The following is a 54,844-nucleotide window of genomic DNA, read 5'->3' as shown; positions in this document are numbered from 1 at the left end:
TTTCCCTTTCCGGCGGTTCCGACTCTATCAGATCCTTTCGGGCCTGATTCCCAGTCAGCGGGAGTTGTCTTCGCGGCTGTTGGGCCGTTCCGACGAGTGAGACTTTAGCGGATTCCTCGCCCCCGACGCTAATCGGGGGTTCGCGCTCAAACCTTCGAACACGGATTCCTCATTTCGCAAAAACGCACGGAAAGCGTGACGGCACGACAAAGCACCATCAGCTGGTAGTGGATCTTGCGGAATGGCTGTCCGGGGCCGACCGGGGTCGGTGCTCACGTCGGACAACTCGGAGAACACTACGTATCGGGGAATCCCGTGTCAACCCCCGTCCTCGGGCGTAGCCTCTCCGTATGACCACGCATGCGCACACGACTCAGTGGTGGGCCGCCTGACAGGGCGGCCCCTACTGACGCATGCACTCAGCGGCCGCCGACTCGGCGGCCGTTCGCGTATCCCCCTCCGGGAGTGCGGCCGACGGGTCGGCGCACAGGAGAGAGGGAGAACGACACGATGAAGCGGATCTTCAGCGGGATCAAGCCGACCGGACATCTGACCCTGGGCAACTACCTCGGTGCCGTACGGCGGTGGGTGGAGGAGGGCCAGCACCGGTCGGACTCGCTCTTCAGCGTCGTGGATCTGCACGCGCTGACCGTCGAGCACGACCCGGCTCGCGTGCTGCGGCTGAGCCGGCAGGCGGCCACGCTGTTGCTGGCGGCCGGCCTCGACCCGAAGCTGTGCACCCTCTTCGTCCAGAGCCATGTGGACGAGCACGCCCGGCTCTCGTACCTGCTGGAGTGCACGGCCACGGACGGCGAGCTGCGGCGGATGATCCAGTACAAGGAGAAGGGCGCGCGGGCGGTGGCGGCCGGGCAGGGTGTGCGGCTGTCGCTGCTCACGTATCCGGTGCTGATGGCGGCGGACATCCTGGCCTACGGGACGGACGAAGTGCCGGTCGGTGAGGACCAGACGCAGCATGTGGAGCTGACCCGGGATCTGGCGGTGCGGTTCAACCAGCGGTACGGGCATGTGTTCACGGTGCCGAGGGCGACGCATCCCGCGGTGGCGGCTCGGGTCATGGATCTCCAGGACCCGGGTTCGAAGATGGGGAAGTCGCACGAGAACGCGGCGGGGATCGTCTATCTGCTGGACGACGAGGTGACCGTGCGCCGGAAGATCATGCGCGCGGTGACGGACAGCGGGCGGGATGTCGTGTACGACCGGGAGGGCCGGCCGGGGGTCGCGAATCTGCTCGATCTGCTGGCCTCAGCGACGGGTGGGAACCCGGAAGCCCTGGCCGGTGTATATGAGTCGTACGGATCCTTGAAGCGGGACACGGCGGACGCGGTGGTCGAGCTGCTGCGGCCGGTGCGGGAGCGGCACGCGGAGCTGGCGGCCGATCCGGGATACGTGGATCAGGTGCTACGGGACGGGGCCGAGCGGGCCCGGGGGATGGCGCGGCCGTTGGTGGACCGGGCCTATCGGGCGGTCGGGTTGATGCCTGCCGTGTGACGGAAGGCGTTGCGGTAGTCGCGCGGGTTGGTGGCGAGGTGCGAGGCGAAGTGCTGGCGCATCGTGACCTCGCTGCCGAAGCCCGCGCGGCGGGCGACTTCGGGGAGGGGGTGGTCGGTGAGTTCGAGGAGTTTCTGGGCGGCGGTGACGCGCTGGGTGATGAGCCAGTGCAGGGGGGTGGTGCCGGTGGTGGCGTGGAAGTGGCGGGCGAAGGTGCGCGGGGACATACCGGCGCGGGCGGCCAGGCTTGCGACGGTGTGCGGTTCGTCGAGGTGGGCGAGGGCGTAGGAGCGGACGGCGGCCAGGGCGTCGGCGTCGCGGTCTGCTCGGGGTGTGGGGTGCTCGATGAACTGGGCCTGGGTGCCGGTGCGGAAGGGGGCGGTGACCATCGAGCGGGCGATCGAGGCTGCGGCCTCGGCGCCGTGGGCGGTGCGGATGAGATGGAGGCAGAGGTCGATGCCGGCGGCGGTGCCGGCGGAGGTCCAGATGCCGGAGTCCTCGATGTAGAGGGCGTCGGGTTCGACGGTGACCTGGGGGTGCCGGGCGGCGAGGGTCGGGGCGAGGTGCCAGTGGGTGACCGCGCGTCGGCCGTCCAGCAGCCCGGCCTGGGCCAGGACGAAGGCGCCCGCGCAGAGGGAGGCGACGGGGGTTCCGGCGGCGTGGGCCTGGCGGAGGGCTTCGAGCACGGGGGCCGGGGTCTCGGCGTCGGGGTCCTCGATGCCGGGGACCAGGACGAGGTCGGCCTGGTCGAGCCAGGAGAGGGGGCGGTCGGGGGTGAGGGTGAGGCCACCGCGGAGGGAGACGGGGGTGGCCGGCTCGGCGGCGACGCGGCGGAGTTCGAAGGGAGGGACACCACGGATGTGGCGTTCGCTGCCCCAGACCTCGGTGATGACCGAGACGTCGAAGGCGCGGATGCCGGGGAAGGCCATCAGGGCGATGCGTCGGGACTCCGCGTGGATCGTCGGCATCGGCATGGGTGGCAGTAAACCATCGATCGCTGACTTTCTCCCCTCTGGGTGGCATGGCCCGGGGGCGGCAACATCGGAGGCATGGAGATCACGGAGAACGCAGCGCTGGTTGTCGTCGACGTACAGAAGGGGTTCGAGGAGGAGCACTGGGGGAAGCGGAACAATCCCGCCGCCGAGGGGAACATCGCGGCGCTCATCGACCTGTGGCAGGAGACGGGACGGCCGGTCGTGTTCGTACGGCACGACTCGCCGGCCGAGTCGCGGTCGCCCCTGCGGGTCGGGCACAGGGGGAACGAGTTCAAGGACTTCGTCGAGGAGCGCAGGGGGAAGGGGAGCGGGCGGGAGCTGCTGGTGACGAAAGGGGTGAACTCGGCGTTCTACGGGGAGCCGTCGCTGGATGTGTGGCTGAAGGGCGAGGGCATCGCGCAGATCGTGATCGTCGGCATCCAGACGAACATGTGCAACGAGACGACGGCGCGGATGGGCGGCAACCTCGGGTACGACGTGGTGTTTCCGCTGGACGCGATGCACACGTTCGACCTGGAGGGGCCGTTCGGGTGGGCGGCGACGGCGGAGGAGCTGACCCGGGCGACGGCGGTGTCACTGCAGGGCGGGGGGTTCGCCCGGGTCGTGTCGACGGAGGACGTGCTGAAGGGCGCGGCGGCCGCCTAAGGCCGGCGGGCGGTCAGCCGTTGCCGGAGGCGAGCTCGCGGCTGCGGTCGCGGGCGGCTTCCAGTGCGGCGATGAGGGCGGCCCGTACGCCGTGGTTCTCCAGCTCGCGGATGGCGCTGATGGTGGTGCCGGCCGGGGAGGTGACGGCCTCGCGGAGCTTGACGGGGTGTTCGCCGCTGTCGCGGAGCATCACGGCGGCGCCGATGGCGGCCTGGACGATCAGGTCGTGGGCCTGGGCGCGGGGGAGGCCGAGGAGGATGCCGGCGTCGGTCATGGCCTCGACGAGGAAGTAGAAGTAGGCCGGGCCGGAGCCGGAGAGGGCGGTGGCGGCGTCCTGCTGGGACTCGGGGACGCGGAGGGTCTTGCCGACGCCGCCGAAGATCTCCTCGGCGTGGACGAGGTGCTCGGGGGTGGCGTGGCTGCCGCCGGAGATCACGGACATGCCTTCGTCGACGAGGACGGGGGTGTTGGGCATGACGCGGACGACGGGTGTGCCGGTGGCGAGCCGCTCCTCGATGAAGGAGGTGGGGATACCGGCGGCGGCGCTGATGACGAGGCGGTCGACGGCGACGTGGGGGGCCAGCTCGTCGAGGAGGCGGCCCATGTCCTGGGGCTTCACGGCGAGGATGAGGGTGTCGGCGCGCTTGGCGGCCTCGGCGTTGGTGACCGCCTCGACTCCGTAGCGGGCGCGCAGTTCTTCGGCGCGCTCGGTGCGGCGGGCGGTGACCAGGAGGTTGGCGGGGCGCCAGCCGGCCCGGATCATGCCGCTGAGGAGCGCTTCACCGATCTTGCCGGTGCCGAGGACTGCGACGGTCTGGGTCATGGCTCTGTTCACCTCGCCGGAAGGGCATGTGCCTTGTCCATCCGTGTGAACGGTTCGTTCACACGCATGGACATCCTCGCACCGTGGGGGTTCGTGCGGTGGGGGCGTCCGAGGGGCGGTACGCCCCCGGGGGCACGTCAGGCGGTGCGGCGGCGGAGGGTGGCCGCGCCGAGGGCGAGGACGAGTACGGCGCAGCCGGCGACGACGAGGGCGTCGCGGATGAAGTCGCCGGTGATGTCGGGGTGGCGGAGGACCTCGTTCATGCCGTCGACGGCGTACGACATGGGCAGCACGTCGGAGATCCCTTCGAGGACGGGCTGCATCCGGTCGCGCGCGATGAAGAGGCCGCAGAGGAGCAGCTGGGGGAAGATCACCGCCGGCATGAACTGGACGGCCTGGAACTCGGAGGCGGCGAAGGCCGAGACGAAGAGGCCGAGGGCGGTGCCGAGGAGGGCGTCGAGGAGCGCGACGAGGAGGAGGAGCCAGGGCGAGCCGACGACGTCGAGTCCGAGGACGCCGAGGGCGAGTCCGGTGGCGAGGACGGACTGGACGATGGCGAGGAGTCCGAAGGCGAGGGCGTAGCCGGCGATGAGGTCGCCCTTGCCCAGCGGCATGGCGAGCAGGCGTTCCAGGGTGCCGGAGGTGCGTTCGCGCAGGGTGGCGATCGAGGTCACCAGGAACATGGTGATCAGCGGGAAGATGCCGAGCAGCGAGGCTCCGATGTTGTCGAAGGTCTGCGGGCTGCCGTCGAAGACGTACCGGAGCAGAAGCAGCATCAGGCACGGGACGAGGAGCATCAGGGCGATCGAGCGCGGGTCGTGGCGCAGTTGGCGCAGGACTCGGGCGGCGGTGGCGAGGGTGCGGGCGCTGCTCATCGCTGGGGCTCCTGGGCGGGTACGGCCGCGCGTGCGTCGGCGGCGTCGACGAGGTGGAGGAAGGCCTCTTCGACCGTGGCGGTGTCGTTGCGGCGGCGCAGGGCTTCGGGGGTGTCCTCGGCGAGGATCTCGCCCTCGCGCATGAGGAGCAGCCGGTGGCAGCGCTCGGCCTCGTCCATGACGTGGGAGGAGACGAGCAGGGCGGCGTCCCGCTCGGCGGCGATGCGGTGGAAGAGGTTCCAGAGGTCGCGGCGGAGGACGGGGTCGAGTCCGACGGTGGGTTCGTCGAGGACGAGGACTTCCGGGGTGCCGAGGAGGGCGACGGCGAGGGAGACGCGGCTGCGCTGGCCGCCGGAGAGGCGGCCGGCCAGGGAGTCGGCGTGCGAGGCGAGGTCGACGTCGTCGATGGCGCGGGCGACGGCGGCGCGTCGGTCTTCGCGGTGGGCGCGGCCCGGGAGGAGGACGGCGGCGAAGTAGTCGAGGTTCTGGCGGACGGTGAGGTCGTCGTAGACGGACGGCGCCTGGGTGACGTAGCCGATGCGGGAGCGCAGGGAGGCGTCGCCCGCCGGGCGGCCGAGGACGTCGAGGGTGCCGGTGACGTGGGCCTGGGTGCCGACGATCGCGCGCATCAGGGTGGATTTCCCGCAGCCGGAGGGGCCGAGGAGGCCGGTGATCCGGCCTGTGGGTACGACGAAGTCGAGGTCGCGCAGGACGGTGCGGTCGCCCCGTACGACGGTGAGGCCGCGCGCCACGATCGCCGGGGCGGAGCCCCCTTCCGAGTAATTCATCATGCGTTGAATAATGCTCTCGGGGGGTCGGAGCGTCAAGCGTTGTGCCCGACCCCCGTGGCGTCTTCGGCAGCGCTCCGGGAGGGGTCAGCCGATCCCGGGGATGAAGCGGACCAGGGACGGACGGCGGGCCGCCAGACGGAGGAAGCGGACCGTCGAGCGGACGATCTGCTCCTTCGTGGCGGCGGCGGCCCGGCCGGTGAGGAGACGTTCGCGCGGGGAGTCGTCAGGGCGGACGAACTGGACCAGGCCGTCATGGCGGCCGAGGCTGACGCACTGGATGAGGTAGCCGAAGCTCAGGGGCGCGGGCTCCTCGCCCCTGAGCTCGCCGATGATCGACTTCGCCGCGTGGGCGCCCGTCGGCAGCGCGGTGGCGCAGGCCATCCGGAGCGCTCCGGCGGTGGGGGTGACGGCGGCGCCCGCGTCTCCGGGGACGTAGATGTCCGGGTGGGAGACCGAGCGCAGGGAGGCGTCGACGGCGATTCGGCCCGAGGGGGCGAGGCTGAGGCCGGCGGAGGCGGCGAGTTCGGCGTTGGGCGCCAGCGCGGCCGCCCAGACGACGACGGCGGCGTCGACGTCGTCGGGGTGGGCGACCCGGTGGCCTTCCTCGATCCGCACGCCCCGTGCGCGCAGGACCGAGCGGACATGGGCGGCGCCGCGGGGCGCGAGGCCCTGGCCGAGGCGGAGGGCGGTCAGCAGGCGGACGGGCGTGCCGGCGGGGCCGTAGGTCTCGGCGAGTTCGGCGGCCATCTCGATGCCGGTGAGCCCGCCGCCGACGACGGCGACGGAGCCGGGGCGGTCCTGGAGGTGCTTGTGGAGTTCGGGCGCTGTCTCGGCGGTGTGGACGGCACGAGTGCCGGCACCGTCGCGGGCACGGGCCCCGGCACCGTCGGCGACCTCCGTGGCGCCGCCGCCCGGGAGGCTGGTGCGGCTGCCGAGGGCGTAGACGAGCCGGTCGTACGGCAGGCTGCGGCCGTCGTCGGTCGAGACCAGGCGGCCCTTCGGATCGAGGGCGGTGGCCCGGGCCGCGATGTGCTCGATCCCCGTACGGTGCAGGAAGCGGGCGAGGGGGTGGGTGACGTCGGGGCGGCCGGCGGCGCACTCGTGGAGCCGTACGCGTTCGGTGAACCGGTCGGCCGGGTCGACGAGCGTGACGTGGGCGTGCGGGGCGAGGCGCAGTGCGGCCATGAGCCCGGCGTAGCCGGCGCCCAGGACCAGGACGCGGGTGGTGGCTGGGGTGTGCGGGCCGTGGTGCTTCGGTGTCGTCTCCATACGAGGGGGACGGCGCGGCCCCCTCGGAATGTGACATGGGCGCCGGCGTCGCCGCCCGCGCGTGTTACCTGCGCTTGGGCTTCTTGCGCGCCGCCGGGTTGCCCGTCCGGGCGCCGCGCCGCTTCTCGTACTGGCTGCGGGCCGTCTCGTACTCGGTGCGGCGCAGCTTCTCGCCCGGCGCCTCGGAGAGGCTGCGGAAGAAGTAGGCGAGGAGCGAGCCGATGAAGCCGATCATCTTCAGGCTGCGCAGCGCGTCCTCGCGGGCCGGGTCGGCCGGGCGGCGGACGAAGCCCTCCCAGGTCTTGCGGAAGGCGATGGCGCTGCAGATCGCGAACATGAGCACCACGAGCAGGTTCACGAAACCGCCGACCTCGGCGATCTCCAGACCCTGGTAGGCGAACCGCAGCACGAAGCAGCCCGCCGCGGCGGCGACGAGGGCCCCGACGGCGACACCGGCGCGGCGCAGCCCGTAGTGCCCGTCGTGCTCCACCCAGGTCGTCCCGAAGAAGCGGATCTCCTCGGGCTGGGGTCCGGCGGGGGTGGAGCCGGGCTCGGCGCTGCGGGGCTCGGCGGTCTGGTCGTCGTCGCTCACGGTGTCGATTATCCCCGGGCGAGGAGGGAAGGGTCAGCCGCAGCGCGGCGCGACGTACCCGTCACTCCCCGTCTTCACGTACGCGTCGGAGATGAACTCCCCGGCCGCGATGTTGTCCCAGATCTTCGTCGTGCCGTACGGGCCGGTGACCGTCTGGCCGGGCGTCTGGCAGCGGATCGCCACCCAGGAGCCCGCGGGCAGGATCCGTACCACCGCGTACCGCGTACCCGGGCCGGAGCGGACATTGACGCGCACCCCCGGCGCGACCGGGTACCGCGTCCCGCTCATCGCGGCCACCGCGTCCAGCTCGGCTGTCGCCGCTTCCGTCGTCGTCTCGTCCACGCCCATGGCGTCGTCCTCCCCCGTGGAGCAAAGCGCTCCGATGCGATTCACTCTCTGCGACGCGCAGGCTAGCAAGCCCCACCGACATCCCGGGCGCCATCGACTAGGCTCCGTGCGTCGCGCACGCGCGCGAACTCGACGGGGACCACACGGGGGTGGGCGATGCCGCCGTTGCGAAGAACCGGTGCCGACCGGGACGCGGAAGAGCCCGAGTACGCGGGCGAGTACCGTCTCCAGGCCTGCCTCGGCTCCGGCGGCATGGGCGTGGTCCATCTGGCCAGCTCCGCCTCCGGGCTGCGGCTCGCTGTCAAGGTGGTGCACGGACAGTACGCGGAGGACCCGGAGTTCAGGGCCCGGTTCCGCCAGGAGGTGGCCGCCGCGCGCCGGGTGAGCGGAGCCTTCACCGCACCCGTCGTGGACGCGGACCCCGATGCCGAACGCCCCTGGATGGCCACGCTCTACGTCCCCGGGCCCACCCTCGCCGACCAGGTGAAGCGGAACGGGCCCCTCTCCCCCGCCGAACTGCGCCGGCTGACGGCCGGGCTCGCCGAGGCCCTGCGCGACATCCACCGCGCCGGTGTCGTCCACCGCGACCTCAAGCCGAGCAACGTCCTGCTCACCGACACCGGGCCGAAGGTCATCGACTTCGGCATCTCCCGGCCGGTCGACAGCGATCTGCGCACGGAGACCGGGAAGTTGATCGGGTCGCCGCCGTTCATGGCGCCGGAGCAGTTCCAGCGGCCCCGCGAGGTCGGCCCGGCGGCGGACGTCTTCGCGCTCGGTTCCGTACTGGTGCACGCGGCCACCGGGCACGGTCCGTTCGACTCCGACAGTCCGTACATCGTCGCCTACCAGGTCGTCCACGACGAGCCGGATCTGACGGGCATTCCGGAGGCGCTGGCTCCGCTCGTGGCGCGCTGTCTGGCCAAGGAGCCCGCGGAGCGCCCGACTCCGGCCGAGATCATGGCGGCGCTGTTGCCGCCCTCGTACGAGGCGGCGGCCTTCATACCCGCGCAGCGGCGACCGCCCACACTGCCCGACCACCTCCGGGACGCGGCCGGAACATCCGGCACCTCCGGGACGGGCGGGGCGTGGGACGCGGACACGCCCGTACGTGTCCCGGCGCCGCGCGCCCGTCGACGACGGCGGTCGTCGGTCGTGGCCGCCGCCGTGCTCGCCGTCCTCGCCGCGGGCGGGGCGTTCGTGGCGCTGCGCGCCGGTGGCGAGGACCCGGCGCCCCGGCCGGCTCCGGCAGAGGCGGCAGCCGTCTTCGACGGCTGGCAGACGGTCCTGCGGAAGGACGGCGAGCCGTCCGCGCCGACCTGTGCCCATGGCGCAGGTGCCCTGTACTGCACGGGCGGGGGCACCGCCGCCGCCCGGCTCGACCCGCGGACCGGGCAGATCGTGTGGTCGCACCCGGCCGCCGCCGGCGGGAACCCGTCCGCACCGCCCGTCGCGTTCCCGCCGTCCGTGCTGCCGGGAGGACTTGTCGCCGTCCCCTCGCCGAACGGCCCGCTGCGCACGTACGCGGCCACCGACGGCGCACCCGGCTGGCACACCGGCGCGGCCCTCGCCGAACGGAGCGAGAGCGCGGGGGCCGCCGTCGTCCTGTCCACCGGGACCGGCGGGATCCGGGCCGTCGACAGCTCCACCGGACAGCAGCTCTGGCGGCACGGCCTCCCTGGCTTCACGGCACCCCAGTTGGGCCCCTACGAGGCCCGCACCGGCCTCGTGACCGTCTCCGAGGCCTCGGCCGACGGAAGCCGCACCCGTGTGGCCGCGCTGCGCCCCGCGACCGGCGAGGTGGTGTGGCAGCGGCGTCTGGAGGGTCACCTCGCACCGATCGGGCAGGCCGAGGACGGTTCGCTGATCCTGGCCTCGCACCACCGCGGCATGGAGGTCGACGCCCTGGTGCGCTACGACCCCGCCGACCGCTTCGTCCACCGCACCCCGTTGCAGGTACGGCTCTACGACCCGCGGTTCGCCGTGCGCGGCGACACCGTGTACCTCCTCGACCAGGCCGGCCACCTGACGGCCGTCGACACCTCCGCCGGACCGCCCGGTCGCGTTCTGTGGGAGCTGGACACCGCCGCGGGGTACGTCTCGGCACCTGTGCTCGGGCCCGGCGAGCGGCTCTATCTCTCCGTGGCCGACGGGCGGTTGCTCGCCGTCGACACCGGGCGCGGGGCGCTGCTCGGGCAGACCCCGCCACGGCTGCGGGACGGGCGGCTCGGATACACGACGACCGTGCCCGCGCCCGTCGTCGCCGGGGAGAAGGTCTTCGGGACCGCGCCGGACGGGTCCGTGTTCGCCGTGGACGGGCGGGACCCGGCGGACTGGTGACGGACGGCCGCTGCCCGGGCGGTACGTCCCCGCGTCCGGTCGGCCACGGGTTCCGACCCCGGGCCGGGAGGACGAACCCGGGCCGGGAGGACGAACCGGGGCAGTGATCGTGGCGCACGCGCGCGGACGCGGGGAGCGGCGTCTCCGCCCGCTCCCCGCGTCCGTTCTCCACGTGTTCCCGCTGTGCCGACCGGTCGGGCCGGCTTCGTACGGCCGGGTCAGGCCAGCTTCGTCACGTCCCGGACCGCGCCCTTGTCCGCGCTCGTCGCCATCGCCGCGTACGCCCGCAGCGCCGCCGAGACCTTCCGCTGCCGGTTCTTCGGGGCGTAGACCCCGCCCAGCGCCTCATGACGGGCCGCCAGCGTGGCGTCGTCGACGAGCAGCTCGATCGAGCGGCTCGGGATGTCGATACGGATCCGGTCGCCGTCCTCGACCAGCGCGATCGTCCCGCCCGACGCCGCCTCCGGCGACGCGTGACCGATCGACAGGCCCGACGTACCGCCCGAGAAGCGGCCGTCCGTCACCAGCGCGCAGGTCTTGCCCAGGCCCCGGCCCTTAAGGAAGGAGGTCGGGTAGAGCATCTCCTGCATGCCCGGGCCGCCGCGCGGACCCTCGTAGCGGATGACGACCACGTCGCCGTCGGTGATCTGCTTGTTGAGGATCTTCTCGACGGCCTCGTCCTGCGACTCGCAGACGACGGCCGGGCCCTCGAAGGTCCAGATCGACTCGTCCACGCCGGCCGTCTTCACGACGCAGCCGTCGACGGCCAGGTTGCCGCGCAGGACCGCCAGTCCGCCGTCCTTCGAGTACGCGTGGGCCGCGTCGCGGATGCAGCCGCCGGCCGCGTCCGTGTCCAGGGAGTCCCAGCGCTCGGACTGCGAGAAGGCGGTCGCCGAGCGGACGCAGCCGGGCGCCGCGTGCCACAGCTCGACGGCCTCCGCGGACGGGGAGCCGCCGCGCACGTCCCAGGTCCCCAGCCACTCCTTGATGGAGCGGGAGTGGACCGTGTGCACGTCCTCGTTGAGGAGACCCGCGCGGTACAGCTCGCCCAGGATGGCCGGGATGCCACCGGCGCGGTGCACGTCCTCCATGTAGTACGTGCCGCCGGGCGCCACGTTCGGCGCGACCTTGGCCAGGCACGGCACACGGCGCGAGACCTCGTCCATGTCGGACAGGCCGTAGTCCAGCTCGGCCTCCTGGGCGGCGGCCAGCAGGTGCAGGATCGTGTTGGTCGAGCCGCCCATGGCGATGTCCAGGGCCATGGCGTTCTCGAAGGCCGCGCGGGTGGCGACGGAACGCGGCAGGACCGAGTCGTCGTCCTCGTCGTAGTAGCGACGGGTGATGTCGACGACCGTGCGCGCCGCGTTCTCGTACAGCGCCTTGCGGGCCGTGTGGGTGGCGAGGACCGAGCCGTTGCCGGGGAGGGAGAGGCCGATGGCCTCGGTCAGGCAGTTCATCGAGTTGGCGGTGAACATGCCGGAACAGGAACCGCAGGTCGGACAGGCGTTCTCCTCGATTCGGAGGATGTCCTCGTCCGAGATCTTGTCGTTGACCGCGTCGGAGATCGCGTCGACCAGGTCGAGCGTACGGACCGTGCCGTCGACCAGCGTGGCCTTGCCGGACTCCATCGGACCGCCGGAGACGAAGACCGTCGGGATGTTGAGCCGCAGGGCGGCGTTCAGCATGCCGGGGGTGATCTTGTCGCAGTTGGAGATGCAGATCAGGGCGTCGGCGCAGTGGGCCTCGACCATGTACTCCACGCTGTCCGCGATCAGGTCGCGGGAGGGCAGGGAGTACAGCATGCCGCCGTGGCCCATCGCGATGCCGTCGTCGACGGCGATCGTGTTGAACTCGCGCGGGATGGCACCGGCGGCGGTGATGGCCTCGGAGACGATCCGGCCGACCGGCTGGAGGTGGGTGTGGCCCGGGACGAACTCCGTGAAGGAGTTCGCCACCGCGATGATCGGCTTCCGGCCGATGTCCGCGCCGGGTACACCGGAGGCGCGCATAAGGGCGCGTGCGCCCGCCATGTTGCGGCCGTGGGTGACAGTGCGGGACCTCAGCTCGGGCATCGTCGCTCGCTCCTCAGTGATGGATGTGCTTGCTGTCGAGCGTACGCCGAGCGACCAAGATCTGGACGGGCTGTCCGCATGCCGGACGCGCTGTTCAGCCTTCGGTCAGGCCCGCGGGGCGCGTTCGGCGCGGGCTCGGGTCAGGACTTCGGTGACGGGTCCGTGAGATAGCGCTGGAGCGTCGGGGCGACGTGGGCCACGATCTCCTCCGGATCGGCGGAGGCCATCGGCTCGACCTTGATGACGTACCGCAGGATCGCGATCCCGATCATGTGGGAGGCGGCGAGCTCCGCGCGGAACTTCGGCTCCGGTACGTCGAGGTCCGCGGCGATCCGCTCCAGGAGCCGGCGCAGGACGAAGCCGCGCAGCACCTTGGCCGCCGCCTCGTGGGTGAGCGCGGAGCGGATGATCGCGAGGAGCGGGGCGCGGCTGACCGGGTTCTCCCAGACGCCGATGAAGTAGCGGGCGAGCCGCTCGCCGATGCCGTCGAGGGACCCGCCGAGGATCGCGGGGAGGACGACCGCGGGCTCGAAGGAGACCTCGATCGCGGCGGCGAAGACCTCGTCCTTCGTACCGAAGTAGTGGTGCACGAGCGCCGGGTCCACGTCGGCCGCCTTGGCGATGCCGCGCACGGAGGTCTTGTCGTAGCCGCGCTCGGCGAACTGCGCGCGGGCGGCGTCCAGGATCCGTTCCCGGGCGCCGGGCCCGCTCTCCTCCTCGGTACGGGAGGGGCGGCCGCGGCGGCGCGGGGCCGGGGCCGGTTCCGTCATGAGCGGCGCACTCGGGAGGACTTTGCGGCGGAGGCCAGGTGCAGCCGGGTGAAGGCGAGGGCCTCCGCGAGGTCGGCCTCGCGTTCGGCCGCCGACATCGCCCGCCGGGTGTTGACCTCGACGACCACATGGCCGTCGAAGCCGGTGCGCGCCAGCTTCTCCAGGACCTCCGCGCAGGGCTGGTTGCCGCGGCCGGGGACCAGGTGCTCGTCCTTGGCCGAGCCCTTGCCGTCGGCGAGGTGGACATGGCCCAGCCGGTCGCCCATGCGGTCGATCATGGCGAGGGCGTCCGTACGGGCGGTCGCGGTGTGCGACAGGTCGACCGTGAAGTGGCGGTAGTCGTCCTTGGTGACGTCCCACTCGGGGGCGTACGCGAGCATCTCGCGGTCCTTGTACCGCCAGGGGTACATGTTCTCGACGGCGAACCGGACGTCCGTCTCGTCGGCCATCCGCCAGATGCCGTTGACGAAGTCACGGGCGTACTGGCGCTGCCAGCGGAACGGCGGGTGGACGACGACCGTGGAGGCGCCGAGCTTCTCCGCGGCCGCCTGGGCGCGCTGGAGCTTGACCCAGGGATCCGTGGACCAGACGCGCTGCGTGATCAGCAGACAGGGCGCGTGAACGGCGAGGATCGGGACCTGGTGATAGTCCGAGAGGCGGCGCAGGGCCTCGATGTCCTGGCTGACCGGATCGGTCCACACCATGATCTCGACACCGTCGTAACCGAGGCGCGCGGCGATCTCGAAGGCCGTCGCCGTCGACTCCGGATAGACCGAGGCCGTCGACAGGGCGACCTTCGCATCCGGGATGCGCACCACTGGTTCTGCCACGAAGGACAGGGTACGGGGCGGGGCGGTGGCCGGGGAGGTGGTTCCCGTCACCCTCGGTCGCGACGGGGCGCGGGGAGGGCGGGGCACGAGGCGCGGAGGCGGGGCGCGGAGGCGGGACACGAGGGCCCCCACGCGCGCGTGGGGACCGCGTTCCCTCCGGTCCCGCTCCACGCGCGCGTGGAGCAGGCCGGTACTCCCTTCGGTCTACTCCTCCGGCAGGTGGTCCAGGCGGCGCAGGATCACACCCTCGCGCAGCGCCCAGGGGCAGATCTCCAGCTCGTCGACGCCGAAGAGGTCCATCGCGCCCTCGGCCACCAGCGCGCCCGCGAGCAGCTGGGGCGCGCGGCCCACCGACACGCCCGGGAGTCCTGCGCGCTGTTCGGCGCTCATGGCGCTGAGCTTGGGGACCCACTCCTCCAGGGACGCGCGGGTCATGACGCGCCGCAGGTAGAGCCCCCTCTCGGAGCCGGGCGATCCGGCGATCCGGGCGAGCTGCTTGAAGGTCTTGGACGTGGCCACGACATGATCGGGCTTGCCGAAGCGGCTGAATTCTCCGACCGTACGGGCGATCTGGGCGCGCGCGTGGCGGCGCAGCGCCCGGACGTCGGCCGAGTCGGGCGGGTCGCCCGGCAGCCAGCCCGACGTCAGCCGGCCGGCTCCGAGCGGGAGTGAGACCGCCGCGTCCGGCTCCTCGTCGATGCCGTACGCGATCTCCAGCGAGCCGCCGCCGATGTCGAGGAGGAAGAGCTTGCCCGCGGACCAGCCGAACCAGCGGCGCGCGGCCAGGAACGTGAGCCGGGCCTCCTCGTCGCCCGTGAGGACCTGGAGGTCGATCCCCGTCTCCCGCTTCACACGGTCGAGGACGGCGTCGGCGTTGGTCGCCTCGCGCACCGCGGAGGTCGCGAACGGCAGCACCTCCTCGCAGCCCTTGTCCTCGGCGGCCTGCAGCGCGCCCTGGACGGTCGCGATGAGCCGCTCGATCCCACCCGGGGCGATGGCGCCGTGCTCGTCGAGGAGCTCCGCCAGCCGCAGCTCCGCCTTGTGGGAGTGGGCGGGCAGCGGGCGGGCGCCGGGGTGGGCGTCCACCACCAGCAGGTGCACTGTGTTCGAACCGACGTCGAGGACTCCGAGTCTCATGGACGGAACGCTACTGCTCCCACCCGCATACGCTTGTCGTGTGCCAAAGACGAAAAAGGCGAAGCCGGGCAAAGACATCACTGCCAAGGCTCAGAAGACCTCCAAGAAGCAGGGCGGGACCTCCGGCCCGGGCGAACCGGACGAGAAGGGCCTCGACTTTCCGCGCGCCTGGGTCGAGTTTCCGGACCCCGCGGACGACGAGCAGGTCTTCCGTTGCGACCTGACCTGGCTCACCTCGCGCTGGACGTGCATCTTCGGCAGCGGCTGCCAGGGCATCCAGGCCGGCCGCGCCGACGACGGCTGCTGCACGCTCGGCGCGCACTTCTCCGACGAGGACGACGAGAAGCGGGTCGCCTCGCACGTGGACCGGCTCACGCCGGAGCTGTGGCAGTTCCACGACGTCGGCACGGAGTCGGGCTGGACGCAGCTCGACGAGGACGGCGACCGGCAGACCCGCCGCTGGGAGGGGTCCTGCATCTTCCAGAACCGTCCCGGCTTCGCGGGTGGCGCCGGCTGCTCGCTGCACATCCTGGCCCTCAAGGAGGGCAAGGAGCCGCTGGAGACCAAGCCGGACGTCTGCTGGCAGCTGCCGGTGCGCCGGACGTACGAGTGGATCGACCGGCCCGACGACACCCGGGTCCTTCAGGTGTCGATCGGCGAGTACGACCGCCGGGGCTGGGGCCCGGGCGGCCACGACCTGCACTGGTGGTGCACGTCGGCGACCTCGGCGCACGGGGCAGGTGAGCCGGTGTACGTGACGTACCGGCCCGAGCTGACCGAGCTGATGGGCAAGGCGGCGTACGACGTGCTGGTGGAGCTGTGCGAGGCACGGCTGGCCGCCCAGCTGCCGCTGGTAGCTCCCCACCCGGCGGACCCGGCCGGGCCGCAGGCGTAGGCGCCGACCGACAGCCGGGTGGGAGACCTGCCGTGCGGCCAGGCTAGGACGGCGGGGAGTCCGAGCCGCTCGGCGTCCCGGGGTCCGTGGACGTCGGGGGTTCGGTCGTCGGGGTCGGCTCCGTCGTCGGCGGAGGGGTCGTCGGCTCCTCCGTGGTCGGCGGCGGCTCCTCGGTGGTCGGCGGGGGCGTCGTCGGCTCCTCCGTGGCCGGGGGCGGCTCCTCGGTCGTCGGCGGGGGCTCCTCCGTCGTCGGGGGCGGCGGGGTGGTCTTCCCGCGGCCGTCGATCCGTACGACGGCGCCCGAGGGGTTCACCCCGACCCGGGCCGACCACGCCCCCGCCGGCTCGCGCGCGTGGTCCACGGAGATCCGGACCGTCACCGACTCGCCGGGCCGCAGGGTGCCCGAGGCCTGGCTCACGTACAGCCAGGGCGCGTCCGACCACAGCGTCCAGTCGACGGGCGAGCCGCCGGAGGCGGTGAGGGTGAGCAGCGTCGTGCCGCCGTTCCCCTGGGCCGCGACCGTGATCCGGCCGGGGCCGGCCTGACCGGGCAGGGACGGCCCCACCGGCCCGCCGGGGCTGATCACCTCGACCGAGACGTCCGGGGACATGCTGCCCTGGGTGAAGCGCGGATCGGGGGTGGTGCGGGCGTTGCCCGCGTTCTCGTAGTGGTCGTACGGGGAGCCGTCCAGGCCCGCCGGGTCGTCCGCCTCGTGCGCGGTGACCGGGGCACCGGCGCGACCGCCCTCGCCGCCGACGGGGCCGCCGCGGTACGAGGCCCACAGGGCGAGCACCGGGGCCGCGACCACGGCCGCCACGACGGTCGTCGTCACCGCGCGGGCCCGCATCCGGTCGCGGCGGGCCGCGTGGTCCTTGGGGTCCAGGGGGAATCCGGCCGGCCCGAAACGGGGAGCGACGGCACGCGCGCGTGGGACGTGCAGCATCGCCACGTACGCGGACGCCCTCGGCGCCTCGACCAGCGGGAGCCGGCCGGGGGTGGGAGAGGCCGCACCGGGCCACGGGCCGCCCGCGCCCGCCCGCTCGGCGGCCCGGCGGCAGCGCGGGCAGTCGTCGACATGGCGGACGAGCTCGGCGCGCAGGGTCGCGGAGAGCAGCACCTGGTGGTCGCCGGTGAGCCGGGCGACGGTGGGGCAGTTCCCGGTCTCGACGACCGCGAGCGCGGCGCGGGTGCGCTCGACCTCGCAGGCGGCCGAGGAGAGCAGTTCGCGGGCGGCGAGCGCGTCGAGGGAGAGCACGGCGGCCACCTCGCGGTGCCCGAGGCCGTGCCGGACGGCGAGTTCGAGCGCCTCGCGCTGCTCGGGCGTGGTGCCCGCGGCCTCCGGCCAGGCCAGCAGGGCCAGTTCGGCGCGGCGGCGCTCGGCGACCTTCTCGGAGACCCGGGGCGGCTCCGGCTCCTCGACGGCCGGGCGGCCGGTGTGCGCGCCCTGCCGTCTGCGGCGCTGCTCGCCGAGGCTGCGCAGACAGGCCCAGCGCGCGAGCGCGTAGAGCCAGGCCTTGCGTCCGTCCTCGTCGGAGGGACAGCGGCCGCGCCGGCGCTCGGCGACGGCGAGGACGTCGCCGAGGACGGCGGTCGCGGCGTCGTGGTCGCAGAGCACGGAGAGGCAGTAGGTGAACAGACCGTCCAGATACGCCTCGTAGCGGGCGGGCGGGTGCTGACCGAGGGTGCGGGGACCTTCGGCCGCCCGCCGGTGCGCCCGGTGTGCGCCGGTTGTGTGGGTGGGGGGTACCAGCCTGCTGCTCGTCACTTGGCGACCGTAGGCAAGGCAGAGGGGACTCTTCGTACCGGTTGAACACTTTTAATCCTTACGGGTGAAGGTATCCCTCGAAAGGGGACAGGAAGGCGGCGTTCCGCTGCCGCGGGTCCGGCGGGCTCCCGGCCGGGCGCCCGCTGTCAGTGGGGGCCGCTACGGTGTGGCGCATGGCTGCCCGTACGAAATCCGCCAAGGACCGGCCGTCCTACCGCTGCACCGAATGCGGTTGGACGACCGCCAAATGGCTCGGTCGTTGCCCCGAGTGCCAGGCCTGGGGGACGGTCGAGGAGTACGGCGCGCCCGCTGTCCGTACCACCGCCGCCGGCCGCGTCTCCACCGCCGCGCTCCCGATCGGCCAGGTCGACGGCCGGCAGGCCACCGCCCGCTCCACGGGCGTGGACGAGCTGGACCGGGTCCTCGGCGGGGGGCTCGTGCCCGGGGCGGTCGTGCTGCTCGCCGGCGAGCCAGGCGTCGGCAAGTCCACGCTGCTGCTCGACGTCGCCTCGAAGGCCGCGAGCGAGGAACACCGCACGCTGTACGTCACGGGCGAGGAGTCCGCGAGCCAGGTCCGGCTGCGCGCCGACCGGATCAAGGCCCTCAACGACCATCTGTACCTGGCCGCCGAGACCGACCTGTCCGCGGTCCTCGGGCACCTCGACGCCGTGAAGCCGTCACTCCTGATCATGGACTCGGTGCAGACGGTCGCCTCCCCGGAGATCGACGGGGCGCCGGGCGGCATGGCCCAGGTGCGCGAGGTCGCCGGAGCGCTGATCCGGGCCTCCAAGGAGCGCGGTATGTCCACGCTCCTGGTCGGCCATGTCACCAAGGACGGTGCCATCGCCGGACCGCGGCTCCTGGAGCACCTGGTCGACGTCGTCCTGAGCTTCGAGGGCGACCGGCACGCGCGCCTGCGGCTGGTCCGTGGCGTGAAGAACCGGTACGGGGCGACGGACGAGGTCGGCTGCTTCGAGCTGCACGACGAGGGGATCACGGGCCTCGCCGACCCCTCCGGGCTCTTCCTGACCCGGCGCGACGTGGCCGTGCCCGGGACCTGTCTGACGGTCACCCTGGAGGGCCGCAGGCCGCTGGTGGCCGAGGTGCAGGCGCTGACGGTGGACTCGCAGATCCCGTCGCCCCGGCGCACCACCTCGGGCCTGGAGACCTCCCGGGTCTCGATGATGCTGGCCGTCCTGGAGCAGCGCGGCCGGATCAGCGCGCTCGGCAAGCGGGACATCTACTCGGCGACGGTGGGCGGCGTGAAGCTCTCCGAGCCCGCCGCCGACCTGGCGATCGCCCTCGCCCTGGCCTCCGCCGCCAGCGACACGCCGCTCCCGAAGAACCTCGTCGCGATCGGCGAGGTCGGGCTCGCGGGCGAGGTCCGCCGGGTCACGGGCGTGCAGCGGCGCCTGGCCGAGGCGCACCGCCTCGGGTTCACGCACGCGCTGGTCCCCGGGGACCCGGGGAAGGTGCCGGCGGGCATGAAGGTCACGGAGGTGGCGGACATGGGGGACGCGCTGAGAGTGCTGCCCCGCACCCGCAGGCCGGCCGCGGCCCGCGACGAGCAGGGATAGGGACGGAGCGGGGCGGTGCGGGGGCGGCGGGGTCGCCGTCACCGGGCCGAACGGGGGGGCACGCCGGGCCGCGCCGGCCGGCTCGCCGGGCGTCCCGCCAGGCGTCTCGCCGGGGCGGCGGAGGCCACTGTTCCGGGGCCGTGAGCGGCAACGCGGCAGGGTGGCGCGGGAGGGTCGCTCGGGCCGACGAGGGGTGCGCTCCGGCGTGCGGCAGAGGGGCGCGGGGCGGTGTCGCTAGACTTTGCCCTGGTCTCGCCCATCCGTACGAGCCGGAGGAGAGCAGTGGCAGCCAAGGACGGGAACGAAGCGCTGATGCGCGCGGCCCTCAGCGCGGTCGCTCCCGGCACCGCACTGCGCGACGGCCTCGAGCGCGTTCTGCGGGGCAACACCGGCGGTCTGATCGTGCTCGGCATGGACAAGACGGTGGACTCGATGTGCACCGGCGGCTTCGTGCTGGACGTGGAGTTCACCGCGACCCGACTGCGTGAGCTGTGCAAGCTCGACGGCGGGCTCGTCCTCGACAAGGACATCTCCAAGATCCACCGGGCCGGGGTCCAGCTCGTGCCGGACGCCTCCATCCACACCGAGGAGACGGGCACCCGCCACCGCACCGCGGACCGGGTCTCCAAGCAGTGCAACTTCCCGGTGGTCTCCGTCTCGCAGTCGATGCGGCTCATCGCCATCTACGTGAACGGCGAGCGCCGGGTCCTCGAGGAGTCGGCCGCGATCCTCTCCCGCGCCAACCAGGCCCTCGCGACCCTGGAGCGGTACAAGCTCCGGCTCGACGAGGTCGCCGGCACGCTCTCCGCGCTGGAGATCGAGGACCTGGTGACCGTCCGGGACGTCACGGCCGTAGCCCAGCGCCTGGAGATGGTCCGCCGGATCGCCACCGAGATCGCCGAGTACGTCGTCGAGCTCGGCACCGACGGCCGGCTTCTCTCGCTCCAGCTCGACGAGTTGATCGCCGGCGTGGAGCCCGAGCGCGAGCTCGTCATCCGGGACTACGTGCCGGAGCCCACGGCCAAGCGCTCGCGCACGGTCGCGGAGGCGCTGACCGAGCTCGACGCGCTCACCCACGCCGAGCTCCTCGAACTCCCCATCGTGGCACGCGCCCTGGGCTACAGCGGCTCCCCCGAGACCCTCGACTCCGCGGTCTCCCCGCGCGGCTACCGCCTCCTCGCCAAGGTCCCGCGGCTGCCCGGCGCGATCATCGAACGGCTCGTGGAGCACTTCGGCGGTCTGCAGAAGCTGCTCGCGGCCAGCGTCGACGACCTCCAGACCGTCGACGGCGTGGGCGAGGCCCGGGCGCGCAGCGTCCGCGAGGGCCTGTCCCGGCTCGCGGAGTCCTCGATCCTGGAGCGGTACGTCTGAGCAGACGTACGCCTGAGCGGCGGCACGTCCAAGGCCTGGTACGCGGAAGGGGCCGTACGGAGATTCCCGTACGGCCCCTTCCGCATCGCTCATTCAGTCCTTGTCCAGCGTGAACGAGGCCGGAAGCACCTTCACGCCCGGCATCGTCGCCTCCACCAGGTACGTCCCCGGCCCCACCGGGCCCGCCGGGGCGGTGGCGCACTGCGGGGCGCTGCGGGCGCGGTCCCACTCCACGGTGCGGGTGATCGCCGAACCCGCCGGGACCCGGAACAGCACTGCGCCGGCCGGGCGCGGGCAGTCCTGGGAGGACCAGACGTCGTCGTCCTGCTCGTCGCTGATCGTCAGGACCGCGTTCTTGGGCCCGAGATCGGCCTTGCAGTCGGTGGCCGCAGTGTTCTTGGCGACCAGGTGGAAGCGCGGCTTCTCGTCCGGCGCGTACGAGACCTGGGCGCTGCGGAGCGTCAACTGGAGGGATCCGGGGGCGCAGTTCGGCAGCGGGGAATCGGCCGGAACCTGCTGGCCCGCGCTCGCGCCCGCGCCGCCGTCACCGCCCCCGCCGTCGGTGTCGCCGTTCTTGCCGCCGTCCCCGGAGCCGCCGCCCGCGTCGCTACCGCTGCCGCCGTCACCGCCGTCTCCGCCGGAGTTCTCACCGGACTCGCCCGACTCGTCCCGCCCGCCCGGCTGTTCGCTGATCGCGGGACCGGAGCCGGAGGGTCCGGGGGTGATCGAGGGCGCGGGAGAGGCTCCGTTGGCCGAGTCGTCGGGCTTCTTCCCGCCGCCTCCGCCGGAGGTGACGACCCAGACGGCGACCAGTGCCATAAGGGCGATCAGGCACAGCGCGACCGCCCTCCGTCGCCAGTAGATGGAGGAGGGAAGCGGCCCGACCGGATTGCGCAGTGATCCCACGCCACGAACCTTACGAGAGATCGGCCCCAACTCCCGCCCCACCCGCCGCCCCAGGCACCAAGTTTTGCCGATGATCACATCCGGGGTGCACGCCCTTCCCGTAATCCCCCACTTTCGTCAGGGGTGGTGGTGGTCGTTCGCTCCGGGTGCCGGGCACGGGCCGGCGGTTAGCGTCGCCGATCATGAACACGCTCTCGGACGATCTCTATCTCGATGTCACGGACTTCGCCCACTCCACCCCGCACTGGTTCCAGCAGTCGGCCGAGGTGTGGACGGAGGCCGGGCTGCTGCTCTTCGGTGTGCTGTTCGTCGCCGGGTGGTGGCGGGCGAGATCCCGGACGGGCGGTGCGATGGCCCTCGCGCTGCTCGCGCCGCTCGCGACCGCCTTCGGTTACGTGGTGAGCGAGGCGCTCAAGTCGCTGGTGGACGAGGAGCGTCCGTGCCGGGCGGTCGCCGGAGCACCGGCTTCTCTCGTACCGTGCCCGCCGACCGGCGACTGGTCCTTCCCCAGCAACCACGCCGCGATCGCGGGCGCGGCGGCGGTGGCGCTCGCGCTGTCCTGGCGCGGGATCATCTGGCTGACCGTCCCGATGGCGCTGCTCATGGCCTTCTCCCGGGTCTTCGTCGGCGTCCACTACCCGCACGACGTGGCCGTCGGGCTGGTGCTCGGCGGAGCGGTCGCGTTCCTGGTCGTCCGGGCGGCGAACCGGCCCGTCCGGTCGGTGGTGGAGACAGCGCGGTCGAGCCGGAACGGCGCCGTGGTGTGGTGCGCGGGGCGCGGGCCGCGCCCGCGCGCCTCCACGCGCCCCGAGGGCGTGCGCCACGGCGCGTACTGAACGCGCGCCGGACGTGCCAGGATCGGGGGTGCGATGACTTCCACCGATGCCCCCATCCCTGTGTTCGACGCCCCGGCCGTCCCGGCACCCGCCGCCGCACTGCACGGGCCCGTCCTCGCCTGGTTCGACCGGCACGCCCGCGACCTGCCCTGGCGCCGCCCCGAGGCGGGGGCGTGGGGCGTGATGGTCAGCGAGTTCATGCTCCAGCAGACCCCGGTCGTACGGGTCCTGCCGGTGTACGAGCAGTGGCTGGCGCGCTGGCCGCGCCCCGCCGACCTCGCCGCCGACGCGCCCGGCGACGCAGTCCGCGCCTGGGGCCGGCTCGGCTACCCACGGCGCGCGCTGCGGCTGCACGCGGCGGCCGTGGCCATAACGGAGCGGCACGGCGGCGATGTGCCGAGCGACCACGCGGCGCTCCTGGCGCTGCCCGGGATCGGCGAGTACACGGCCGCGGCCGTGGCCTCGTTCGCGTACGGGCAGCGGTACCCGGTCCTGGACACGAACGTCCGCCGGGTGTTCGCCCGGGCGGCGACGGGCGTGCAGTACCCGCCGAACGCCACGACCGCGGCCGAGCGCAGGCTCGCGCGCGAGCTGTTGCCGCAGGACGAGGCGACGGCGGCGCGCTGGGCGGCGGCCTCGATGGAGCTGGGCGCGCTGGTGTGCACGGCGAAGAACGAGGACTGCGGGCGGTGCCCGGTCGCCGACCGGTGCGCGTGGCGGCTGGCCGGGAAGCCGGCCCACGACGGCCCGGCCCGGCGCGGGCAGACGTACGCGGGCACGGACCGGCAGGTACGCGGCCGGCTGCTCGCCGTCCTGCGGGACGCCCCGGGCCCGGTGCCGCAGGCCGCCCTGGACGCGGTCTGGGACGAACCGGTCCAGCGCGCCCGCGCGCTGGACGGCCTGGTCGCGGACGGCCTGGTGGAACCCCTGGAGAACGCGGAGTACCGCCTCCCCCAGTCCTGACGGCCTCCAGCGGTTGCCGGGGCCCGGCCATGGCACCGGGCACCGGCCCCGGCACCGGCACGGTCACCGGGCACCGGGCCCCCGCAGGACACCGCCCCCCGTAACGGACAGACCACGCCCCCCGTGACCGGCCCGTCCCTATACCCACTCCCGACCCCTGTTACACAACCGATGGGCAGCCGTGTGGCTGTCGACGGCTGGCTCGCACAGCCTCGTGACAAGCGCTCCGTAGCGTCATCGACGTCAAGCAAACGAGCTGGTCACGGGGATGGAGGCGGTCGGTATGTCGCACGGCGAGGTGCTCGACTTCGAGGAGTACGTACGGACGCGGCAGGACGCGCTGCTGCGCAGTGCCCGTCGGCTCGTCCCCGACCCCGTCGACGCCCAGGACCTGCTCCAGACCGCCCTGGTCCGCACCTTCGGCCGCTGGGACGGCATCGCCGACAAGTCCCTCGCCGACGCGTACCTCCGGCGCGTGATGATCAACACGCGTACCGAGTGGTGGCGCGCCCGCAAGCTCGACGAGGTGCCCACCGAGCAGCTGCCCGACGCGTCCGTCGACGACGCCACCGAGCAGCACGCCGACCGCGCGCTCCTCATGGACATCCTCAAGGTCCTCGCCCCGAAGCAGCGGAGCGTCGTCGTCCTGCGGCACTGGGAGCAGATGAGCACCGAGGAGACCGCGGCCGCGCTCGGCATGTCGACCGGTACGGTGAAGTCCACGCTCCACCGCGCACTGGCCCGACTGCGGCAGGAACTGGAGAGCCGCGGCGTCGAGGACGCCCGCGCTCTGGAGCGGTCGACCGCACGACGTGACGAACGGGGGCAGGACCGGTGCGCGGCCTAGGCGCCAGATACGACGGCGACGACGGGCCCGGCGGCCCGCGCCGCCGGACCCTCAAGGCGGTGAGCATCACGGCGGTGGCCGTGCTCGCCGCCGTCGGCCTGTTCGTGACCGCCTGCTCCACGGGCGGTACGGGCTCCCGGGACGAAGGCGCGGCCCGCGCCGACGAGGTGGGTTCGGCGGCCCCCGCGCCGACTCCCTCCGGCTCCGCCTCCGCCGGGCAGATGCCGGCCCAGCGGGTCGACCCGATCGCGCTGATCAAGGGCGACCCGAAGATCGGGGAGCGTCTGAAGGCGGATCTCAAGCCCTGCGTCGCGGACGCCTATCCGGTCGACACCTCCTACGGGAACCTGACCGGCGGCCCCTCGCCCGATGTCGTCGTCAACGTGATGACCTGCGGTGACGCCGTCGGTATCGGCACGTACGTGTACCGCGAGGAGGGCGACGGCTACAAGAACGTCTTCATGGCCGAGGACGCGGCGGTGTACGCCACCATCGACCGGGGCGATCTGGTCGTGACGAAGCAGGTGTACGCCAAGGGCGACCCGGTGGCTTATCCGTCGGGCGAGGACGTGATCACGTACCGCTGGGCGGGGAGCAAGTTCTCCCAGCACGACTGGGTGCACAACGACTACAGCCGCGCGGTCGGCGACGGCGGCATCGACGGCGCCGCGACGGTCGAGCCGAGCGGCAGCTGAACGGAAGGAAAGGGAAGGCGCGCGATGGCCGAGACCCATGTGCTGTTCGTCGAGGACGACGACGTCATCCGCGAGGCCACCCAGCTCGCTCTGGAGCGGGACGGCTTCGCGGTGACCGCGATGCCCGACGGACTGTCGGGCCTTGAGGCGTTCCGGGCGGACCGGCCCGACATCGCGCTGCTCGACGTGATGCTGCCGGGGATGGACGGGGTGAGTCTGTGCCGCCGCATCCGTGACGAGTCGACCGTGCCCGTGATCATGCTCTCCGCGCGCGCCGACTCCATCGATGTCGTCCTCGGCCTGGAGGCCGGAGCCGACGACTATGTGACCAAGCCCTTCGACGGTTCCGTGCTCGTGGCCCGGATCCGGGCCGTGCTGCGCCGCTTCGGCCACGCCGGCGGCCCGGCCCCCGGCGACCCGGGGGCGGACGGGACGCCCGAGGGCGGCCTGCTGGTCTTCGGCGACCTGGAGGTCGACACCGAGGGCATGGAGGTCCGCAAGGGCGGCGCACCGGTGGGCCTGACCCCGACCGAGATGCGGCTGCTGCTGGAGTTCTCGTCCGCGCCGGGCACGGTCCTGTCGCGGGACAAGCTCCTGGAGCGGGTCTGGGACTACGGCTGGGGTGGCGACACCCGGGTCGTGGACGTCCATGTCCAGCGACTGCGCACGAAGATCGGCCAGGACCGGATCGAGACGGTCCGCGGCTTCGGCTACAAGCTCAAGGGATGACCACGCCTGATGCCTGAGAAGCAGGTGCGCAGGTGAAGCCGCCCGCCCTCCGTACCGGCGTCCGCTGGAAGATCGCCGTCGCCATCGCGGCCGTCGGCGCCCTCATCGCGGTCACGCTCAGCCTGGTCGTGCACAACTCGGCGCGCGTCTCGATGCTCGACAACGCGCGCGAGGTGCAGATGGAGCGGCTCCTCTTCGCGCAGCGGATGTACGAGAGCTCCAAGCCGAAGGAGCCGCGGTTCGGCACCAAGCTCAACGACCCGATGCTGCCGCCCCAGCTCGACCAGCTGATGCGGGACAAGCGCCGCGGTACGTACGTGCAGGAGCACCGCCACGGCGGTCCGCCGGACGTCTGGGCGGCCGTGCCGCTGGCCAACGGCGACGTGCTGTCCCTGCACATCCCGTTCGCCGACCGCAGCGCGACGATCATGAAGGATCTCGACCGGGCGCTGATCATCGGCTCGGTCTCGGTGGTCATGGGCGGCTGCGCGCTCGGTGTGCTCATCGGCGGCCAGCTGTCGCGCCGGCTGCGGAAGGCCGCCGCGGCGGCCGGCCGGGTCGCGCAGGGCAACACGGAGGTACGGGTACGGGACGCCATCGGCGGAGTCGTACGCGACGAGACCGACGATCTGGCCCGCGCGGTGGACGCCCTGACCGACGCCCTCCACGAGCGCATCGAGGCCGAGCGCCGGGTCACCGCCGACATCGCGCACGAGCTGCGCACCCCGGTGACCGGTCTGCTCACGGCGGCGGAGCTGCTGCCGCCCGGGCGCCCCACCGAGCTCGTACGGGACCGGGCGCAGGCCATGCGGACGCTGGTCGAGGACGTCCTCGAGGTCGCGCGGCTCGACAGCGCGTCGGAGCGGGCCGAGCTCCAGGAGATCGCGCTCGGGGAGTTCGTGGAGCGGCGGGTGCGGGTGCTCGACCCCGAGGCCGTGGTGCACGTGGTCCACGAGTCCTGGGTGAGCACCGACCCGCGGCGCCTGGAGCGGATCCTCGGCAACCTGCTGGCGAACGCGGCCAAGCACGGCAAGCCGCAGGTCGAGGTGACGGTCGAGGGCCGGGTGGTACGCGTACGGGACCACGGGCCGGGCTTCCCCGAGGCGCTGCTCCGCGAGGGCCCGAGCCGCTTCCGTACCGGGGCGAGCGACCGGGCGGGGCAGGGGCACGGGCTGGGTCTGACGATCGCGGCGGGGCAGGCCCGGGTCCTCGGGGCCCGGCTGACGTTCCGTAACGCCGCTCCCGAGGGCACACCGCAGGGGGCGGGCGGCGCGATCGCGGTCCTCTGGCTGCCGGACCACGCGCCGACGAACACGGGCAGCTTCCCGATCATCACGTTCGCGGACTGAGGTACGGGTCGCACGAGGGCCCGTGCGACGCGAGGGCCCCGGCACACCGAGTGTGCCGGGGCCCTTTTCTCGTACGGGAGGGGTCAGACGGTCTCCGCGACCTTCGGCGCCTCGTCCGTGCCCTGCGGCGCCTTCTCCGGTCCGGCGCCGCGCAGCGCGACCTCCTTGACCAGGAAGGCGAGGGCGAAGCCGAGGACCGCGACCGCCGCGCCGACCAGGAAGGCGGAGTGGGTGCCCGCGGCCACCGCGTGCTGGTACGCCTCGCGCAGCGCTTCCGGCAGCTTCGCCAGCGAGGCCGCGTCGAGCTGGGCGGACTGCTGGGTCAGCTCCGAGCCGCCGCGCTCCGCCATCTCGTCCTGGACGCGGCTCGTGAAGAGCGCGCCCATGATCGCGACACCGAAGGAGGAGCCGAGGGTACGGAAGAGGGTCGTCGAGCTGGAGGCGACGCCCATGTCCTTCATCTCGACGCTGTTCTGCGCGACGAGCATCGTGATCTGCATCAGGAAGCCCATGCCGGCGCCGAGGAGTGCCATCCAGACCCCGGAGACGAGTCGCGAGGTGCCGGTGTCCATCGTGGAGAGCAGGAAGAGGCCGATCATCATCAGCGCGCCGCCGACGATGGGGAAGATCTTGTACTTGCCGGTGCTGGTGGTGAAGCGGCCGACGAGCAGCGAGACGGCCATCATCGCCAGGAGCATCGGCAGGAGCAGCAGGCCGGAGTTGGTGGCCGAGGCGCCCTGGACGGACTGCTGGAAGATCGGCAGGTAGAGGACCGCACCGAACATCACGAAGCCGGTGATGAAGCCGATCAGCGACATGACCGTGAAGTTGCGGCTGCGGAAGATGTGCAGCGGCATGATCGGGTCGCTCGCCCGCGTCTCGACGTACAGGAAGGCGGCGAGCGCGGCGGCGCCGCCGACCGCGAGGCCGACGATGGTCGCCGAGCCCCAGGCGTACTCCGTGCCGCCCCAGGTGGTGACGAGGACGATCGCGGTGATGCCGACGGTCAGGAGACCGGCGCCGAGGAAGTCGATCCGGGTGCCGGTGGCGCGCTTCTTCTTCGGCAGGTGCAGGACGGTGGTGACCATGGCGAGGGCGACGGCGCCGAGCGGCAGGTTGATGTAGAAGGACCAGCGCCAGCCCCAGTGGTCGGTGATGGTGCCGCCGACGAGCGGGCCGCCGATCATGGCGAGGGCCATCACGCCGGCCATCATGCCTTGGTACTTGCCGCGCTCGCGGGGCGGGATGAGGTCGCCGATGATGGCCATGACGCCGACCATGAGGCCGCCGGCGCCGAGGCCCTGGATCGTGCGGAAGCCGATGAGCTGGCCCATGTCCTGGGCCATGCCGCTGAGCGCCGAGCCGATCAGGAAGATCACGATCGAGGTGAGGAAGACGCCCTTGCGGCCGAACATGTCGCCGAGCTTGCCCCAGATCGGGGTGGAGGCGGCGGTGGCCAGGGTGTAGGCGGTGACGACCCAGGAGAGGTGCTCCAGGCCGCCGAGCTCGCCGACGATCGTGGGCATGGCGGTGCCGATGATCATGTTGTCCAGCATCGCGAGCAACATCGCGATCATGAGGGCGAGGAGCACCACGCGGACACTGCGCGGCGGCGGCTCGGTCACCTCGCTCGGAGGGGTGGTGGTCGACTGCGCAGCCATGTCATTCCCTTACTTGCCGCCCGGCTAGTTATTACACTGGGGACGGTAGACGTGTAACTTGCCGGTCGTCAAGTAAGTTTTGTGGAAAGTGGAGAGCAGCCATGGCCCGAGGCAACACCCGCCAGCGCATCCAGGACGTGGCCCTGGAGCTCTTCGCCGCACAGGGCTACGAGAAGACCTCGCTGCGCGAGATCGCCGAGCACCTCGACGTCACCAAGGCCGCGCTGTACTACCACTTCAAGACCAAGGAAGACATCATCATCGGCATCTTCCAGGACCTCACGCGGCCCATGGACGAGCTGATCGCATGGGCGGGGGAGCAGCCGCGGACGCTGGAGGTCAAGGAGGACATCCTGCGCCGCTACCAGGAGGCCCTGGTCGGCGCGGCCCCGCTGTTCCGCTTCATGCAGGAGAACCAGGCGGCCGTCCGCGAGCTGAGCATCGGCATGACCTTCAAGGAGCGGCTGCTCGAACTGAGCGGCCTGATCCAGGAGCCGGACTTCGCCGTCATCGACCGCGTGCGCTGCGTGAGCGCGATCTTCGCCCTGCACTCGGGGATGTTCTTCATGGACAACGTCGAGGGCGACCCCGAGGAGAAGCGTGAAGCCGTCCTCGAGGTCGCCCTCGATCTGATCACCCAGGCGCACAGCGCGCGGTGAGGCGTTCTTCAGGTCAGATGGTGACGCCCATCGAGCGCAGGAACGCGGCCGGGTTGAGGGCGGAACCGTAGTTCGGGGTCGTACGGATCTCGAAGTGCAGGTGCGGGCCGGAAGAGTTGCCGGTGTTGCCCGACAGGGCGATCTTCTGGCCGGCGCCGACCTTCTGGCCGATGTGCACGTTGATCTTCGACAGGTGCGCGTACTGCGAGTACTTGCCGTTGGCGTGCTTGACGACGATGGCGTTGCCGTACGCGGGACCGTCGCCGCCGCCGTTCGGGCCGGCCTTCACGACGGTGCCGGCGCCGGCGGCCTTGACCGGGGTGCCGACCGGGACGGCGAAGTCCTGGCCGGAGTGCTTGTGGGCCCACATGGCGCCGCCCTGGTTGAAGCTGGCGCTCAGGGTGTAGCCACCGACCGGCTTGACCCAGGAGGGGGCCTTCTTGGCGGCGACCGGAGCGGCCTTCACGGCCTTGGCGACGGCCGCCTTCTTGGCGGCGGCCTGCTTGGCGACGGCGGCCTTGACGGCGGCCTGGGCCTGGGCATCGGCCTGCGCGGCGACGGCAGCGGACGCACCGGTCGCGGCAGTCGCGATGGTGGCGGCCTTGCCCTCGGCGGCGAAGGCGGACCCTGCTCCGGCCACCAGCGACACTCCCAGACCCGCGGTGGCGAGAGCGACGGCGGTGATACGGGCGGCGGGGTTCATAACGCGCTTCGACATACGGGGGAAAACCTCCGGACAGAACGGGACCCGACGCGTTCGCTGCGCCGGGCGGGCTGTTGCTCATCCTTGGTAACCCGGGCACCCATCCGGCGTAAAACACCCCATCTACGACATTGCGTCGTAGCGATCTCCCCGGAAGTTCAGGTCTTGACGGCCTCGGACGCCCCTCCCTGAAATCGGACAAAGCGGCATAAGAGATTCTGTTTATCCGCACGTCGGACCCATCCCCATAGGCCCGACAGGCCGCCTCCCATGCGGTTCGCCCCCTCTCGGGACCAAAGTCCCGACGCCGGGGCCCGGAACGTCCCGAATCACCACCAAACACCAGCACTAATCCGGTTAGTACCCCCCAAAACGCCTGTGCGCCTTGTCACGGCGCACCCGCCCCCAATGCGACCTGGGTCACGCAACCAAGGCCTTTTCGATCACGTCCCGCACTACGCTGACGAGGTCGCGAACCACCGGGGGGACACCATGGATCCGTCACTGCTGGGCACCCGCCTCGCCTCGTCGGCGATGGGCCCACTCCTGAAGAAACTCCTGGTCAGCGACGGTCCGGGGGCGGGCCTGCCGGGCGCGGCCCGGCGCATCCGGCTCTCCGGGCTGGTCTCCTTCCGTGGCGAGAAGCGCACGCTCACGGAGAAGGACGTCCACAAACTCGCCGCCACCCTCGTCGAACGAGCCGTAGCGGGCCCCGGCGAGGCGCCGTTCCCCGGCGACGAGACCGCGGCGCTCACCGCCACCCTGGCCGCGACGCTCCTCGCCCTCGGCGACCTCGACATGGACGACGTACAGGCCGTCCACCTCGGCGCCCCGGCCCTCGCCCGCGCCCTGCGCGCGGCGGCCCCGCCCCCGGACGGCCTGTCGACGGACTCCGTCCTCTTCCTCGACTCGCTCACCGGGTGGGCCTGCGTCCACATCCTGGAGTTCTTCACCCAGCGGACCACCTTCGTGCCCCGGACCCTCGTGGAGCAGACCCGCGGCCAGGCGGAACTGACGGCCAAGGTCGACGAGGTCATCCGCCGTACGCCACGGGGGGACGCGCGGGACGCGGAGTTCGAGCGGCGGTACCTGGCGTACGTCGCGCGGAAGCACGGCAGCCTCACGATCTACGGGGTGGACCTGGAGGGCGCACCGGAGAAGTGGCCGCTGGACGTGGCGTATCTGTCCCTGGAGGCGAGGGGGGCGGCAGGGCCTCCGCTCGCGTTCCAGGCCCGCGGAGAGAACGGTATGGAGGACCGTTGCCTCCGGGAGGCCGCCCTCGCGGCGGTCGACGAGCGCGACCAGGAGTTCGTGGACGCCTTGGAGGACGCCCTCGGAAATGCCGGCCGCATGACCGGCCCGGGCCCGCAGGTCACGCTGACGCCCGAACAGCGTGAGGTCGCCCTCGCGACGGCCACCCGCCTGTTTCACGCCCTCGACGCGGGCGGCCGCGCCGATCTCGCCCTGGCCCGGCACGACAAGGTGCTGCTGCGCGGCCTCGCCGGCTCCGGCAAGACGACCCTCGTCCAGTGGCTGGCCGTCTCGGCCACGCGCGAGGACCTCGCCGACGACATGGCGTACCTCCACGACCGGATCCCCTTCGTCCTCCCCCTCCGTACCCTCACCCGCCACGGCGAGCGGCTCCCCGCTCCCGACCGCTTCCTCTCCGCCGCCGGCTGCCCGCTCACCCCGCCCGAGGGCTGGGCCGACCGGGTCCTGGCCGCCGGACGCGGCCTCGTCCTCGTCGACGGCATCGACGAGATCCCGGAGGCCGAGCGCGAGCGCGGCCGCCGCTGGCTCCGCGACCTCCTCGACTCCTACGACGGCAACCGCTGGCTGGTGACCTCGCGCCCCACCGCCGTACGGGACGACTGGCTCGCCCCCGACGGCTTCACCGAGCTCACCCTCTCCCCCATGTCCACCGCCGAGGTCACCTCGTTCGTCCGCCGCTGGCACCGGGCGGCCGGGCCGGAGGCCGCACCGTACGAGCAGCCCCTCCTCGACGCCCTGCGCACCACCTCCGACGTCGCCCAGCTCGCCACCAACCCCCTGATGTGCGGCCTGATCTGCGCCCTGCACCGCAGCCGCCGTGGTTTCCTGCCGCGCGGCCGGAAGGCGCTGTACGACGCGGCGCTGTCGATGCTGCTCTCCCGGCGGGACCGCGAGCGGGACATGGGTACGCCGTACGGGATCGAGCTGGGTGAGGCACCACAGATCCAGCTGATCCAGCGGATCGCGTACTGGCTCACACTCAACGGCCGCACGACGATGGACCGTTCGCACGCGCAGTCGGTCGTACGGGAGGCGGTGCCCGCGATCACGGAGGCGGCCGGCTACGACCCCGGCACGGTCTTCACGCACCTGCTCCACCGCAGCGGCCTCCTGCGCGAACCGACCGAGGAGACGGTCGACTTCGTGCACCGCACCTTCCAGGACTACCTGGCGGCGAAGGCCCTGGTGGACCACTGGGACATCGGCGTCCTGATCCAGCACGCGGCGGACGACCAGTGGGAGGACGTCATCCGCATGGCCGTCGGCCACGCCCGCCCGCGCGAATGCGCCGAGATCTTCCAGGAGTTGCTGAACGCGGTCGACGCGGCGCCGGACCGCCGCACCCAACTCCGCGTGCTGGTGGTGGCGGCGACGGCGCTGGACCACGCGACGGAGGTGGCGCCGGAGATCCGGGAACGGATCATGGCGCGGACGGCGGAGGTGATTCCACCGCGCGACATGCACGAGGCCCGCATCCTGGGCTCGGCCGGGCGTGGCGTGGTCGACCTGCTGCCCGACCCGGACGGACTGGGTGACAGTGATGCGCTGATGGCCGTGGTGACGGCCACCCACGTCGAGTCGGAGACCGCTCTCCCCTACCTCGCTCGGTTCACCGGTCACCCGGAGATCGCGATTCGTTCGCAACTCGTCTGGGGATGGCGACGGTTCGACACCCGCGCTTACGCCGAGGACGTCATCGCCCGCCTCGACCCCACCGGCCTGTTCTTCACCGTCAACTCCGACGAGCAGGCGGGCGAACTCGTACGTCTGGGCCTGCGCCCGCCCGGTCTCGACCTTCGGATCGGTCTCTCGGAGATCGGCCTGGCCGCGCTGGCCCCCGCCCTCGCCGAGGTGGAGGCCCTCGATGTCGCGCGGTACGGCCACTGGCGGGCCGCATCCGTGCTCCGAGGAGACGGCCTTCGCCGTCTCTCCGCTGCGGGCGCCCCCGAGGAGGGTTTTGGTTCGCTCGCCCACCTTCCCGGCTTGTCCGCACTCGACCTGTGGCAGGCCTCATCGCTGTCGTCGGACGACTGGGAGGGCATCGCGACTATCGGGTCGCTCCGCCACCTCCATGTCACCTCCCCCGCGCTCCGCCACGTTCCCGTCGGCCTCCGGCTGCCTCATGTCGAGAGACTGACGCTGGAGATCTACCCCGGCGCGGACTCTCCGATCGAGCGGGTGGTCCGAGCCTTCCCCGGGCTACGCCGGCTGATCCTCAGCCGGGGGCCGAGCGAGCAGGGTCTGGACCTCGCCGCCTTGGGCCGACTGGAGCACCTCGAGTACATCGACGCCTCCGGGACCCACGCCGTCGGCACCGAACACCTCTCCCCCGCCGTCGAAGTCCGGACATGAGCTGACCGCCCCCGCCCTCCCCCGATACGTTCACGATCATGACCGACATCGAACTCGCCGACGCCATCGAATCCGTACGCGACCAACTCGTGGAGGCCGCCGGCCGCGCGACCGGGAAGCCCGTCGCCTTCGAAGTGGGCGACATCGAGATGGAGTTCACGATCGAGCTGCGCAAGGAGGTGAAGGGCGGGACCAAGGTCAAGGCCTGGGTCGTCGAGGCCGGTGCCGACGCCTCCCGCACCCGGGGCGACACCCACCGCGTCTCCTTCACCCTCAAGCCCCGCAACGCCGCGACGAACGGCCCCTGGCTCGTCGGCGACGAGGACGCCGGCGACACCTCCGACTTCGGTGGCGGGCCGGCGCGGTGACGACCCCCGTACCGAACCCTCCGCTCCCCCTCGTGCGGCTTCCCGTCGTCGTCCGGTCCGAGCAGCACGGCCGGCAGGGCAGTGGTGCCCTGCTCACCTCCGACACCGTCCTCACCTGCGCGCATGTCCTGCGGAACGCCTACTCGGCCTGGGTGTCCGTGCCCGGCCGGAGCGAGTCGGTCCTCTGCCAGGTGCTCTGGTCGGACCAGCGGCTCGACGCGGCGCTCCTCCACGCCCCGGAGAGCCTGGCCGGCCTCGGTGGCCACCGCGCCGCGATCGGCCGGGTGGCCACCGACCGGCCCCTGCCCGGCTGCGAGATCCTCGGGTATCCGCGTGTGCAGCGGTACGGGGAAGGCCGGAAGCTGGAGTGCGACCAGTACCGGGGCACCCTGCTCCCCCTCGCCGGGCTCATCCGCCGCACGATGGTCCTCGAACTCGACGCGCCCGCGGCCGCCGAGCCCACCGACGGCGCCTCGCCGCTCGCCGGGCTCTCCGGCGGGCCCGTCGTCGCGGGCGACGAGCTGCTCGGCATCGTCCGGGAGGTCCCTCGCGGCCGCGGTCACCGACGGGTCGAGTGCGTACCCCTGAGCGCCGTCGCCGCCGACGCCGACTTCCTCGTCGCCTTCACCCAGGCCACCGGACGGGGCTTCCCCTCGCTCACGGCCCTCACCCGGCACAGCACGGCCGACTCCCCGTACGAGCAGGAGTACGGGGAGGCCATCGGCGCCGCCTACCGCCGTACGCGGATCTTCGGACTCGACGAACTCGGCAGGCGGGCCGCCTCCTGGGACCTGGACGCCGCCTATCTCTCCCTGGAGGCCTCCCCCAAGGAACCCGGGTCCACCACCGTCCCGCACCGCATCGACGAACTCCTCGCCGCCCGCCCGCGCGCCCTGCTCCGCGGCGACGCCGGTGCCGGCAAGACGACCCTCGTCTGGTGGCTCGCCGCCCATGCCGCCGCCGGCACCCTCGGTCCCCAACTCGCCGGACTGAACGGCCTCGTCCCCTTCGTCGTCCCGCTCCGGACCCTCCGTGCCCGCGGATCCGGATTTCCCTCCCCCGCCGAACTCCCCGGTGTCGCGGGCCTGATGATCGACAGCCCGCCCGACGGCTGGGCGGGCCGGGTCCTGTCCGCGGGCCGGGCGCTGCTCCTCGTCGACGGTCTCGACGAGGTGCCCGAGAAGGACCGCGAGGCCGCCCACGCCTGGCTCTCGGGACTCCTCGCCCGCTTCCCCCGTACCCGCTGCGTGGCGACCGTGCGCCCCCTCGCCGTGGAACCGGACTGGCTGGCCGGCGAGGGCTTCGAGGAACTGACCCTGCTGCCCCTGCGTGACCAGGACATCCAGGCGTTCGTCACCGCCTGGCACGACGCGGCGCGACTCGACGGCGACGCCGAGCACCTGACCGCGCTCGCACAGGACCTCGCCCAGCAGTTCCGCCACAACCCGGCTCTCTCCGACCTCGCCCGGACGCCGCTGCTGTGCGCGGTGATCTGTGCGCTCCACCGGTTACGGGAGGGCTTCCTGCCCGACACCCGCTGGGCGCTGTACGACTCCGCCCTCCAGATGCTGCTGGGCACACGCGACGACCGGCGCCGGATCGACGCCCCCGACGGCATCCGGATGTCGGTGGAGGAGAGCAGGCAGCTCCTCCAGCGTCTGGCGGCCTGGCTCGTCCGGGGCGGCCAGACGGAGTTCACGCGGGACCAGGCCCTGCACCAGCTGAACCGGGCGCTGCCGGGGATGCCGCAGGTCGCGGCGCAGGGGTCGGCGGAGGAGGTACTGACCCACCTCCTGAACCGCAGCGGCCTCCTTCAGGAGCGCACGGACGACGTGTTCCAGTTCGCGCACCGTACGTTCCAGGACTTCCTCGCGGCGAAGGAGTTCGTCGAGGACGACCTCATACCGGAGCTCCTGCGCCACGCGCGGGAGCAGCAGTGGCACGACGTCCTCCTGCTCGCCGCCGGCCACTGCTCACGCCGTGAGCTCCCGGCCCTGGTGGAGGGCCTCCTCGCCGCGGGCTCGGCGAGCCGGGACCGGGATCTGAAGACGACCCTGTACGTCCTCGCCGCCCTGTGTGCCCAGCACGCGGCCTGGTTGCCGGAGACCTTGGGCCGGAGGGTCGCCAAGGCCGTGAAGTCGGTCGCCGTCCCCCGCACCACCACGCAGCGGCAGCAGCTGGCCCGGCTGAGGGGGTTCGTGCTGCCCATGCTGCCGGGCCCGAGCGGGGAGACCGAGCAGGACACCCGGGTGATCGCCCTGATCACCGAGATCGGCGGCGCCGAGGCCGTTCCCTACGCCCGCGCGTTCGTCGGCTCGCGCCGGGCCTTCGAGCTGGGTCTCGGCTGGCACGCCTTCCCGGCCGCCTCCTACGCCCACGAGGTACTGGCGCACCTGACGGGCGACTACCCCGTGCTCGTCTCACGCCCGGAGGAGCTCCGGCACCTGTCACTGACCCGCCCGACGTCCCTGGGGTTCGTCGGCGATTTCACCGTGGCGGAACTGGCCGGCGCCGTGGCGCTCCTCCGGCCGCGCTCCTTGCGCATCGTCGACAACGAGCTGGTCACCGACCTCGGCTGGCTTCCCGATGTCGGCGCCGGCCTCCGCCAGGTGCATCTGGACGCCTGCCGGCCGGCCGGGCTCGAACCGCTCGCCGCGCTTCCGGAGGTCGAGGCGATCGAGGTGCAGAGCGTTCCGGTCGCCCAGGCCGATCTGACGGCCCTCGCCCGGATGCCCCGGCTGAAGGAGCTGCGCCTCAGGTCGGTGGAGACGAAGGGCCTGAATCTCGCCGCCCTGCGCAAGCGGCCCGGCCTGGAACTCCGCATCGAACCCTGACGGCCCGGCCACGGCCCGCCCGGACAGGCTGCCCGGTCACGGAAAAGGGGCGGCCCCGGACTCTTCCGAGTCCGGGGCCGCCCTTGTCACGCGAGCGAACGCCTACGCGTCCTTCGAGAGGTTCGGGCCCGCTCCGCCCGTCGCCTGCTCGATCGGCGGGACGTCCGGCAGAGCCGACTTCTCCTCGCCGCGGAAGGTGAACTTCTTCTCCTCACCCTCGCCCTCGGTGTCCACGACCACGATGTGGCCGGGGCGCAGCTCGCCGAAGAGGATCTTCTCGGAGAGCGAGTCCTCGACCTCGCGCTGGATCGTCCGGCGCAGCGGCCGGGCGCCCATGACCGGGTCGTAACCCTTCTTGGCGAGGAGCTCCTTCGCGGACTGGGAGAGCTCGATGCCCATGTCCCGGTCCTTCAGGCGCTCGTCCACCCGGCTGATCATCAGGTCGACGATCTGGAGGATGTCGGCCTCGGTGAGCTGCGGGAAGACGATGATGTCGTCCACACGGTTCAGGAACTCCGGGCGGAAGTGCTGCTTCAGCTCGTCGCTGACCTTGGCCTTCATCCGCTCGTAGTTGGACTTCGTGTCGCCCTGGGCCGCGAAGCCCAGGTTGAAGCCCTTCGAGATGTCCCGGGTCCCGAGGTTGGTCGTCATGATGATGACCGTGTTCTTGAAGTCCACGACCCGGCCCTGGGAGTCGGTCAGGCGACCGTCCTCCAGGATCTGGAGAAGGGAATTGAAGATATCGGGGTGGGCCTTCTCGACCTCGTCGAAGAGGACGACCGAGAACGGCTTGCGGCGCACCTTCTCGGTGAGCTGGCCGCCCTCTTCGTAGCCCACGTATCCGGGGGGAGAACCGAAGAGACGGGAAACCGTGTGCTTCTCGCTGAACTCCGACATGTCGAGGGAGATCATCGCGTCCTCGTCGCCGAAGAGGAATTCGGCGAGCGCCTTGGACAGCTCGGTCTTACCGACACCGGACGGACCGGCGAAGATGAACGAGCCACCGGGACGCTTCGGGTCCTTCAGACCGGCGCGCGTACGACGGATCGCCCGCGAGAGGCCGATGACCGCGTCCTTCTGGCCGATGACGCGCTTGTGGAGCTCGTCCTCCATGCGCAGCAGGCGGCTCGACTCCTCCTCGGTCAGCTTGAAGACCGGGATGCCGGTGGCGGTCGCGAGGACCTCGGCGATCAGCTCGCCGTCGACCTCGGCGACGACGTCCATGTCGCCGGCCTTCCACTCCTTCTCCCGCTTGGCCTTCGCCGCCAGCAGCTGCTTCTCCTTGTCGCGGAGAGACGCCGCCTTCTCGAAGTCCTGGGAGTCGATCGCGGACTCCTTGTCCCGGCGGACGCCGGCGATCTTCTCGTCGAACTCGCGGAGGTCCGGCGGCGCGGTCATCCGGCGGATGCGCATCCGGGATCCGGCCTCGTCGATCAGGTCGATCGCCTTGTCCGGCAGGAAGCGGTCCGAGATGTACCGGTCGGCCAGGGTCGCGGCCTGGACGAGGGCCTCGTCCGTGATGGAGACCCGGTGGTGGGCCTCGTACCGGTCGCGCAGACCCTTGAGGATCTCGATCGTGTGCGGCAGCGACGGCTCCGCGACCTGGATGGGCTGGAAGCGGCGCTCGAGGGCCGCGTCCTTCTCCAGGTACTTGCGGTACTCGTCCAGCGTGGTCGCACCGATGGTCTGGAGCTCACCGCGGGCCAGCATCGGCTTGAGGATGCTGGCGGCGTCGATCGCGCCCTCGGCGGCACCCGCACCCACCAGGGTGTGGAGCTCGTCGATGAACAGGATGATGTCGCCGCGGGTGCGGATCTCCTTGAGGACCTTCTTCAGGCGCTCCTCGAAGTCACCGCGGTAGCGGGAGCCGGCGACCAGCGCGCCGAGGTCCAGGGTGTAGAGGTGCTTGTCCTTGAGGGTCTCGGGCACCTCGCCCTTGACGATGGCCTGCGCCAGGCCCTCGACGACGGCGGTCTTGCCGACGCCGGGCTCGCCGATGAGAACCGGGTTGTTCTTCGTACGGCGGGACAGCACCTGCATGACCCGCTCGATCTCCTTCTCGCGCCCGATGACCGGGTCGAGCTTGGATTCGCGGGCCGCCTGGGTGAGGTTGCGGCCGAACTGGTCGAGGACCAGGGACGTCGAGGGGGTGCCCTCGGCAGGACCGCCGGCCGTGGCGGCTTCCTTGCCCTGGTAGCCGGAGAGCAGCTGGATGACCTGCTGCCGCACCCGGTTGAGATCGGCGCCCAGCTTCACGAGGACCTGGGCGGCGACGCCCTCGCCCTCGCGGATCAGGCCGAGCAGGATGTGCTCCGTGCCGATGTAGTTGTGGCCGAGCTGGAGGGCCTCGCGGAGCGACAGCTCCAGGACCTTCTTGGCACGCGGGGTGAAGGGGATGTGGCCGGACGGGGCCTGCTGCCCCTGCCCGATGATCTCCTCAACCTGCTGGCGGACCGCCTCGAGCGAAATCCCGAGGCTCTCCAGGGCCTTAGCGGCGACACCCTCACCCTCGTGGATAAGGCCCAGGAGGATGTGCTCGGTGCCGATGTAGTTGTGGTTGAGCATCCGGGCTTCTTCCTGAGCCAGGACGACAACCCGCCGCGCGCGGTCGGTGAACCTCTCGAACATCGTTAATCGCTCCTCAGAGCGGTCAGTCAGTTAGGGGTCGATCCCCTCCCTGTCCTTCCGCAGCTTAGTCCCGCAAGCGGGGACCGCTCATTCCAACTGCCGACATCCGTCCGGATCACCCCCTTGTCCGTGGGGAGACCTGCTGCCGAACAGCCGACAAATGCTCCAACTCGATGGTGCGAGACGATGTTCCCGCAGGCCAAGCAGTTACCCGTGCCTTCAGTACGCCGATGGCGAACGTGAGACGCGAAAGCCCGCGAGTCGCCCCTCCTCACTAGGAATGTCTTACCCGTCCGCACTGACACTCCATGCGGCACACCCCGGTTCCCTCCGCTACGGGCGAACATCCTTGCGCTGCCGAATGCACCCGTACGCCCCCATCGCGGACACATTGCGCAGTGGATCGAGGACGCAGGGTCGACGTTGGCGTAACCAAGGGAGCCCCGTGGGCGTTCCCCGGACATGTCCTTCACCGCACCGCGCGTGCCGCCGCCCCGCTCGCCGGTCGAGGGTGGTCGGGCGCGGTGGTACGAGGAGGGGCTCGGCTGGGCGACGGTGGCCGGCCCGCCGGTGGGCCTGGTGACGGGTCTGCGCTTCGACGTCCTGGAGCTGCCCGCCGCGGCCGGCCGCGCGGTGCTGCGCAGGACGGGCGCTGGCGCCACCGGGCCGGTGGCCCTCATGGGGCGGAGGATGCGGCTACTGGTGGCCGCGGGCAGCGCGGAGGAGCTGCCGGGGCTGCTCGAATGGCTGGAGTGGGGCGGGATCTCGCTGGATCTCGTCGCCCTGGGCGCCGGCAGCCGGATGACCGCTCCTGTTCCCCCAGGATGGAGCGGTTCCGGCGCGCCCGGCGCCGCCGTGTGGCTGCGCGCCCCCGAACCGGGCCGTGACGTGGAGCCCTCGCTGCCGGCCCTCTGGGCCGCGACGCGGGGTGGTGCGGCCGCCCCCTGTCTCGTACGGCTCGTGGCCGCGGCCGCGGCGGAGTGCCATCGGGTACGGCTGCTGAGTGCGCGGTCCCGGGAAGGCCTCCCCGGGCGCCCCGAGGGGCGGCCGGTGGAGCGTTCCGCGAGGCCGGTCGCTCAGCAGCTGACTCCTCAGCGGTTCGCGTCCTCGTAGGCCGCCTTGATCTCCGCCGGAACGCGGCCGCGGTCGTTCACGTTGTAGCCGTTCTCCTTGGCCCACGCGCGGATCTTCGCGGTGTCCGGGCTGCCACCGGTGGCGACCCGGCCCTTGCCACGCGTACCGGCGCTGCGGCCACCGGTGCGCCGACCGCTCTTGGTGTACGGCTCGAGCAGGCCACGGAGCTTGTCCGCGTTGGCGGTGGTGAGGTCGATCTCGTAGGTCTTGCCGTCCAGCGCGAACGTCACGGTCTCGTCCGCCTCGACGCCGTCGAGGTCGTCGACAAGAAGGACCTGAACCTTCTGTGCCACCGGATTTCCTTTCATCGAAAATGCAGTACGCGGAAAGGAAACCGCTTTTCCCGGAAAAACACAAACCCCTGGGAGAGGTTCAGAAGCCCGGCAGTGCGGGAAACGTGCGCGATTCGGACATAGGGTTCCGTGCGCTCGTCACGGGTCACAGATGCAGAAGCATCCGGCTGTTGCCCAAGGTGTTCGGCTTCACTCGTTCGAGACCCAGGAACTCGGCGACACCCTCGTCATAGGAACGCAGGAGCTCGCTGTACACATCTCCGTCGACCGGAGTCTCGCCGATCTCGACGAAGCCGTGCTTCGCGAAGAAGTCGACTTCGAAGGTCAGGCAGAATACCCGGCGCACCCCGAGCCAACGGGCGGTGTGCAGCAACTTGTCGAGCACGTGATGTCCGACGCCGGCGCCCTTGAACTCGGGATCGACGGCGAGAGTACGGACTTCGGCGAGGTCTTCCCACATCACATGGAGTGCCCCGCAGCCGACGACGACGCCGTCCTCGTCGCGTTCGGCGACCCAGAACTCCTGGATGTCCTCGTAAAGCGTCACGTCGGCTTTGTCGAGCAGGATGCCCCGGCGGGCGTACGGGTCGACAAGGCGGCGTACCGCGGCGACATCACCGGTGCGGGCGCGGCGAACGGTGACGGCTTTCGGGGCGGCGGAGGACGACGGCATGGGGGGACGTTATCGCCCGTTGCCCTCGGGCTCGGACGCACCCTCCACGGCACCCGGACGCGGCTCGTCGGATCCGCTCCCGTCCGCGGTCCCACCTGCGCTCTCGGGGGCCGCCCCGGCCTGCGGAGCGGGGGTCTCGGGCACGTTGTGGCCGACGATTCGGATCGCGTCGGTGAGGGCCTCTCGCTGCTCGCTCGACATCATGCCGAAGAAGGCGACAAGGGCGGACGCAGGGTTGTCGCTCTGGGCCCACGCTTCGTTCATCAGTGCGGCCGAGTAGGCGGCGCGGGTGGAGACCGCGGTATATCGATAGGCGCGGCCGTCGACTTCCCTGCGCACCCAGCCCTTCTGATGGAGATTGTCCATTACCGTCATGACGGTGGTGTAGGCGATGGACCGTTCCTGCTGGAGATCCTCCAGGACTTCCCGGACGGTCACCGGGCGGTTCCATTGCCAGACGCGTGTCATGACGGCGTCTTCCAGCTCTCCCAATTGGCGGGGCACACCGCCACCATAGTCGGCGAAGCGGGAATGTCCCTGCTATTGACGGAGGAAACGCAACAAAAAGGACGTACGACCTGAAAGCGGTCGTACGTCCTTCGGTGCGGGTGGGGCTACGAGGCGCTGCCGTCCGCCTGGCGGGTGGCTTCGGCCCGGGCGAGGGCGGCGTCCACGGCGGCGTCTTCCTTGGCCTTGTTCGGGCCGCCCTGGCTCTTCACGATCGTGACGACGAGCGCGGTGAAGAACACGGCCATCACGACGGGGGGCAGGAGCGCGGATACGTAGTCCATACCGACCAGAGTAGCTATCCGGCGGCACGTTCCTCGGGCGGGGGCGGGGGTACGGGGCGCCGGCGTGGCGGGAAGACCTCGGACGGCTTGGGCGCCGGGCGCTTCGTCGGGGCGGGCGGCTGCTTCGGGGTGGCCGGCTTGGGTTCGTCGGCGGCGGCGCGGCCGCCGGGGAGCGCCAGCAGCCGGAGGCGGGGCGCGGGGGCCACGGCCTGGGAGACGCGGGCGAGGCGGGCGCGTACGGAACGTTCCGCGAGGACCTGGCAGCGCTCCAGGAGGCCGGCGGCACGGGGGTGGGCCCGCAGGGCGCGCAGGGCGGCGAGGTCGTCGGCCCCTGGGTCGTACCCGGCACCGAGGGCGTCCTGGAGGAGATCCAGATAGCCGGGGAGCGAGCCGGGCAGGGCCTCGCGGTACCGGGTCAGGTCGGCGAGGAGGAAGGCGCGCAGCCGGCCGGCCTCGCGGACGGCGTCGTCCACGGACGCGGCGAGCCGCAGGCAGTCCTGGATGTCCTCGTCCTGAAGGGGGGCGGGGTTGAGGGCGGTGGCAAGGGCGCGTCGGAGCACACGCAGCTCGTCCGCGCTGAACGCCATGCCGCCGCGAGATCCGTATGGCGTGGGCATGGGGTGACAATACGCGCTAATCGGACAAATTTCGTTCACCGATCAGCTCGGTGTGGCGGCGCCGATCAGCTCGGTGTGGCGGCGCCCGGCCCGCTCCGGCGCCGCCCACCCGAGACCCGTCGCGCTACATGCGCGAGACGTTGCGTTCGTACACCAGGCGCAGGCCGATCAGCGTCAGCCACGGCTCGTGCTCGTCGATCTGCGTGGACTCGCCGAGCACCATCGGGGCCAGGCCGCCGGTGGCGATCACCGTCACGGCCGACGGGTCGCCGTCGCGGCCGACCAGCTCGCGCTTCATCCGGGCCACCACGCCGTCGACCTGACCGGCGAAGCCGAAGACGATGCCCGACTGCATCGCCTCGACCGTGTTCTTGCCGATCACGCTGCGCGGGCGGGCGAGCTCGATCTTGCGGAGCTGGGCGCCGCGGACGCCCAGCGCCTCGACCGAGATCTCGATGCCGGGCGCGATCGCGCCGCCCGCGTACTCACCGCGCGCGGTGATCGCGTCGTACGTCGTCGCCGTGCCGAAGTCGACCACGATCGCCGGTCCGCCGTAGAGCTCGACCGCCGCGACCGCGTTGATGATGCGGTCCGCGCCGACCTCCTTCGGGTTGTCCGTGAGGATCGGGACGCCCGTCTTGACGCCCGGCTCGACCAGGACGGCCGGGACGTCGCCGTAGTACCGCCGGGTCACCTCGCGCAGCTCGTGCAGCACCGAGGGGACCGTCGCACAGATCGCGATGCCCTCGATGCCGTCGCTCAGCTCGACGCCCAGCAGCGGGTGCATGCCCATGAGGCCCTGGAGCAGGACCGCCATCTCGTCGGCGGTGCGACGCGGGTCGGTCGAGATGCGCCAGTGCTCGACGATCTCGTCCCCGTCGAAGAGACCGAGGACCGTGTGCGTGTTGCCGACGTCGATGGTGAGCAGCATCAGGCGCGCACCTCGCGCAGGTCGAGGCCGATGTCGAGGATCGGGGAGGAGTGCGTGAGCCCGCCGACCGCGAGGTAGTCCACGCCCGTCGCCGCGTAGGCCGCAGCGTTCTCCAGCGTGAGGCGGCCGGAGGACTCCAGAACCGCGCGGCCGGCGACCAGCGCGACGGCCTCCTCGGTCTCCAGAGGGGTGAAGTTGTCCAGCAGGATCAGGTCGGCGCCCGCGTCCAGGACCTCACGGACCTGGTGCAGCGTGTCGACCTCGACCTCGATCGGCACGTCCGGGAACAGCTCCCGAACGGCCTTGAAGGCCTGCGCCACACCGCCGGCCGCGACCACGTGGTTGTCCTTCACCAGCGCCGCGTCCGACAGCGACATGCGGTGGTTGACGCCGCCGCCGCAGCGCACCGCGTACTTCTCCAGGGCGCGGAGCCCCGGCGTGGTCTTGCGCGTGTCCCGGACGCGGGCCTTGGTGCCCTCCAGGACGTCCGCCCACGCGCGCGTGGCGGTGGCGATGCCGGAGAGACGGCACAGGATGTTCAGCGCGCTGCGCTCACCGGTGAGCAGGTCACGGGTGCGGGTGGTGACGCTCAGGAGCTTCTGGCCCGCCTCGACTCGCTCGCCGTCCTCGACGTGCCGCTCGACCTCGAAGGTCTCGGTGCAGACGATGGAGAGCACCGCCTCGGCGACCCGCAGACCGGCCACCACGCCCGCCTCACGGGCGGTGAAGTCGGCGGTGGCCACCGCGTCCTCGGGGACGGTCGCGACGGTCGTCACGTCCACGCCGCCGTCGAGGTCCTCCTCGATCGCCAGGTGGGCGATGTCCTCGACCTGGACCGGGTCCAGCCCGGCGTCGGCGAGGAGCTGCGCGAGTGCGGGGTCGAGCCCGCACTCGTAGACCTCGTCGCCGTCGGCGCAGCCGCAGCCGTCACCGCAGCCGCCCGCCTCCTCGGCCGGGGCGCTGATCTGGATCAGGGGAACGTCCACGGGCTGCGGACGTGCTTCTTCGGGCGTGCTCACGACTGCGGCTCCCTGGTTGCGTCGGCGGTTACGGGCGGAAAGTCTGCGGTGGCGGTACGGCGGACCACGAGGCGCCGGTCCGGGGTGAGGCGCACGATCAGATGGCGGCGCCAGTCCTCGTCCCGCTCGGGGTGGTCCTCGCGCCAGTGGCAGCCACGGGTCTCCCGGCGTTCCAGGGCGGCGGCGACCAGCACCCGGGCGACGCACAGGAGGTTCGTCGTCTCCCAGGACTCGACGCCCGGCTCGGCCGCCTTGCCCAGGTGGTCCTCCGCCGCCGAGAGGCTCAGCGCCTCCAGCGCGTCGGCGGCGTCCCCGAGACTCTCGGCGGACCGCAGCACCCCGGCGTCCGCGCTCATGATCCGCTGGATGCGGACCCGGGTCTCGGGCGCGAGCAGCGGCAGCACGGACGGGCCGGCGGCCACGGACGCGGTCGCGACCGGCAGGCCCTCGCGGTGCGGGCCGAGCGTGGCGACGTCCTCGGCGATCCGCTCGGCGAAGACCAGGCCCTCCAGGAGCGAGTTCGACGCCAGGCGGTTGGCTCCGTGCACGCCCGTGCAGGCGACCTCACCGCACGCGTAGAGCCCCGGGACGGTCGTCCGGCCCGTCAGGTCGGTGCGCACGCCGCCGGAGGCGTAGTGGGCCGCGGGCGCGACCGGGATCGGCTCGGTGACCGGATCGATGCCGTGGGCCCGGCAGGCGGCGAGGATCGTGGGGAATCTGGTCTCCCACATCTCGGCGCCGAAGTGCCGGGCGTCCAGGTACATGTGCTCCGCGCCCCGCTCCTGCATCCGGCGCATGATCGCCTTGGCGACGATGTCGCGGGGGGCGAGCTCGGCCAGCTCGTGCTGGCCGACCATGAACCGGACCCCGTCGGCGTCGACGAGATGGGCGCCCTCGCCCCGTACCGCCTCGGAGACCAGCGGCTGCTGGCCCTCGGAGTCGGAGCCGAGGAAGAGCACCGTCGGGTGGAACTGGACGAACTCCAGGTCGGAGACCTCGGCCCCGGCGCGCAGGGCGAGCGCGACGCCGTCGCCGGTGGAGACGGCCGGGTTCGTCGTGGCCGAGAAGACCTGGCCCATGCCGCCGGTGGCGAGGACCACGGCGGGGGCGTGGACGGCGCCGACGCCGTCGTGCTGGCCCTCGCCCATGACGTGCAGGGTCACACCCGCCGTGCGTCCCTCGGCGTCCTTGAGGAGGTCCAGGACGAGGGCGTGCTCGATGGTGCGCAGCCCGCCGTCCCGTATCGCCTCGACGAGGGCGCGGGAGATCTCCAGGCCGGTGGCGTCGCCGCCGGCGTGGGCGATCCGGCGGCGGTGGTGGCCGCCCTCGCGGGTCAGGGCGATCTCGCCGTCGGCGGTCTTGTCGAAGTCGGCGCCGGTGGCGATCAGCCGCCGGACGGCGTCGGGGCCCTCGGTGACCAGGAGCCGGACGGCCTCGGTGTCGCAGAGCCCGGCGCCGGCGACGAGGGTGTCGTCGAGGTGCTGCTCGGGGGTGTCGCCCTCGCCGAGCGCGGCGGCGATGCCGCCCTGCGCCCAGCGGGTGGAGCCGTCGTCCAGGCGTGCCTTGGTGACGACGACCGTACGCAGCCCGGCGGCGGTGCAGCGCAGGGCCGCGGTCAGGCCCGCGACACCGGAGCCGACCACGACGACATCGGCGTCGATGGACCAGCCCGGCGCGGGCGCGTGCAGCCGTATTCCGGTCACTTGGTGGCTCCGAAGGTCAGCGGGATGTTGTCGATCAGTCGCGTGCTGCCCACGCGCGCGGCGACGGCGAGGATCGCGTCCCCGGCGTGGCCGTCGCCGACCTCGGTGAAGTCGGCCGGGTCGACCAGGGCGAGGTAGTCGAGCACGAGCGGCGGCTCGGCCTTCGCCGCCTCGTCGAGGACGGTACGGGCCGCGGCCCGTACGGCGTCGGCGCCGCCGCACTCGGACGCCTGGGCGACCGCGTGGGCGTCGGCCGCGGCGCGGGCCTCGCCGAGCCGGGAGAGCGCCTCCGCGCGGGTCTCCGCACGGCCCTGGGAGGCCGGCAGGGAGGCTGCACGCGCGCGCAGCGCGTACTGGGCTGCCAGCCGGTCGCCCGCGGCGAACAGGGCTCGGGAGAGGGCGAGGGCGGTGCGGCGCTCGCCGCCGGAGAGGTAGCGGTTGCGGCTGGACAGGGCGAGACCGTCGGCCTCGCGGACCGTCGGGACGCCGACGATCTCCGCGGGGAAGTTCAGATCGCGGGCCATCCGGCGGATCAGGGCCAGCTGCTGGGCGTCCTTCTGACCGAAGAAGGCCAGGTCGGGGCGGGTGAGATGGAGCAGCTTGGCGACGACCGTGAGCATGCCGTCGAAGTGGCCGGGCCGCGAGGCGCCTTCGAGACGCTCGCCCATGGGGCCGGCGCTGATCCGGACCTGGGGCTCCCCGCCGGGGTAGACCTCGTCGACGGAGGGCGCGAAGACGGCGTCGGCGCCGGCCGCCTCGGCCGTCTTGAGGTCGGCCTCCAGCGTGCGGGGGTAGCGGTCGAGGTCCTCGCCCGCGCCGAACTGGAGCGGGTTGACGAAGACGGTGACGACGACGAAGCCGTCGGCTCCGACGTACTCCCGGGCGGTACGGACGAGGGTGGCGTGGCCCTCGTGGAGCGCGCCCATGGTCATGACGACGGCGGTACGACGGTTTCCGGCCACGCCGGTGACGGCGGACGCGGGGGCGGCGGACGCGGGGGCGCCGGACGCAGGCGTGGGTACGGGGGGCACGGGCACGCGGGCGGCGGCGAGCTCCTGGAGTTCGGCCGCCGTACGGACCAGGGCGAAGGTCGTCGATGTCATCGGTCGGTCTCCCCGTCGGCGAGCACGCCCAGCAGATCCTCGGCCAGCTCGGGCTTGAGCAGGCCGTGCGCGAGCGCACGGTCGGCGGTCGTGCGGGCCATCGCCAGATAACCGGCGACGGTGCCGGGCGCGTGCTTGCGCAGCTCGGCGACGTGCGCGGCGACCGTCCCCGCGTCCCCGCGCGCCACGGGGCCGGTGAGGGCGCCGTCGCCGGAACGCAGGGCGTTGTCCAGGGCGGCGCCCAGGAGCGGGCCGAGCATCCGGTCGGGGGCGGCGACCCCAGCCGTACGGAGCAGGTCCATGGACTGCGCGACCAGGGTCACCAGGTGGTTCGCGCCCAGGGCGAGGGCCGCGTGGTAGAGCGGGCGGGCCTCCTCGGCGATCCACTCGGGCTCGCCGCCCATCTCGATGACCAGGGCCTCGGCGGCCAGCCGCAGCTCCTCGGGCGCGGTCACGCCGAAGGAGCAGCCGGCCAGGCGCTGGACGTCTACGGAGCTGCCGGTGAACGTCATGGCGGGGTGCAGGGCGAGCGGCAGCGCGCCGGCCCGGCGGGCGGGGTCCAGGACCTTCACGCCGTACCGCCCGGAGGTGTGCACGAGCAGCTGCCCCGGCCGTACGGCCCCGGTCTCGGCGAGGCCCTCGACCAGGCCGGGCAGGGCGTCGTCGGGAACGGTCAGCAGCACCAGCTCGGCGCGGGCGAGCACCTCCGCCGGCGGCACGATCGGCACGTCCGGGAGCAGGGTCCCGGCGCGCCGCACGGAGGCGTCGGAGACCGCGGAGACGGCGACGGGTCGGTGTCCCGCGAGCTGGAGGGCGGCGGCGAGGGCGGGTCCCACCCGGCCTGCTCCGACGACTCCGACGGCGAGTCGTGCGGGACGGTCTTCCGCTCGGGGTTCTGCTGGTTGGTTCACGCGGCAACGGCCTTCCGTTCCAGTCCGCGGGGGGTACCGGACGATTTCTGGTCATGCTACGCCAGCGTTTCGCGCTCCTCCGTGACTGTCCACAGGGTGTGGGTGGTGGTGTGATCATCGACCCATGGACGAAACAGAAGCACGGCTGCATCGGGCGAAGGTGTGGGGCGGTGCGCGGCGTGCGCTGTGGCACTCGCCGGTCGCGGGCACGGTCGGGGAGCGCCTGCGCGAACTGGCCGACTGGGCGGGGGCGGCGGAGGGCGACGGCGGCCCCGTCGACATGTACGGGGACGGGCCGGTCGAGCAGGTCGAGCAGCGGGTGGCCGAGGAACTCGGCTTCCCGGCCGCGGTGTTCTTCCCGACCGGGACGATGGCCCAGCAGGTGGCGCTGCGCTGCTGGGCCGGCCGGACCGGGAACCCCGTCGTAGCCCTGCACCCGCTCGCCCACCCCGAGGTCCACGAGGGCGGCGCGCTCGCGGCGGTCAGCGGGCTGCGCACGGTCCACCCGTCGGACGGCCCGCGGCTTCCGACGGCGGAGGAGGTACGGGAGCACCCGGAGCCGTTCGGGACGCTGATGCTGGAGCTGCCGCTGCGGGACGCCGGGTTCGTGCTGCCGTCCTGGGACGAACTGGCGGAGGTCGTGGAGGCGGCCCGGGAGCGGGACGCAGTGGTGCACGTCGACGGCGCGCGGCTGTGGGAGTGCGCCCCGCACTTCGGGCGCGGGCTGCGGGAGATCGCGGGGCTCGCGGACAGCGTGTACGTGTCGTTCTACAAGTCCCTGGGCGGTCTCTCGGGTGCGGCGCTGGCCGGCCCGGAGGACGTGATGGAGGAGGCCCGGGTGTGGCGGCACCGGTACGGCGGCCAGGTCTTCCAGCAGTACCCGGCGGCGGTGTCGGCGCTGCGGGGCCTGGAGCGGGAGCTGCCGAGGCTGCCGTCGTACGTGGCGCACGCGCGCGTGGTGGCGGCGGGGCTCCGGGCGGGGTTCGAGGAGGCGGGGGTGCCGTGGTTCCGGGTGCACCCCGAACCGCCCCACACCCACCAGTTCCAGGTCTGGCTGCCGTACGACCCCGACGTCCTCACGGCCGCCTCCCTGGCCCTCACGGAGGCGACGGACACGGTCCTCTTCCGCCGCTGGAGCGCCCCGGGCGCGGGCGGCCCGCCGGGCTTGGCCGTCACCGAGGTGACGGTGGGGGAAGCGGGTCTCGAGTGGACGGAGACGGATGTCCGCGAGGCGGTGCGGGCGTTCCTGTCGCACGTGGCGTGATCCCCCGCGGAGGATCCGCCCGGGCCGGGACGCCGGCGGGCTCCGGGCATCGGCGGGATCCGCGGTCGCGCCGATTGACGGGCGCCGTCAAACGGCGCGACACCACCGCCGGACCGCCCCGCACCATAGGGGGGTGAGCCTGACGATCGACATCACCGGACTGCCGCACGAGCGCATCTCGTTCGGCCCCTCGCCGCTGGCCGAGCTCGGCGCCGCGCTGCACGCGCTGTCCGAGCCCGGGCACCACGCCGGGCTGCACGGCTGGGCCACAACCACCGCCGCCGCGCTCAAGCCCGAGCTCGCCGACCGGCTCCACGAGGCCGACTTCATGTGGAGGTCCACCCGGTCCGACTTCCTGCTGCCGCCCCAGCCGCGCGAGACGCTCGCCGAGGAGCTCGACGACCTCGACCGGATGGACGACGAGAGGTACGTGGGGGCCGCGCTGGAGATCTCGTGCAGCACGCAGTACGCAGACGGCCTGCCCTCCCCGCTCGTCGACCCGCACTCCCGCCGCCGCGCCCTCGACCTGGCCGCCGCGCGAGGCCCACGGCAGTACGCGTTCGTGGAGCGGATGCTCGCCGATCCCACCGGCACGCGCGCGTGGATCCGCAGGCTCCTGGAGGACTGCGACGACGCGTTCTTCGCCGACACCTGGCGCCGCGTCCGGCTCCAGCTCGCCGCCGACGCCCGCCACAAGACCGAACTCCTGCGCCGCAAGGGCCTCGCCGACGCCGTGGCCGCCGTTTCCGGGGCGATGAGCCTGGAACAGGACGCCCAGAGCTCCCGGATCGTGATCGACAAGCTGGTCCACGGCCGTACGCACACCGAGGGCTCGGCGCTCACCTTCCTGCCGACCGCCTTCGGCTGGCCGCACCTCATCGCCCTGCACGCACGCGGCTGGCAGCCGGTGATCCAGTACCCCGTCTCCACCCGCGAACTGGCCGGCACCGCCCCCGTGGAGACGGTCAAGCTCCGCCTGGAGGCCGTCGCCCACCCGATGAGGATGCGGATGTGCCGCAACCTCGCCCGCGCCTCGTACACGACGAGCGAACTGGCCGACGCGTACGGCATCAGCGCTCCCGAGGTCTCGCGGCACCTCGCCGTCCTGAAGAAGGCGGGGCTGCTCACCACCCAGCGCCGAGGCCGCTACGTCCTGCACCAGCTCGACGTGACCGTCGTCGCCCGCCTGGGCAGCGACTTCCTCGAAGCCGTCCTGCGCTGACGCGGCCACACCGCGCAAGGGTCGCTGGAACCTCAGTCGAAGCGAAGGTGGGCGAGCCCCACCCGCAGCCGCCGCAGCCGGTGCCGTACCGGCCCGTCCGTGTTCGGTGCGATCCGCAGCCCCGCCGTGCGCGCCACCTCGTCCGCGACCTGCGGAACCGTCAGCCGGTCCGTACGGACGTGGTGCGCGAACTCCGGCCCGCCCAGCCGCTCCAGGCACAGGTCGAGCTTGGCCACCGCGAAGCTCTCCCGCTTCAGACCGCGCCCGAGCCCCCGCTCCGTCAGCCTCTTCAGGACCGTCTCCCGCTCCGCCAGCAGCGCGAAGTGGTGCACCCGGTCCGCGCCGTGGGCCTCGCGCAGCCGCCCGACGACCTCCTCGAAGTACGCCGGCTCCACGAGCGTCATCGGTACGATCACCGGCCCGCCGGTGTGCTCCCGCAGCGCCAGGTCGAGGACCTCGTGGACGCCCTGCCGCCAGGCGGCGAGGTCCTGGAAGTCACCTCTGAGGGCGGGCGGCAGCGTGCGGTGGAGGCCGAAGCCGAGATGCTCCGGATCGCACACCACGCTGCCCGGCAGCCGCCGCAGCAGCTCGTACGCCGTCTGCGTCTTCCCCCCGCCGAACGGGCCGTTGATCCACAGCAGCGTCACGGGTCTCAGACCGCTCCGCCGCCCGCCCGCACCAGGCCCGTCTCGTACGCGAGGACGACCACCTGCACACGGTCCCGCAGTCCCAGCTTGGTCAGGATGCGGCCGACGTGCGTCTTGACCGTCGCCTCCGACAGCACCAGCCGGGCCGCGATCTCGCCGTTCGACAGGCCCTGGGCGACCAGCAGCATCACCTCTCGCTCCCGGTCCGTGAGCCGGTCCAGCTCCTTGTGCTGCGGCTCGCGGCCCGAGGACGGCAGCATCGGCGAGAAACGGTCGAGGAGCCGGCGGGTCGTGGACGGGGCCACCACCGCGTCACCGCTGTGCACGGAGCGGATCGCGCCGAGCAGCTCGGCCGGCGGCACGTCCTTCAGCATGAAGCCGCTCGCGCCCGCCTTCAGCCCGGAGAAGGCGTACTCGTCCAGATCGAACGTGGTCAGGATCAGCACCTTGGGCGCCCCCGGCTCCCCGCAGATCCGGCGGGTCGCCTCGACCCCGTCGAGCTTGGGCATCCGTACGTCCATCAGCACCACGTCCACGGCCGTGGAGCGCAGCACCTCCAGTGCCTCCACACCGTCGCCCGCCTCGGCCACGACCTCCATGTCCGGCTGGGCGGCGAGCACCATACGGAATCCGGTGCGCAGCAGCACCTGGTCGTCGACGAGCATCACGCGAATGGACATGTGGTTCCTTCGGATCGTCAGTGGGCGGGCTTCAGGGGGAGCAGGGCGCTGATACGGAATCCGCCCCCGGGGCGCGGTCCCGCGTCCAGGGTGCCGCCGACCATGCCGACCCGCTCCCTCATGCCGATCAGGCCGTGGCCGCGGCCGTCGGCACCCCCGTCCTCGTACATCTCGTGGGTCGCGCCCCGGCCGTCGTCCTCGACGAGCAGCCCGAGACCGTCGTCGAAGTACACCAGGCGGACGCTGGCCCCGACGTCCGGGCCGCCGTGCTTGCGCGTGTTGGTGAGGGCTTCCTGCACGATCCGGTACGCCGTGAGCTCGACGCCGCTGGGCAGCGGACGCGGCGTGCCCTCGATCCGGAAGTCCACGGTCAGCCCGGCCCCACGGACCTGCTCGACGAGGTCCTCGATCTGCTCGACGTCCGGCTGGGGCACGTACTCCCCCGCCTCCTGGTGCTCGCCGGTGCGCAGGATGCCGAGCAGCCGGCGCATCTCGGCCAGCGCCTGCCGGCCGGTCGAGGAGATCGTCTCCAGGGCCTGCTTGGCCGTCTCCGGGGAGGAGTCCAGGACGTAGGCGGCGCCGTCGGCCTGGACGACCATGACGGAGACGTTGTGGGCGACGACGTCGTGCAGCTCGCGGGCGATCCGGGCGCGCTCGGCGGCGACGGCGACCTTGGCCTGCGCCTCGCGCTCCTTCTCCAGGCGGGAGGCGCGCTCCTCCAGCTGCGCGAAGTAGGCGCGGCGAGTGCGCAGGGAGTCGCCGAGCACCCAGGCGAGGGCGAACGGCACGGTCATGATCACCGTGAAGAAGACGTGTGCCAGAGCCGATCCCGGGCTGGTCTCGGACGGCCATCTCAGCATGGAGAGTGTGGCGGCGCTGAGCCCGCCGGCGAGTGCGAGACGGGACGCCCAGCGCGGTCCGTCGTGGGCGGCCACGGTGTAGATGATCACCAGCATGGCGAAGTCCGCGAAGAAGGGCTGCAGCCCGAAGCCGAGCTGGACGAGGCCCAGCGCGACGGCGAGGAGCAGCATCTTCTCGGGCGCGCGGCGGCGCAGTGCGACGACGACGGAGAACAGCGCGGCGACCACGCCGTACGCGGCGGGGTTGCCGACCGCCGGGTAGGAGGTGCCCACCCACAGCACGGAGAACCCGAGGAGGACGACGGCCCAGAAGGTGTCGACGCCCGTCGGGTGTCTGCGGATGAAGTCGTAGAGGCGCTGCACGTGACCCAGCGTAGGGAAGGTGGATAGGTGCAGGGGTCAACCGTGGGGTCGATCCTTGACGTGAGGGCCGTACTCCGCAAGGTGGAGACTGGACCGTGTGACGGATGAGACGTGTCAGTGGCAGGGGTGGCGCGAGGCCACGGAGCAGGCGCTGTACGGCCCGGGGGGCTTCTTTCTGCGCCCCGAGGGCCCGGCCGGTCACTTCCGCACCTCGGTGCACGCCTCGCCGCTCTTCGCGGGGGCCGTCGCGCGGCTGCTGACCGGGGTGGCGGAGGAGCAGGGGACGGACGAGGTCGCGTTCGTCGACATGGGCGCGGGGCGCGGCGAACTGCTGACGGGCGTCCTGGCCGCCGTACCGGCGGGGCTTTCGGTGCGGGCCTACGGCGTCGAGCGCGCGGACCGGCCCGCGGGGCTCGACGGGCGGGTGGAGTGGACGGACCGGGTGCCGGAGGGGGTCCGGGGGCTGCTGTTCGCGAACGAGTGGCTCGACAACGTGCCGGTCGACGTCGCGAGCGTCGACGAGGCGGGGGTCGTGCGGTACGTCGAGGTGCGGGCGGCGGACGGGGCGGAGCGGCTGGGGCGGGCCGTCGAGGGTCCGGACGCGGAGTGGCTGGAGCGGTGGTGGCCGCTCACGGAGCCCGGCGAGCGGGCGGAGATCGGGCGGCCGCGGGACGAGGCGTGGGCGGCGGCGGCCGGCTCGCTTGCGGCGGGGACGGCGGTGGCGGTGGACTACGGGCATGTACGGGGGGCCAGGCCGCCGTTCGGGACGCTGACGGGGTTCCGGGCGGGGCGGGAGGTGGCGGCGGTTCCGGACGGGTCGTGCGATGTCACGGCGCATGTGGCGATGGACGCGGTCGCCTCGGCCGGCGGGGAGCTGGTGACTCAGCGGGAGGCGTTGCGGGGCCTCGGCGTTCGTGGCGAGCGGCCGCCGCTCGCTCTGGCCTCCAGCGACCCGGGCGCGTACGTGCGGGCGCTCGGCGCGGCGGGGCAGGCGGCCGAGCTGACCGCGCGCGGCGGGCTGGGCGACTTCCTGTGGCTGACGCGGAGGGTCCCGGGGCGGTAGGGGAGGGCCCCGGAGCGGTAAGGGAGGGCCCCGGGGCGGTAGCGGACCGTCCTGTGGAACAGGTGCCCCCAACGGATCGGGGCCAGGGGATACTGGGCCCCATGACGGAGACGACGGTCGGAATCGGCGGGGCGGCGGAGAGCACCGACATGGTGCTGAACATCGGG

At 72.4% G+C, this 54,844-nt stretch carries 50 protein-coding genes (1 of these 50 cut by a window edge); 21 read left to right on the top strand and 29 right to left on the bottom strand.

The annotated features are described in order from the left end of the window. Positions 1 to 510: 510 nt before the first annotated feature. The gene (gene trpS / locus ACZ3OF_RS29825; RefSeq protein WP_361676779.1) at positions 511 to 1,509 is read left to right on the top strand and encodes a tryptophan--tRNA ligase; all 999 of its coding nucleotides are present in this window, start codon (positions 511 to 513) and stop codon (positions 1,507 to 1,509) included. Here trpS and ACZ3OF_RS29820 read toward each other — a convergent pair. Continuing rightward, on the bottom strand, positions 1,476 to 2,483 hold the full coding sequence (locus ACZ3OF_RS29820; protein ID WP_467307834.1) for a GlxA family transcriptional regulator: 1,008 nt from the start codon (positions 2,481 to 2,483) through the stop codon (positions 1,476 to 1,478). The genes trpS and ACZ3OF_RS29820 overlap by 34 nt on opposite strands. 75 nt (positions 2,484 to 2,558) lie before the next feature. On the opposite strand from ACZ3OF_RS29820, the gene ACZ3OF_RS29815 reads away from it, so the two are divergent. Further along, positions 2,559 to 3,149 (top strand): cysteine hydrolase family protein, encoded by a 591-nt coding sequence (locus ACZ3OF_RS29815; protein ID WP_361676785.1) that lies wholly within the window; start codon positions 2,559 to 2,561, stop codon positions 3,147 to 3,149. Between the two features lie 13 nt (positions 3,150 to 3,162). Here ACZ3OF_RS29815 and proC read toward each other — a convergent pair whose 3' ends face one another. From proC to ACZ3OF_RS29785, 6 genes are all read right to left on the bottom strand, one after another. Then, positions 3,163 to 3,972, bottom strand: coding sequence for a pyrroline-5-carboxylate reductase (gene proC, locus ACZ3OF_RS29810; protein ID WP_361676788.1), 810 nt, complete (start codon positions 3,970 to 3,972; stop codon positions 3,163 to 3,165). 137 nt (positions 3,973 to 4,109) lie between these two features. Then, on the bottom strand, positions 4,110 to 4,847 hold the full coding sequence (locus ACZ3OF_RS29805) for an ABC transporter permease (protein WP_361676791.1): 738 nt from the start codon (positions 4,845 to 4,847) through the stop codon (positions 4,110 to 4,112). Then, complete coding sequence (locus ACZ3OF_RS29800; protein ID WP_361676794.1) at positions 4,844 to 5,638, bottom strand: ABC transporter ATP-binding protein; 795 nt, start codon at positions 5,636 to 5,638, stop codon at positions 4,844 to 4,846. Before ACZ3OF_RS29800 ends, ACZ3OF_RS29805 begins: the two co-directional genes overlap by 4 nt. An 84-nt stretch (positions 5,639 to 5,722) precedes the next feature. Further along, positions 5,723 to 6,907 (bottom strand): NAD(P)/FAD-dependent oxidoreductase, encoded by a 1,185-nt coding sequence (locus tag ACZ3OF_RS29795; protein ID WP_467307830.1) that lies wholly within the window; start codon positions 6,905 to 6,907, stop codon positions 5,723 to 5,725. A gap of 64 nt (positions 6,908 to 6,971) precedes the next feature. Beyond that, the gene (locus ACZ3OF_RS29790) at positions 6,972 to 7,499 is read right to left on the bottom strand and encodes a hypothetical protein (RefSeq protein WP_361676800.1); all 528 of its coding nucleotides are present in this window, start codon (positions 7,497 to 7,499) and stop codon (positions 6,972 to 6,974) included. Positions 7,500 to 7,532: 33 nt separating this feature from the next. Next, on the bottom strand, positions 7,533 to 7,847 hold the full coding sequence (locus ACZ3OF_RS29785) for a hypothetical protein (protein ID WP_467307827.1): 315 nt from the start codon (positions 7,845 to 7,847) through the stop codon (positions 7,533 to 7,535). Positions 7,848 to 8,003: 156 nt separating this feature from the next. Here ACZ3OF_RS29785 and ACZ3OF_RS29780 point away from each other — a divergent pair, with 156 nt between their 5' ends. Next, positions 8,004 to 10,184 (top strand): protein kinase domain-containing protein, encoded by a 2,181-nt coding sequence (locus ACZ3OF_RS29780; protein WP_467307826.1) that lies wholly within the window; start codon positions 8,004 to 8,006, stop codon positions 10,182 to 10,184. Positions 10,185 to 10,402: 218 nt separating this feature from the next. Here ACZ3OF_RS29780 and ilvD read toward each other — a convergent pair whose 3' ends face one another. From ilvD to ACZ3OF_RS29760, 4 genes are all read right to left on the bottom strand, one after another. Then, on the bottom strand, positions 10,403 to 12,256 hold the full coding sequence (gene ilvD / locus ACZ3OF_RS29775; protein ID WP_361676808.1) for a dihydroxy-acid dehydratase: 1,854 nt from the start codon (positions 12,254 to 12,256) through the stop codon (positions 10,403 to 10,405). Between the two features lie 140 nt (positions 12,257 to 12,396). Then, on the bottom strand, positions 12,397 to 13,026 hold the full coding sequence (locus tag ACZ3OF_RS29770; protein ID WP_361676811.1) for a TetR/AcrR family transcriptional regulator: 630 nt from the start codon (positions 13,024 to 13,026) through the stop codon (positions 12,397 to 12,399). Continuing rightward, entirely contained in the window at positions 13,023 to 13,856 is an 834-nt protein-coding gene (locus ACZ3OF_RS29765; protein ID WP_361676812.1) for a sugar phosphate isomerase/epimerase family protein, read from the bottom strand. Before ACZ3OF_RS29765 ends, ACZ3OF_RS29770 begins: the two co-directional genes overlap by 4 nt. Positions 13,857 to 14,060: 204 nt before the next feature. Then, positions 14,061 to 14,993, bottom strand: a complete 933-nt coding sequence (locus ACZ3OF_RS29760; protein ID WP_361676815.1) for a Ppx/GppA family phosphatase — start codon at positions 14,991 to 14,993, stop codon at positions 14,061 to 14,063. Between the two features lie 40 nt (positions 14,994 to 15,033). Here ACZ3OF_RS29760 and ACZ3OF_RS29755 point away from each other — a divergent pair, with 40 nt between their 5' ends. Further along, the gene (locus ACZ3OF_RS29755) at positions 15,034 to 15,888 is read left to right on the top strand and encodes a DUF3109 family protein (RefSeq protein WP_361676818.1); all 855 of its coding nucleotides are present in this window, start codon (positions 15,034 to 15,036) and stop codon (positions 15,886 to 15,888) included. Between the two features lie 43 nt (positions 15,889 to 15,931). Here ACZ3OF_RS29755 and ACZ3OF_RS29750 read toward each other — a convergent pair whose 3' ends face one another. Beyond that, positions 15,932 to 17,653, bottom strand: a complete 1,722-nt coding sequence (locus ACZ3OF_RS29750) for a BACON domain-containing protein (RefSeq protein ID WP_467307822.1) — start codon at positions 17,651 to 17,653, stop codon at positions 15,932 to 15,934. A gap of 173 nt (positions 17,654 to 17,826) precedes the next feature. Between ACZ3OF_RS29750 and radA the strand changes: the two genes are divergently transcribed. Together radA and disA are read left to right on the top strand one after the other, a co-directional pair. After that, positions 17,827 to 19,230 (top strand): DNA repair protein RadA, encoded by a 1,404-nt coding sequence (gene radA / locus ACZ3OF_RS29745; RefSeq protein ID WP_361442390.1) that lies wholly within the window; start codon positions 17,827 to 17,829, stop codon positions 19,228 to 19,230. A gap of 312 nt (positions 19,231 to 19,542) precedes the next feature. Next, positions 19,543 to 20,601: a DNA integrity scanning diadenylate cyclase DisA gene (gene disA, locus ACZ3OF_RS29740; protein ID WP_329125588.1), complete on the top strand. Its 1,059-nt coding sequence runs from the start codon at positions 19,543 to 19,545 to the stop codon at positions 20,599 to 20,601. Between the two features lie 93 nt (positions 20,602 to 20,694). Here the strand turns inward: disA and ACZ3OF_RS29735 are convergent, their stop codons facing one another. Further along, the gene (locus ACZ3OF_RS29735; protein WP_361676827.1) at positions 20,695 to 21,507 is read right to left on the bottom strand and encodes a hypothetical protein; all 813 of its coding nucleotides are present in this window, start codon (positions 21,505 to 21,507) and stop codon (positions 20,695 to 20,697) included. Between the two features lie 182 nt (positions 21,508 to 21,689). Between ACZ3OF_RS29735 and ACZ3OF_RS29730 the strand changes: the two genes are divergently transcribed. From ACZ3OF_RS29730 to cseC, 6 genes are all read left to right on the top strand, one after another. Further along, the gene (locus tag ACZ3OF_RS29730; RefSeq protein ID WP_361676828.1) at positions 21,690 to 22,343 is read left to right on the top strand and encodes a phosphatase PAP2 family protein; all 654 of its coding nucleotides are present in this window, start codon (positions 21,690 to 21,692) and stop codon (positions 22,341 to 22,343) included. A gap of 33 nt (positions 22,344 to 22,376) precedes the next feature. Then, positions 22,377 to 23,306: an HhH-GPD family protein gene (locus ACZ3OF_RS29725; RefSeq protein WP_361676831.1), complete on the top strand. Its 930-nt coding sequence runs from the start codon at positions 22,377 to 22,379 to the stop codon at positions 23,304 to 23,306. A gap of 283 nt (positions 23,307 to 23,589) precedes the next feature. Continuing rightward, complete coding sequence (locus tag ACZ3OF_RS29720) at positions 23,590 to 24,153, top strand: SigE family RNA polymerase sigma factor (RefSeq protein ID WP_361676834.1); 564 nt, start codon at positions 23,590 to 23,592, stop codon at positions 24,151 to 24,153. After that, on the top strand, positions 24,141 to 24,848 hold the full coding sequence (locus tag ACZ3OF_RS29715; RefSeq protein WP_467307819.1) for a hypothetical protein: 708 nt from the start codon (positions 24,141 to 24,143) through the stop codon (positions 24,846 to 24,848). Before ACZ3OF_RS29720 ends, ACZ3OF_RS29715 begins: the two co-directional genes overlap by 13 nt. Before the next feature lie 24 nt (positions 24,849 to 24,872). Further along, positions 24,873 to 25,577, top strand: coding sequence for a two-component system response regulator CseB (gene cseB / locus ACZ3OF_RS29710; protein WP_361676840.1), 705 nt, complete (start codon positions 24,873 to 24,875; stop codon positions 25,575 to 25,577). Positions 25,578 to 25,609: 32 nt separating this feature from the next. Continuing rightward, positions 25,610 to 26,926, top strand: coding sequence for a two-component system sensor histidine kinase CseC (gene cseC, locus ACZ3OF_RS29705; protein ID WP_361676843.1), 1,317 nt, complete (start codon positions 25,610 to 25,612; stop codon positions 26,924 to 26,926). 83 nt (positions 26,927 to 27,009) lie between these two features. On the opposite strand, the gene ACZ3OF_RS29700 is transcribed toward cseC, so the two are convergent. Further along, positions 27,010 to 28,587, bottom strand: coding sequence for an MDR family MFS transporter (locus ACZ3OF_RS29700; RefSeq protein ID WP_361676846.1), 1,578 nt, complete (start codon positions 28,585 to 28,587; stop codon positions 27,010 to 27,012). 101 nt (positions 28,588 to 28,688) lie between these two features. Between ACZ3OF_RS29700 and ACZ3OF_RS29695 the strand changes: the two genes are divergently transcribed. Further along, positions 28,689 to 29,246 (top strand): TetR/AcrR family transcriptional regulator, encoded by a 558-nt coding sequence (locus ACZ3OF_RS29695; protein ID WP_361676849.1) that lies wholly within the window; start codon positions 28,689 to 28,691, stop codon positions 29,244 to 29,246. A 13-nt stretch (positions 29,247 to 29,259) separates the two neighbouring features. On the opposite strand, the gene ACZ3OF_RS29690 is transcribed toward ACZ3OF_RS29695, so the two are convergent. Then, complete coding sequence (locus ACZ3OF_RS29690) at positions 29,260 to 29,964, bottom strand: M23 family metallopeptidase (RefSeq protein WP_361676852.1); 705 nt, start codon at positions 29,962 to 29,964, stop codon at positions 29,260 to 29,262. Positions 29,965 to 30,441: 477 nt separating this feature from the next. Between ACZ3OF_RS29690 and ACZ3OF_RS29685 the strand changes: the two genes are divergently transcribed. From ACZ3OF_RS29685 to ACZ3OF_RS29675, 3 genes are read left to right on the top strand one after another with little or no spacing between them, the layout of a single operon-like run. Next, positions 30,442 to 33,573, top strand: coding sequence for an NACHT domain-containing protein (locus tag ACZ3OF_RS29685; protein WP_467307814.1), 3,132 nt, complete (start codon positions 30,442 to 30,444; stop codon positions 33,571 to 33,573). 38 nt (positions 33,574 to 33,611) lie between these two features. Further along, entirely contained in the window at positions 33,612 to 33,941 is a 330-nt protein-coding gene (locus ACZ3OF_RS29680; RefSeq protein WP_361676858.1) for a trypco2 family protein, read from the top strand. A gap of 32 nt (positions 33,942 to 33,973) precedes the next feature. Beyond that, complete coding sequence (locus ACZ3OF_RS29675; protein WP_361676861.1) at positions 33,974 to 36,775, top strand: NACHT domain-containing protein; 2,802 nt, start codon at positions 33,974 to 33,976, stop codon at positions 36,773 to 36,775. Positions 36,776 to 36,877: 102 nt separating this feature from the next. Here ACZ3OF_RS29675 and ACZ3OF_RS29670 read toward each other — a convergent pair whose 3' ends face one another. Then, the gene (locus ACZ3OF_RS29670) at positions 36,878 to 39,403 is read right to left on the bottom strand and encodes an ATP-dependent Clp protease ATP-binding subunit (protein ID WP_361442350.1); all 2,526 of its coding nucleotides are present in this window, start codon (positions 39,401 to 39,403) and stop codon (positions 36,878 to 36,880) included. A 462-nt stretch (positions 39,404 to 39,865) separates the two neighbouring features. Between ACZ3OF_RS29670 and ACZ3OF_RS29665 the strand changes: the two genes are divergently transcribed. Next, the gene (locus tag ACZ3OF_RS29665; protein ID WP_467307810.1) at positions 39,866 to 40,516 is read left to right on the top strand and encodes an SCO3374 family protein; all 651 of its coding nucleotides are present in this window, start codon (positions 39,866 to 39,868) and stop codon (positions 40,514 to 40,516) included. Here the strand turns inward: ACZ3OF_RS29665 and ACZ3OF_RS29660 are convergent. The 10 genes from ACZ3OF_RS29660 to ACZ3OF_RS29615 all read right to left on the bottom strand — a co-directional run bounded on the left by ACZ3OF_RS29660 (position 40,495) and on the right by ACZ3OF_RS29615 (position 48,578). Then, the gene (locus tag ACZ3OF_RS29660) at positions 40,495 to 40,830 is read right to left on the bottom strand and encodes a histone-like nucleoid-structuring protein Lsr2 (protein ID WP_215072751.1); all 336 of its coding nucleotides are present in this window, start codon (positions 40,828 to 40,830) and stop codon (positions 40,495 to 40,497) included. The genes ACZ3OF_RS29665 and ACZ3OF_RS29660 overlap by 22 nt on opposite strands. 145 nt (positions 40,831 to 40,975) lie before the next feature. After that, entirely contained in the window at positions 40,976 to 41,503 is a 528-nt protein-coding gene (locus ACZ3OF_RS29655) for an amino-acid N-acetyltransferase (protein WP_361676867.1), read from the bottom strand. A 9-nt stretch (positions 41,504 to 41,512) separates the two neighbouring features. Continuing rightward, entirely contained in the window at positions 41,513 to 42,007 is a 495-nt protein-coding gene (locus ACZ3OF_RS29650) for a BlaI/MecI/CopY family transcriptional regulator (protein ID WP_361676870.1), read from the bottom strand. Positions 42,008 to 42,117: 110 nt separating this feature from the next. Beyond that, positions 42,118 to 42,294 carry a hypothetical protein gene (locus tag ACZ3OF_RS29645; RefSeq protein ID WP_361676873.1) on the bottom strand — a complete coding sequence of 59 codons (177 nt, stop codon included), beginning with the start codon at positions 42,292 to 42,294 and terminating at the stop codon, positions 42,118 to 42,120. A 14-nt stretch (positions 42,295 to 42,308) separates the two neighbouring features. After that, a complete protein-coding gene (locus tag ACZ3OF_RS29640) occupies positions 42,309 to 42,881 on the bottom strand; it encodes a hypothetical protein (RefSeq protein ID WP_361677199.1) in 573 nt (190 codons plus the stop codon). Between the two features lie 154 nt (positions 42,882 to 43,035). Beyond that, the gene (locus tag ACZ3OF_RS29635; RefSeq protein WP_361676876.1) at positions 43,036 to 43,842 is read right to left on the bottom strand and encodes a type III pantothenate kinase; all 807 of its coding nucleotides are present in this window, start codon (positions 43,840 to 43,842) and stop codon (positions 43,036 to 43,038) included. Beyond that, positions 43,842 to 44,861, bottom strand: coding sequence for a carboxylating nicotinate-nucleotide diphosphorylase (nadC, locus tag ACZ3OF_RS29630; RefSeq protein ID WP_361676878.1), 1,020 nt, complete (start codon positions 44,859 to 44,861; stop codon positions 43,842 to 43,844). The genes ACZ3OF_RS29635 and nadC overlap by 1 nt, the downstream gene beginning before the upstream one ends. Next, positions 44,858 to 46,564 carry an L-aspartate oxidase gene (locus tag ACZ3OF_RS29625; protein ID WP_467307804.1) on the bottom strand — a complete coding sequence of 569 codons (1,707 nt, stop codon included), beginning with the start codon at positions 46,562 to 46,564 and terminating at the stop codon, positions 44,858 to 44,860. Before ACZ3OF_RS29625 ends, nadC begins: the two co-directional genes overlap by 4 nt. Then, positions 46,561 to 47,667 carry a pantoate--beta-alanine ligase gene (gene panC, locus ACZ3OF_RS29620; protein WP_467307802.1) on the bottom strand — a complete coding sequence of 369 codons (1,107 nt, stop codon included), beginning with the start codon at positions 47,665 to 47,667 and terminating at the stop codon, positions 46,561 to 46,563. The genes ACZ3OF_RS29625 and panC overlap by 4 nt, the downstream gene beginning before the upstream one ends. Further along, complete coding sequence (locus ACZ3OF_RS29615; protein ID WP_361676886.1) at positions 47,664 to 48,578, bottom strand: Rossmann-like and DUF2520 domain-containing protein; 915 nt, start codon at positions 48,576 to 48,578, stop codon at positions 47,664 to 47,666. Before ACZ3OF_RS29615 ends, panC begins: the two co-directional genes overlap by 4 nt. A 124-nt stretch (positions 48,579 to 48,702) precedes the next feature. On the opposite strand from ACZ3OF_RS29615, the gene ACZ3OF_RS29610 reads away from it, so the two are divergent. Both ACZ3OF_RS29610 and ACZ3OF_RS29605 read left to right on the top strand, forming a co-directional pair. Further along, positions 48,703 to 49,842 (top strand): threonine aldolase family protein, encoded by a 1,140-nt coding sequence (locus ACZ3OF_RS29610; protein WP_361676889.1) that lies wholly within the window; start codon positions 48,703 to 48,705, stop codon positions 49,840 to 49,842. A gap of 133 nt (positions 49,843 to 49,975) precedes the next feature. Next, positions 49,976 to 51,064 (top strand): DUF5937 family protein, encoded by a 1,089-nt coding sequence (locus tag ACZ3OF_RS29605; RefSeq protein ID WP_361676892.1) that lies wholly within the window; start codon positions 49,976 to 49,978, stop codon positions 51,062 to 51,064. 32 nt (positions 51,065 to 51,096) lie between these two features. On the opposite strand, the gene ACZ3OF_RS29600 is transcribed toward ACZ3OF_RS29605, so the two are convergent. From ACZ3OF_RS29600 to ACZ3OF_RS29590, 3 genes are read right to left on the bottom strand one after another with little or no spacing between them, the layout of a single operon-like run. Continuing rightward, a complete protein-coding gene (locus tag ACZ3OF_RS29600; RefSeq protein WP_467307798.1) occupies positions 51,097 to 51,711 on the bottom strand; it encodes an AAA family ATPase in 615 nt (204 codons plus the stop codon). Positions 51,712 to 51,716: 5 nt separating this feature from the next. Beyond that, positions 51,717 to 52,391, bottom strand: a complete 675-nt coding sequence (locus ACZ3OF_RS29595; RefSeq protein ID WP_361676897.1) for a response regulator transcription factor — start codon at positions 52,389 to 52,391, stop codon at positions 51,717 to 51,719. A 17-nt stretch (positions 52,392 to 52,408) separates the two neighbouring features. Beyond that, positions 52,409 to 53,614: a sensor histidine kinase gene (locus ACZ3OF_RS29590; RefSeq protein ID WP_361676900.1), complete on the bottom strand. Its 1,206-nt coding sequence runs from the start codon at positions 53,612 to 53,614 to the stop codon at positions 52,409 to 52,411. Positions 53,615 to 53,711: 97 nt separating this feature from the next. Between ACZ3OF_RS29590 and ACZ3OF_RS29585 the strand changes: the two genes are divergently transcribed. Next, positions 53,712 to 54,677: an SAM-dependent methyltransferase gene (locus ACZ3OF_RS29585; RefSeq protein WP_467307796.1), complete on the top strand. Its 966-nt coding sequence runs from the start codon at positions 53,712 to 53,714 to the stop codon at positions 54,675 to 54,677. Between the two features lie 101 nt (positions 54,678 to 54,778). Continuing rightward, positions 54,779 to 54,844, top strand: partial view of an NADH-quinone oxidoreductase subunit D gene (locus tag ACZ3OF_RS29580; RefSeq protein ID WP_361676905.1) — the beginning only. It continues 1,077 nt past the right edge of the window; only the first 66 of its 1,143 coding nucleotides appear in the window; it begins with the start codon at positions 54,779 to 54,781; the stop codon falls past the right edge of the window.

Source organism: Streptomyces sp. NPDC022552, from assembly GCF_055561875.1.
The sequence above is the reverse complement of the archived record's forward strand: the minus strand, read 5'-3'. Positions and strand labels throughout refer to the sequence as shown.

Coding starts and splice junctions, on each gene's coding strand:
- trpS (WP_361676779.1), top strand. CDS start 511: ATGAAGCGGATCTTCAGCGGGATCAAGCCGACCGGACATCTGACCCTG.
- ACZ3OF_RS29820 (WP_467307834.1), bottom strand. CDS start 2,483: ATGCCGATGCCGACGATCCACGCGGAGTCCCGACGCATCGCCCTGATG.
- ACZ3OF_RS29815 (WP_361676785.1), top strand. CDS start 2,559: ATGGAGATCACGGAGAACGCAGCGCTGGTTGTCGTCGACGTACAGAAG.
- proC (WP_361676788.1), bottom strand. CDS start 3,972: ATGACCCAGACCGTCGCAGTCCTCGGCACCGGCAAGATCGGTGAAGCG.
- ACZ3OF_RS29805 (WP_361676791.1), bottom strand. CDS start 4,847: ATGAGCAGCGCCCGCACCCTCGCCACCGCCGCCCGAGTCCTGCGCCAA.
- ACZ3OF_RS29800 (WP_361676794.1), bottom strand. CDS start 5,638: ATGATGAATTACTCGGAAGGGGGCTCCGCCCCGGCGATCGTGGCGCGC.
- ACZ3OF_RS29795 (WP_467307830.1), bottom strand. CDS start 6,907: ATGGAGACGACACCGAAGCACCACGGCCCGCACACCCCAGCCACCACC.
- ACZ3OF_RS29785 (WP_467307827.1), bottom strand. CDS start 7,847: ATGGGCGTGGACGAGACGACGACGGAAGCGGCGACAGCCGAGCTGGAC.
- ACZ3OF_RS29780 (WP_467307826.1), top strand. CDS start 8,004: ATGCCGCCGTTGCGAAGAACCGGTGCCGACCGGGACGCGGAAGAGCCC.
- ilvD (WP_361676808.1), bottom strand. CDS start 12,256: ATGCCCGAGCTGAGGTCCCGCACTGTCACCCACGGCCGCAACATGGCG.
- ACZ3OF_RS29770 (WP_361676811.1), bottom strand. CDS start 13,026: ATGACGGAACCGGCCCCGGCCCCGCGCCGCCGCGGCCGCCCCTCCCGT.
- ACZ3OF_RS29760 (WP_361676815.1), bottom strand. CDS start 14,993: ATGAGACTCGGAGTCCTCGACGTCGGTTCGAACACAGTGCACCTGCTG.
- radA (WP_361442390.1), top strand. CDS start 17,827: ATGGCTGCCCGTACGAAATCCGCCAAGGACCGGCCGTCCTACCGCTGC.
- disA (WP_329125588.1), top strand. CDS start 19,543: ATGCGCGCGGCCCTCAGCGCGGTCGCTCCCGGCACCGCACTGCGCGAC.
- ACZ3OF_RS29730 (WP_361676828.1), top strand. CDS start 21,690: ATGAACACGCTCTCGGACGATCTCTATCTCGATGTCACGGACTTCGCC.
- ACZ3OF_RS29725 (WP_361676831.1), top strand. CDS start 22,377: ATGACTTCCACCGATGCCCCCATCCCTGTGTTCGACGCCCCGGCCGTC.
- ACZ3OF_RS29720 (WP_361676834.1), top strand. CDS start 23,590: ATGTCGCACGGCGAGGTGCTCGACTTCGAGGAGTACGTACGGACGCGG.
- cseB (WP_361676840.1), top strand. CDS start 24,873: ATGGCCGAGACCCATGTGCTGTTCGTCGAGGACGACGACGTCATCCGC.
- ACZ3OF_RS29700 (WP_361676846.1), bottom strand. CDS start 28,587: ATGGCTGCGCAGTCGACCACCACCCCTCCGAGCGAGGTGACCGAGCCG.
- ACZ3OF_RS29695 (WP_361676849.1), top strand. CDS start 28,689: ATGGCCCGAGGCAACACCCGCCAGCGCATCCAGGACGTGGCCCTGGAG.
- ACZ3OF_RS29690 (WP_361676852.1), bottom strand. CDS start 29,964: ATGTCGAAGCGCGTTATGAACCCCGCCGCCCGTATCACCGCCGTCGCT.
- ACZ3OF_RS29685 (WP_467307814.1), top strand. CDS start 30,442: ATGGATCCGTCACTGCTGGGCACCCGCCTCGCCTCGTCGGCGATGGGC.
- ACZ3OF_RS29680 (WP_361676858.1), top strand. CDS start 33,612: ATGACCGACATCGAACTCGCCGACGCCATCGAATCCGTACGCGACCAA.
- ACZ3OF_RS29670 (WP_361442350.1), bottom strand. CDS start 39,403: ATGTTCGAGAGGTTCACCGACCGCGCGCGGCGGGTTGTCGTCCTGGCT.
- ACZ3OF_RS29665 (WP_467307810.1), top strand. CDS start 39,866: ATGTCCTTCACCGCACCGCGCGTGCCGCCGCCCCGCTCGCCGGTCGAG.
- ACZ3OF_RS29655 (WP_361676867.1), bottom strand. CDS start 41,503: ATGCCGTCGTCCTCCGCCGCCCCGAAAGCCGTCACCGTTCGCCGCGCC.
- ACZ3OF_RS29645 (WP_361676873.1), bottom strand. CDS start 42,294: ATGGACTACGTATCCGCGCTCCTGCCCCCCGTCGTGATGGCCGTGTTC.
- ACZ3OF_RS29640 (WP_361677199.1), bottom strand. CDS start 42,881: ATGGCGTTCAGCGCGGACGAGCTGCGTGTGCTCCGACGCGCCCTTGCC.
- ACZ3OF_RS29635 (WP_361676876.1), bottom strand. CDS start 43,842: ATGCTGCTCACCATCGACGTCGGCAACACGCACACGGTCCTCGGTCTC.
- panC (WP_467307802.1), bottom strand. CDS start 47,667: ATGACATCGACGACCTTCGCCCTGGTCCGTACGGCGGCCGAACTCCAG.
- ACZ3OF_RS29610 (WP_361676889.1), top strand. CDS start 48,703: ATGGACGAAACAGAAGCACGGCTGCATCGGGCGAAGGTGTGGGGCGGT.
- ACZ3OF_RS29595 (WP_361676897.1), bottom strand. CDS start 52,391: ATGTCCATTCGCGTGATGCTCGTCGACGACCAGGTGCTGCTGCGCACC.